Origin of the sequence: Rahnella sp. BIGb0236 (assembly GCF_004364755.1) — a bacterium.
In the GTDB taxonomy this organism is placed as follows: Bacteria; Pseudomonadota; Gammaproteobacteria; order Enterobacterales; family Enterobacteriaceae; genus Rahnella; species Rahnella victoriana.
Genome location: NZ_SOAO01000002.1, coordinates 515,670 through 573,340, shown reverse-complemented (window position 1 = coordinate 573,340; position 57,671 = coordinate 515,670). Strand labels below are relative to the sequence as shown.

Genomic DNA, 57,671 nt, shown 5'->3' with positions numbered 1-57,671 from the left:
TCGTAATCGTGTCAAAAAACAGATGGAAAAAAGCCAGCGCGAGTACTATCTGAATGAGCAAATGAAAGCGATTCAGAAAGAACTGGGCGAGATGGATGATACGCCTGACGAGCATGAGGCGCTGAAACGCAAAATCGAAGCGGCCAAAATGCCGAAAGATGCGCGTGAAAAAACCGAAGCTGAGCTGCAAAAACTGAAAATGATGTCGCCGATGTCCGCCGAAGCCACGGTTGTTCGTGGTTATATCGACTGGATGCTTCAGGTGCCGTGGAATGCCCGCAGCAAAGTGAAAAAGGACCTGCGCAAAGCACAGGAAGTTCTGGATACCGACCATTACGGTCTGGAGCGTGTCAAAGACCGCATTCTGGAATACCTCGCCGTGCAGAGCCGCGTCAGCAAAATTAAAGGGCCAATCCTGTGTCTGGTCGGGCCTCCGGGTGTGGGTAAAACCTCACTGGGTCAGTCAATCGCACGGGCGACGGGCCGTCAGTATGTGCGTATGGCGCTGGGTGGCGTACGTGATGAAGCGGAAATCCGCGGTCACCGTCGTACCTACATCGGTTCCATGCCGGGCAAACTGATCCAGAAAATGGCTAAAGTCGGGGTGAAAAACCCGCTGTTCCTGCTCGATGAAATCGACAAGATGTCATCGGATATGCGCGGTGATCCGGCTTCTGCTCTGCTGGAAGTGCTGGATCCGGAACAGAACGTGGCGTTCAACGATCACTATCTGGAAGTCGATTACGATCTGTCAGATGTGATGTTTGTGGCGACCTCGAACTCGATGAACATCCCGGCGCCGTTGCTGGACCGTATGGAAGTGATCCGTCTTTCCGGTTATACCGAAGACGAAAAACTGAACATCGCCAAACAGCATCTGTTGCCGAAACAGCTTGAACGCAATGCGCTCAAGAAGAACGAACTGACCGTTGATGACAGCGCGATTATCGGCATTATCCGTTTCTATACCCGTGAAGCGGGTGTGCGTAGTTTAGAACGTGAGTTGTCTAAACTTTGCCGAAAAGCAGTCAAACAATTGCTGATGGATAAAGACATCAAGCACATTGAAATCAACGGCGACAACCTGAAAGATTTCCTCGGCGTGCAGAAGGTCGATTATGGCCGTGCCGATACCGAAAACCGTGTGGGCCAGGTCACTGGTCTGGCGTGGACCGAAGTGGGCGGTGAATTGCTGACCATCGAAACGGCCTGCGTACCGGGCAAAGGTAAGCTGACTTACACCGGATCGTTGGGTGAAGTGATGCAGGAATCCATTCAGGCTGCACTGACCGTGGTACGTTCACGTGCGGACAAACTGGGCATCAACCCTGACTTCTACGAAAAACGTGATATTCACGTTCACGTACCGGAAGGGGCAACGCCGAAAGATGGTCCGAGTGCGGGTATCGCCATGTGTACGGCGCTGGTGTCTTGTCTGACCGGTAACCCGGTGCGTGCTGATGTCGCGATGACCGGTGAAATCACGCTGCGTGGTCTGGTTCTGCCCATTGGTGGTCTGAAGGAAAAACTGCTGGCGGCCCATCGTGGTGGCATCAAAGTGGTTCTGATCCCGGACGACAACAAACGTGATCTGGAAGAGATTCCGGCAAACGTGCTGGCAGATCTGGAGATCCACCCGGTTAAACGCATTGATGATGTTTTGAACATCGCATTGCAAAATCCGGCTTACGGCGCGTTGCCGGTGGCGGCAAAATAGTGACTTCGGCTTACACAGTTGAATAAAACTCAGGCTGGCAGGTGAAATCTCACTTGCCAGCTTTTTTTTGTGCCGTTAAGTTAGTCAACGGTCAGAGGGTTTCAGGCTGCTTTCAGTCGCTTGCATCGCCCTGACAAGATTGATATAACAGCAGCGCGGTCACGTCCGTAGGGAAAATGCGCCGTGATGAACGAATTTTAAGAGGGGATGATAAGAGTGAATAAGTCACAATTGATCGACAAAATTGCTGCCGGTGCTGATATTTCTAAAGCCGCAGCGGGACGTGTTTTAGATGCTGTTCTTGCATCTGTCACTGACACCCTGAAAGCGGGGGATGAAGTAGCTCTGGTTGGTTTCGGTACTTTCTCCGTGCGTGAGCGTTCAGCACGTACCGGTCGTAACCCACAGACCGGCAAAGAAATCAGTATTGCAGCGGCTAAAGTACCTGGCTTCCGTGCAGGTAAAGCGCTGAAAGATGCCGTTAACGGTTAATTACCCGCAGACTGACGTCGAAACTGTGTGACAGGCATCACTGATGCTTTCTCACTCAGGTCTGGTTGTTAAACAATAACCTGACGTCATCGGGCTGGTAAGGTAAGATACAAGGCGCATCGAAAACGGTGCGCTTTTTTTATTACAGCGGAGTGTTGCCACACTATGATGGACAATTTACGCGCGGCCGCCAATCACGTCGTGCTCAAAATCATTCTGGCCCTGATTATTCTGTCCTTTATTTTGACAGGGGTGGGCAACTACCTGATCGGCGGTTCAGGCGACTATGCAGCGAAAGTGAATGGTCAGGAAATAGGACGTGCTCAGCTGGAACAGGCAGTGCAAAACCAGCGCAGCCGGTTGCAGCAGCAGCTTGGAGATCAATTCTCTGCGCTGGCGGGCAGCGAAGGCTATATGCAGCAGTTACGCCAGGAATCCCTGAGCAACCTGATTGACGTCACTTTGCTGGATCAGTATTCCAAAAAATTAGGCATCACCGTCAGCGATCAGCAGATCAAAGACGCGATTTTTGCCACCCCTCAATTCCAGACTGATGGCCGTTTCGATAACACCAAATATCTGCAAAGTATCCAGGGTATGGGTTACACCGCCGATAATTTTGCGCAGTTAATGAAGCAGCAGCTAATCAGTCAGCAGCTTGAGCAAGCCTACGGCCAGTCTGATTTCGTTCTGCCAGTGGAAAGCAAATCACTGGGTGCGTTGATCCTGCAAAGCCGTGACGTGCAGACAGCCACGCTGGATACCGCAGCGTTAGCCGCTAAACAGCAGGTAACGGATGCTGAATTGCAGGCCTTCTACGACCAGAACAAAAACAGTTTCCTCACGCCTGAACAGGTGAAAGTCAGCTACATCGAAATGGATGCGGCGGCGATGCAGGGCAAAACTGAGGTGACTGATGCGGATATCAGCGCGTATTACGACCAGCATAAAAGCGAGTTCGGCCAGCCTGAACGCCGTCGCTACAGCGTGATCGTCCTGAAATCTCAGGCCGATGCTGACGCCGTGGTTGCCGAGCTGAAAAAAGGAACCGACTTTGCTGAACTGGCCAAAACCAAATCGACCGATACGCTGAGTGCGAAGCAGGGCGGTGATCTGGGCTGGATGGAACCTGAGACGACGTTGCCAGAATTCAAAAACGCTAATCTGACCACCAAAGGTCAGGTTTCCGGTGTGATTAAGTCTGACAGCGGTTTCTTCATCCTGCGTCTTGATGACGTGACGCCTGAGCAGGTCAAACCGTTAGCTGATGTTCGCAACGCGATCACTGACAAGCTTAAGCAAGAGAAGTCACTGGATGCGTACTACGCGTTGCAACAGAAAGTCAGCGAAGCCGCGACCAATGACAACGAATCTCTGGCAACTGCCGAAGACGTAGCCGGTACGAAAGCGGTGCACACTGACTGGTTCTCACAGAATCAAATCCCGGCAGCAATCAACTTTAAACCGGTTGTGCAGGCGATTTTTGAAGGGGGGCTGATTGGTCAGGAAGGTTCTCCGGGCAGCAACTCCGACATCATCACTGTGGATGGTGATCGTGCGTTTGTCGTTCGTGTGGATGCACATAAAGCCGAAGGCGTTAAACCTTTCGCTGACGTGAAGGATCAGGTGACGACGCTGGTGAAAAACCGCAAGGCACAGGATCAGGCGCGTATGGACGGTGAGAAATTGCTGACCGCGCTGAAAGAAGGTAAAGGTGACGAGGCCATGAAAGCTGCCGGTCTGACCTTTGGCGACGTGCAGAAAGTGCAACGCAGCCAGCAGCCTTCTGCATTCGAAGAAAACGTCTACGCACTGCCGCACCCGCAGAAAGATAAACCGGTGTATGGTCTGACTCAGGACGACAAAGGTAACAGTATGCTGGTCAAACTGAACGCCGTGACGCCGGGTGTCATTCCTGAAGCCGATGCCGCACGTTTCAATCAGGAGATGCAACAGACCTCCTCAAACGTGACCTTTGATGCGCTGCTGACTAACCTTCGTCAGGAAGCGAAAATCAAATACGGTTCTGCTGCACAAAACCAGTAAACGCCGCAAAGTTTTGCAACGCGTTGCAACAAACAAAAGGCCGCTTTCGCGGCCTTTTCCATATCTGAAAGTTGCCCATTGTTCGCTTTTTCTGCCTGATGCACTCTCTCCGTGCTGTCAAACACATGGAGGATACAGCATGAAAAAATTAGGCATTACTTCACTCTCACTGGCTCTCGCGCTGGGGCTTTCTACTCTGCCGGTTATGTTGCAGGCGGCACCGAATGCGAGCAGTACCGTGGCAACCACGACGGCTGCGCCGGCGACAACGGCCAGCAAAGTGGCCGGTCCGCAAGTGAAAAAGGAACAGCCGGTGGCGACTGATGAAGGTACGGTCAGTGTTAATACCGCCACGGCCGAGGAATTTGCCCAAGTCATGAACGGCGTCGGCATGAAAAAGGCGCAGGCCATTGTCAGCTACCGTGAAGAACTGGGGCAATTTACCGACATCGAACAGCTGCGGGAAGTGCCGGGAATTGGCGCGGCACTGTTTGAACGTAACAAGGACCGTCTGAAATTGTGACGGATGTCGCGGCGGTGATCCCTTAACGGTTGCCGCCGTTTTCTTCTGCTAATATCTAAAGACATCTGACCAGTTTGGTTGTATGCCTCAGACGATTATCAGGAGTTTTTTAACGATTATGCATACGTTCATTAAAGTTCGCGGTTTCCACATCGATGTATATCAGCACGTTAACAACGCGCGTTATCTGGAGTTTCTTGAAACAGCGCGCTGGGAATGGCTCGATAATCAGTCAGGTTTCCAGTGGATGAGCCAGAACAAGATTGCTTTCATTGTGGTGAATATCAATATCAATTACCGCAAGCCGGCCGTGCTGGGCGATGTGTTGCGCATCGACAGCAGCCTGCAACAGTTAAACGGGCGCAGCGGTGTGCTGGAACAGGTTGTTACCTGTGAAGGCGATGTGGTCGCCGATGCGACGCTGACGTTCGTGTGTATTGATTTGCGTACACAAAAAGCACTGCCGCTGGAGGGAGAATTGCTGGAGCGGTTACGCGAACTGGAACTGGAAAACGATTAATGTTTTCGCGCACAGAGAATAAAACGGGCGGAGTGTTAGCCGCCCGTCACTGACTTCAGAAGGGGTTAATCAGCGCAGTCCGGTTTTCTTCTTCAGGCTGGCCATCACGCCCGTTTTATCCTGTTGATACTGTTGCAGACCATTGGCGCGTAAATGACAGGCAGCACATTCGCCACAACCATCACCGGCAATACCGTTGTAACAGGTCAGCGTTTGATGACGAACCAAATCCAGTTGCTGGTAATAATCGGCCAGTGCCCAGGTCTCGGCTTTATTCAGCCACATGAGCGGTGTTTCGAAACGAACATCACGCGCCAGACCCAGTGAAACCGCCGTATTCAGCGCCTTGACGAATTCATCGCGACAATCCGGATAGCCGGAGAAATCTGTTTCACAGACACCGGTGATCACCGCTTCTGCCTGGATCTGATACGCATAGATAGCCGCCAGTGTCAGGAACAGAATATTACGGCCGGGAACGAACGTGCTTGGCAGACCGCCATTATTTTCGTCGCCGAAATTAGGAACAGGAATGTTATCGCGGGTCAGGCTGCTGACCGCCAGTTCGTTTAGCAACCCGACATCCAGTACTTTATGGGCACGCGCGCCCAGTTTCACTGACAACGTTTGGGCGATGTCAATTTCCGCACGGTGGCGCTGACCATAATCGAAAGTGACACAGTGGACTTCGTCATACTGCTTCAGAGCCTGAATCAGACAGGTTGTTGAGTCTTGTCCGCCGCTAAAAACCACCACTGCTCTTTTCATTCTGATTACCTGTTGTGTAAAACCATTGACTGAAATCCACTGCGCTCAGGGCAGCAAAACTGCCCTAATGGTACTTTCCTTTATCGCCAGAGTGTAGTGAAACAGCTCCTTCAGGCACTTTCCGTTTGCAGGGGAGGAGGAACCCATGCCTGACAGAAATCAAACCAGCCCCAGGCAGTGAGTTGTACACCGCTGATGCGCGGCGGTGCGCTGACCTGATACTGATAGTTAAACAGGGGGGTGACGATGGCGGATTGCATCCACTGATAGAAATGATCGCGCAGTTCGTCCGACCGGCGGTTCTCCTGCGGAATTTGCTGAATACGGGTCAGCCGTTTTTGCAGACGGGTATGCTCTTTTTCGCTCAGGATCCCCGGCCAGAGCGGATCCTGTTGCAGCCAGTTTTCCAGTGTGGCTTCCGGAGATTCACCAATCAGACGATCGCCAAGCAGCAGATCAGCGGACCCCAGTACTTCGCCGTCTTCCCAAAGGCGTCCGGCATGGAAAACCACCTCGAGTACGCAGCCTTCTTCTGCCAGTTTTTCCTGCAGCGCCTGCGCCACCAGTTCAAATTCAACCGGCGGATGAAACAGCAGTCTCAGTTTTTGTGGTAACGGAACATCAGCATCGTCATGTAAGGGGATCGGCCAGCCCGGCAGCATCTCCTTGCTGGCTTTCACCAGATCATGATCGATAGGTAAATTATCCAGCATGCCGCTGCGCTGGATTAAGCGGACAATTTTTTGCGCCTGAGAGGCGTTTAAAACACCGCGTTTCAGGTTGGCGGCGATATAGCAAAATCCCAGACTGGTGCTGCGTCTGACCGGCTTCACCCGCGATAATTCTTCCTGCTCACCCAGAATGATCCTCACCGGATGCTGGCAGCTGACGTTATTCTTCTGCGCAAACAGTTGCGGCGTGATCCAAAACTCAATGGCCGTCAGATAAGGATGCTGCAACGCGTACAGCGTGTGCTGTTCGAGCCTGACCAGTTCAGGGGAAAACGTCGTCAGCCGGAACGGCCCCGCGCCAATATGCGGATCATCAGGATGAGAAAGCAGACAATTGAGATCGGCAAAGCGGTGCGCCAGCCAGTAGTCTGGTTTATCAAGATCAAATTGCAGGCATAGCGCATGCGGCTGAGATATTTTGATCACTGACGCCAGATTGTGCTTAGCCCGCGGGAAATCCCGCAACTGTTGAAAACGGGTCATCAGTTGTGCTGTTTTCAAGGGTTCGCCGTTATGCCAGAACAGCTGACTGCGCAGAAAAAACTGCCAGGTTTTGCCGTTATTACTGATTTGCCAGTGATGAGCCAGATCCGGCTGAGGGGTCTGGTTCCCCGGAACAAAACGTGTCAGACCGGCATGAATGGTGTGCGCCAGATGCTGCTCGGCGCGGCCGGTCAGCGCCAGCGGATCCAATGACTGGAGCGGGCGGTAATAAGGGATGCGCAGCGTAGGGGCATCCTCCTGCCATTGCCCGCCAAGATGGGGAGAAAGCAGGGCATTCAGATGTGACGGATCCAACTGACTCAGCTGTAATGCGGCAGAGTGTTCCCCGTGGTTGAGCAAATCCTGCAGATAGGCGCCCCGTAATTCTTCCGGCGCTTTCAGGCAGCAAAGTGACGCACGTTTTCCCCGGCCAGCCTGCGACTGCCAGTCTATCCAGCCCGCATCCTGAAAATGAGACAGCAAGGTGCGGGTATGACGTTCACTGCAGCAGAAAATCTCCGCCAGTTCTGCCACGGTAAACTGCGCCGGAAGTTGTCCGGTTTTCAGGTAGAGACGCTGAAACTGATTGAGCCGGTTTTGCAGACGCACGGTAAATACGGAACCTTATTTTGCGGATGGATTAATCCGTTCAGCATATCTTACGTCTGGCGCGCTGGCTGAAGGTGAATCTGAAAGTGTGATCTAAAACCGGAACAGTATTCATAAACTGTTCACTATTAGTTCCGCAAATAGCAGTCCATACTTTGAACGTGAAAAACACCCCTGCTCAGAGAGAAAATATGTTCCGTTTAGCTGCATTTGATATGGATGGCACACTGCTTTTACCTGATCACACATTGGGCGAAAAAACGCTGGCGACGCTGAGACAGCTGGCGGAAAAGCCGGTGAAACTGACCTTTGCGACGGGCCGTCATTATCTCGAAATGAAAGATATTCTGGCGAATATCGGGCTGGATGGTTTTCTGATCACCGGTAACGGCACACGTATTCATGATTTGTCAGGCAACCGGCTGCATGCCAGTGATTTATCGGAAGATTGCGCGCATGAACTTCTGCATACCGTCTGGGATACGCCTGCAAGCCTGCATGTCTTCCGCGATGATGGCTGGTTCACCGCCCTCGACGACCCGGATTTGCTAATCCCGCATCAGTTCAGTGGCTTCCGCTATCAGTTGCAGGATCTGCGTTTATTGCCGGATTCGGGGAACAGCAAAGTTTGTTTCTGCGCTCCTCACGAAACCCTGCTGGCGCTGGTGCCTCAGCTTGAAGCGCACTTCGGCCCGCGGCTTGATTTGTGTTTTTCAGCGGCAGATTGTCTGGATGTTCAGCCCGCAGGCAGTAATAAAGGCAGCGCACTGGCGCTTCTAACCGCAGGTCTCGGGATAGAGATGGCCGAATGCATGGCATTCGGTGATGCGATGAATGACAAAGAAATGCTGGAAGGAGTCGGGATGGGGCTGATTATGGGCAACGCCTTACCGGTCTTAAAATCCCAGTCGGCGCATCTACAGATTATCGGACATTGCCGAAATCAGGCTGTGTCTCACTTTTTGCAACACTGGCTGCACACTCCACACCTCACCTATTCCCCCGAATAAAAGGTATTGCAGCAAGCCGGGCCATTCTGTCCCGGCTTTTTTCCGTCATACTTCAAGCTGCAGATGCGTTGGCTCACCCGAATCACTTACTCATGTAAGCTCATCGGGATTCACAAACTTGTCGCCTGCCTGCAACTCGAATTATTTTGGAAAATATTAGTTAAGTCCTTCCAGTTGTGCAGCGTAATCCGAAATATCCCCGATATTCTTCGCCACCCAGGTGTCGTCAAAATAGGTATTCAGATACCGTTCGCCGCTGTCGCAAAGCAGGGTAACGATCGAACCGGTTTCGCCTTTCTCGCGCATTTGTTTTGCCAGCTGTAACGCACCCCACATATTGGTACCCGTGGAGCCGCCGACTTTGCGGCCCAGCACCTGCTCAAGCCAGCGAGCGGTCGCGACACTGGCCGCATCAGGCACCTGCATCATGCTGTCGATGACGTCCGGGATAAATGAAGGTTCGGCGCGCGGACGGCCAATGCCCTCTATCCGGCTGCTGCACTGCGCGGTGACGCTGGCATTACGTTGCTGATAGTATTCGTAAAAGACCGAGTTTTCCGGATCTACCACCACCAGTTCAGTATCGTGCCCCTGATAGCGGATGTAACGTCCGAGTGTCGCAGAGGTTCCACCGGTACCGGCGCTCATCACCAGATAACGCGGTACAGGATGTGGCTCGCGAGACATCTGACGGAAAATACTGTCGGCAATATTGTTGTTTCCGCGCCAGTCGGTGGCACGCTCAGCATACGTAAACTGATCCATATAATGACCGTTTAGTTCTCTGGCGAGCTGTTCTGAAGCGGCATAGATTTGGCCGGAGTTTTCAACAAAATGGCAGCGGCCGCCGTAAAACTCAATTTGCTGAATTTTGCGTGGCGCGGTGCAGGAAGGCATCACAGCAATAAAAGGCAGGCCAAGCAGACGCGCGAAATAGGCTTCAGAGATCGCGGTGCTGCCCGAAGAGGCTTCAATGATCGGCGTATTTTCGCGGATCCAGCCGTTACACAGGCCATATAAAAACAGTGAGCGCGCAAGACGGTGTTTCAGGCTGCCGGAAGGATGGGTGCTTTCATCCTTCAGATACAACGAAATCCCCGGGAAGTCGTTCAGCGCGAGACGAATCAAATGTGTATCGGCAGAACGTTGAAAATCGGCGTCGATTTCTTTAATCGCGTGGGTAACCCAGGCATTGCGCATGTTGCAGGCTCATGAAAGTGTTTTGATGAGAGTAAGAATAACGTAATCACCAGAGAAATAAGTTACTCTTTAGCCCATGAGATGCCGCTTTAGTAGCATTATTTTCTCCCGGAGTGCCTGATGGTAGATAAAACTGACCTCAAACTGTTATCCCTGCTGCAGCAAGACTGCACGCTGTCGCTCAATGAACTGGCCGAGGCTGTCAACCTCACCACCACGCCTTGCTGGAAACGCATTAAGCGTCTGGAAGATGACGGCATTATTTGCGGAAAGGTGGCATTACTTGATGGGGAAAAACTGGGGTTGAGCCTGACCGCATTCGTCCTGATTAAAACGCAACACCACAACAGCGAGTGGTATCAGCAATTTGTTCAGCAGGTCGAAGCCTTTCCGGAGGTGCTGGGTTTCTACCGGATGGCAGGGGAGTACGATTATTTGCTCCAGGTACAGGTCTCCGATATGAAAAGCTACGATAACTTTTACAAGCGACTTGTGAACGGCATTCCGGGACTGAACGATGTGACCTCCAGTTTTGCGATGGAACGCATAAAATCGACCACTGCATTGCCGATTTAATGCAAAAGTTGCAGTAAAAAGTTTCATCAGAAACGCCGGTTAAGTCTGGTATCCTTGTCATCCTGAAGAGTAAACGGGCCATTCAGATGCCCGTTTAACTCAATAAAATCATGAATTTTGGTATGGAAAACGCTGCGTGAGATTGTTTGCACAATTAGGCTGGTACTTCCGACGCGAATGGCGCCGGTATCTGGGTGCTGTGGCCTTACTGATCATTATCGCCGTTCTGCAATTGCTGCCCCCGAAACTGGTAGGCGTCATTATTGACGGCGTAACGTCAAAACAAATGTCTTACCGCGTGCTTTTTGCATGGCTCGGTCTGATGATCGGCACGGCGGTTGTCGTCTATCTGCTGCGTTACGTCTGGCGCGTGCTGTTATTCGGGGCGTCTTATCAGCTTGCGGTCGAACTGCGGCAGGATTTTTTCCGTCAGCTGAGCCGCCAGCATCCCGCTTTTTATCTGCGCCATCGTACCGGCGATTTGATCGCCCGTGCCACTAATGACGTCGATCGCGTGGTGTTTGCGGCAGGTGAGGGCGTGCTGACGCTGGTCGATTCTCTGGTTATGGGGCTGGCGGTACTGATCGTCATGGCAACGCAAATCAGCTGGGAACTGACCTTACTGTCACTGGTGCCGATGCCGGTGATGGCCATCATCATCAAGCGTTATGGCGACCAGTTGCATTCCCGCTTCAAAACCGCGCAGGCGGCGTTTTCGTCACTCAACGATCAGGCGCAGGAAAGCCTGACCAGCATCCGCATGATCAAAGCCTTTGGTCTGGAAAATCACCAGTCATCGCAATTTGCTGATGTGGCCGCAGATACCGGCGCGAAAAACATGCGGGTCGCCCGCGTTGATGCGCGTTTCGATCCGACAATCTATGTGTCCATCGGCATGGCAAACCTGTTGGCCATTGGCGGCGGTAGCTGGATGGTGGTCAACGGCCACCTGACCCTCGGTGAACTCACCAGTTTCGTGATGTATCTTGGCCTGATGATCTGGCCAATGCTGGCCCTTGCCTGGATGTTTAACATCGTGGAACGTGGCAGCGCGGCTTACAGCCGTATCCGCAGCCTGTTACAGGAAGCGCCAGCCGTCGTGGACGGCACCACACCACTACCGGCGGGGCGAGCGGTACTTGACGCGGATATCACCGGTTTCCATTATCCGGAGAACCGTCACGCAGCCTTAACCTCGGTTGCCTTTTCCCTGCAACCGGGGCAAATGCTGGGGTTATGCGGCCCGACGGGTTCCGGTAAAAGTACTTTGCTGGCTCTGCTGCAGCGCCAGTTTGATGTGACCGAAGGCGAAGTGCGTTATCACGGGCTGTCCCTGAAAGAGATCCGCCTCGATGACTGGCGCGCCCGGCTGGCAGTGGTCAGCCAGACGCCGTTCCTGTTCTCTGACACCGTGGCGCAGAATATTGCGCTCGGAAGGCCGGAGGCCACGCAGGAAGAAATTGAAGAAGCGGCACGTCTTGCCAGCGTTCATGATGACATTTTGCGTTTACCGCAGGGTTACGAAACGGAGGTCGGTGAGCGGGGCGTCATGCTTTCCGGCGGTCAGAAGCAACGTATTTCGATTGCGCGGGCGCTGTTGTTGAAAGCGGAAATCCTGATCCTGGATGATGCCTTATCCGCCGTCGATGGGCGTACTGAACACCAGATCCTGCATAACCTGCGCCAGTGGGGCAGTGACCGGACAGTGATCATCAGTGCGCATCGCCTGTCTGCCCTGACCGAAGCCAGTGAAATTCTGGTTTTCAGTCAGGGAAGTATTTCGCAGCGTGGCAATCATGACCAGCTTGCTGCGAAGCCGGGCTGGTACCGTGACATGTTCCGTTATCAGCAGTTAGAAGCCGCGCTGGATGATGTGCCGCAGGAAAAGGAGCCGGAACCTCGTGGCTGAACAGAAAACTAATAAAATTCAGAAGCTTTGGCCCACGCTGAAACGTCTTTTGAAATACGGAAAACCTTACAGCAGGCCATTATCTTTTGCGGTACTGATGCTATGGGTCGCAGCGGCTGCCGAAGTGACCGGGCCTATTCTGATCAGTTTCTTCATTGATCATTATGTCGCCAAAGGCGAAATGCCGTGGGGTAAAGTCAGCCTGCTCGCGCTGAGTTTTATCTTTCTGCAGTTTCTGGCGGCCAGCCTGCACTATTTTCAGGCGCTTTTGTTCAACCGTGCAGCGGTGGGCGTGGTCCAGCGTCTGCGTACGGATGTCATGGATGCGGCATTACGTCAGCCGTTAAGCGCCTTTGATACCCAGCCCGTCGGCCAGCTTATTTCCCGCGTGACCAACGACACGGAAGTGATCCGTGACTTGTATGTGACCGTGGTGTCGACGGTCTTGCGCAGCATTGCCCTGATCGGCGCGATGCTGGTGGCGATGTTCAGCCTTGACTGGCGGCTGGCGTCGGTCGCAATTTGCATCTTCCCGGCGGTGTTTGTCGTGATGGGGTTATACCAGATTTACAGTACGCCGGTGGTTCGCAAGGTGCGTGCGTATCTGGCGGATATTAATGATGGTTTCAACGAAGTCATCAACGGCATGAATGTAATTCAGCAATTCCGTCAGCAGAAACGGTTCGGTGAACGGCTTGCCCGCGCCAGCCAGTCTCATTATCTGGCGCGTATGCAAACGCTGCGTCTGGAAGGCTTTCTGCTGCGTCCTTTGCTCAGCCTGTTTTCTTCGCTGATTCTCTGCGGGTTGTTGCTGTTGTTTGGATTCAGTGCCGAAGGGGCAGTCGGTGTCGGGGTGTTGTACGCTTTCATTAACTACCTTGGCAGGCTTAACGAACCGCTGATAGAACTGACGTCACAGCAGTCGATTATGCAACAGGCCGTTGTGGCGGGTGAGCGTATCTTTGACCTGATGGACAGAACCCAGCAGCAATACGGGCCGGATGACAAATTACTGACCAGCGGCGAGATTGATATTCGCGACGTCAGTTTTGCCTATCGCCCGGATAAATGGGTGCTGGAAAACATTTCCCTGCATGTCCCTTCGCGTGGATTTGTGGCACTGGTCGGGCACACCGGCAGTGGCAAAAGTACGCTGGCGAATCTGCTGATGGGCTATTACCCGCTCAATAAAGGCGAGATCAGGGTCGACGGTCGCAACCTCGCGGATCTGTCGCATACCAGTCTGCGCAAAGGGATTGCGATGGTTCAGCAGGATCCTGTTGTTCTTGCGGAGTCGGTATTCGCCAATGTGACCTTAGGCCGTGATATTGATGAGGCACAGGTCTGGCACGCGCTGGACATTGTGCAGCTTTCGCCGCTGGTACGAGAAATGCCGGAAGGGCTGAATACGCGACTCGGTGAGCAGGGCAATAATCTGTCTGTCGGGCAGAAGCAATTACTGGCGATGGCGCGCGTTTTGGTGCAGGCACCGGAAATTCTGATCCTTGACGAGGCAACGGCCAATATAGATTCGGGAACAGAACAGGCGATCCAGCGTGCATTACGGGCAATTCGTCAGCAAACCACATTGGTGGTGATTGCTCACCGGTTATCGACGATTGTTGATGCGGATAATATTTTGGTATTGCACCGCGGGCAATCCGTAGAGCAGGGTAACCATCTGCAGTTGCTGGCAGAAAAAGGCCGGTATTATCAGATGTATCAGTTGCAACTTGCCGGACAGGAACTGGCTTCCGGCGGCCAGATTATATCTGCAACGGAAAATGCCTGACCACCCGCTGGCGTAGTGTCCACATTACGCCAGCCCTCTTTCAGCAGAAGTATTCTTTTCCCGCATTTACTCCCTCGCGCACCTTATTCATGCACCCCAAAGACGTCCTCCGATCTTATTGCACTAAAAAGCAGCGATAAGCACTTTAATGGTGCGTGTACTGCAACCCTGAATATGGCGCGGCAACTGTGCGCCGGGTCACGATTATTCTGAAAATGCCGTATTGCGCGGGAATGGCATGAATCTCTGTGGAATTTCAACTCTGGCACACCCTTTGCTTTAACCATTCGGTATCGGGCGCGAATCCTCTCGCGGCAAGCCCTTAATTCGAGGAGTGGCAAAATGAAGCTGGTTACTGTGGTGATCAAACCTTTTAAGCTGGAAGACGTGCGTGAAGCGCTGTCTGCTGTTGGAATTCAGGGGCTGACCGTAACGGAAGTTAAAGGTTTTGGCCGTCAGAAAGGTCACGCCGAACTTTACCGTGGCGCGGAATACAGCGTGAATTTTCTTCCAAAAGTAAAAATCGACATTGCTATCGCTGACGATCAGCTTGATGAAGTGATCGACGTGATCAGCAAAGCGGCCTACACCGGCAAGATCGGCGATGGCAAAATTTTCGTTGCTGAATTGCAACGTGTTATCCGTATTCGTACTGGTGAAACCGACGAAGCAGCACTGTAATTTCAGGCTTTTATCTCTCCAGCCATTCGGTTTGAGATAAATCAGATTAGAAAAAACAGTTTTGAGAAACAGGGGTGGGTTAATAATGAAAAAACTTTTATCCATGATGGGGCTTGGCGCAGTCGCATTGCTGCCTTCGCTTGCCATGGCAGCAGCACCAGCCGCCGCCAACGGCGCTGATAACGCCTTTATGATGATTTGTACCGCGCTGGTATTGTTTATGACCGTGCCTGGCGTGGCGTTGTTCTACGGCGGTTTGCTGCGTTCTAAAAACGTTTTATCCATGTTGACACAGGTTATTGTCACCTTTGCACTGGTCTGCGTACTGTGGATCCTCTACGGTTACAGCCTGGCATTCAGCGAAGGTAACGCCTTCTTCGGCGGTTTCGGTAACGTCATGATGAAAGGCATCGGCCTGGATTCTGTCACCGGTACCTTCTCCCAGATGATCCACGTTGCATTCCAGTGCTCATTTGCCTGTATCACCGTGGCACTGATCGTGGGTGGCATCGCTGAACGTGTCCGCTTCTCGGCAGTACTGATTTTCACTGTGATCTGGCTGACCTTCTCCTACATCCCGATGGCACACATGGTATGGGCAGGTGGTTTCCTGGCCGCCGACGGCGCGCTGGACTTCGCGGGCGGTACGGTTGTTCATATCAACGCGGCAATCGCGGGTCTGGTCGGTGCTTACCTGCTGGGTAAACGTGCCGGTTTCGGTAAAGAAGCCTTCAAACCCCACAACCTGCCAATGGTCTTCACGGGTGCCGCTATCCTGTATGTCGGCTGGTTCGGCTTTAACGCCGGCTCTGCAAGTGCAGCAAGTTCCATTGCCGCGCTGGCGTTCCTGAACACTGTGATTGCAACTGCTGGCGCAATCCTGTCCTGGACACTGGTTGAGTGGATGGTTCGTGGTAAGCCGTCACTGTTAGGCGCAAGCTCCGGTGCTATCGCGGGTCTGGTGGCTATCACCCCGGCATGCGGTACGGTCGGCGTGGGTGGTGCTCTGATCATCGGTCTGGTTGGCGGTGTGACTGGCCTGTGGGGTGTGGTTACCCTGAAAAAATGGCTGCGTGTGGATGACACCTGTGACGTGTTCGGTGTGCATGGCGTGTGCGGTATCGTAGGTTGTCTGCTGACGGGTGTGTTCACTTCCAGCTCACTGGGCGGCGTAGGCTACGCAGAAGGCGTGACAATGGGCCATCAGGTCTGGGTTCAGTTCTTCAGCGTGTGCGTGACTCTGGTGTGGTCTGGCGTTGTGGCCTTCATCGGCTACAAAGTGGCTGACATGATCGTCGGTCTGCGTGTTCCGGAAGAACAAGAGCGCGAAGGTCTGGACGTTAACAGCCACGGCGAAAACGCGTATAACCAGTAATCCGGCAGTCATAAGATTTCAGAGAAAGTAGTGCGCTAATTCTCTTACTAAGCCGTTAAAAACAATAAAATAATGATGATATGCAAAAGGGGCGATATTGATATCGCCCCTTTTTAATGCGCCTTATTCAGCGAGTGTCCGGTGTTATTCAGGCGTTCGCTGGCGGATGACGCCTTCCTGCACCGTTGAGGCGACCAGCACGCCATCACGGGTATAGAACTGACCACGCACAAATCCGCGCGCGCCCGAAGCAGACGTACTCTCCACGGCGTATAACAGCCAGTCATCCATGCGGAAAGGACGGTGGAACCACATCGAGTGGTCAATGGTCGCGACCTGCATACCGGGTTCAAGGAACCCGATACCGTGCGGTTGCAGCGCCGTTGGCAGGAAGTTGAAATCCGACGCATAGCCCAGCAAATATTGATGGATCCGCAAATCATCGGGCATATCGCCATTGGCACGGAACCAGACTGCACGGTGTGGCTCTTCTTTACTGCCTTTCAGCGGGTTGTGGAATTTCACCGGACGCATTTCAATCGGCTTATGGCCGATGAATTTTTCGCGGAATTTTTCCGGGATCAGATGAGCCAGATTTTTGGCAATCTCTGATTCCGAGACCAGCGTTTCTGGCGGCGGCACGTCCGGCATGGTGTTCTGATGTTCAAAACCGCTTTCCTGACTCTGGAACGAGGCCGTCATATAGAAAATCGGCTTACCGTGCTGAACGGCTTTCACGCGGCGGGCGCTGAAGCTGTTACCGTCACGCAAGATTTCCACGTCATAGATAATCGGTTTGCTGCTGTCGCCCGGACGCAGGAAATAGCTGTGGAAGGAGTGGATCCCACGGTCAACCGGCACGGTTTGTTTGGCGGCATACAATGCCTGCCCGACTACCTGACCTCCAAAGACCTGACGTAAACCCAAATCTTCACTTTGACCACGAAACAGCCCTTCTTCAATTTTTTCCAGATCTAACAGATCCAGCAGATTTTTTAATGCCTGACTCATAGTGGCCTCATGAAAGTTACCGGTGATATCGACCTCAGTGACTCAGGGTAGTGCAGGCAGGAATCCTCTGAAATACACCTTCACCGACAGGTCTAACCTGTTAATCATAGTGGATCTTCCGTTTGCCCTGAAGATCTGTTTACCCGCTGACAGGAAAACCTCAGACTTTTGTGCCATGATTAATGGGTAAGCTGGTTAAAGTCACTAAATTCATCGTCGGCGTTTATTACAGCTTGTCGACAAGCGACTAATAAAAAGGGAGTACGATCAATGAAACTTTGGCAGATAGTAGGTGGAACCGCGCTGTCTCTGACTCTTGCCGGGTGCGCTCAGCATCATGAGGCACCAGCGCAGCAACCCCCTGTTAATACGGCGGCCAGTCCGGCCACTGAACCTGCGATCACCGGCCCGAATGTGTCGGGTAGCGTGTTTATCAATCAGCGTGTGGCGTTGCCACCGGATGCGGTTCTGACGGTAACCCTGTCTGATGCGTCAGTGTCCGATGCGCCGTCGCGTGTGATTTCGCAGAAAGTGGCGAGAACCCAGGGCAAGCAGGCACCATTCAGCTTTATCCTGCCGTATAACCCGCAGGAAATTGCCCCCAATGCCCGCGTTCTGTTGAGCGCCGCCGTGACAGTTAACGGCCAGATGACCTTCGTCACCGATTCAATTAAAGAGGTGATTAACAACGGTCAGGGCACCCGTGCCGATCTGCAGCTGGTCCCGGTCGTTGCTGTACCGGTCGCCACGAAGCCGACGGCGTTAGGGCCGATGAGTAATCCGGCAAATCCGGGGATGGAGTCTTCACAGGCGCCAATCAGCGCAGTGCCAACGCAACCGACCTATTAACGTCATCGCGTTGTTATTGCAGGTATCAGGCACCGCTCCGGCGGTGCTTTTTAATGGCACGTTCGCACAAGCAACTACCATTTCCAGCCGTATTTCTCTAAATCCACTTTGCCTTTCTTAAAAATGATGCCTTCTGCCAGTAGCGCCTGACGCTGACGTTTAAAATCCTCACCTTGCAGGGAAATCTCGCCATGACGGTTAATGACCCGGTGCCATGGCAGTGTGCTGCCTTCAGGTAACTTTTTCAGTACACCGCCAACCTGACGCGCCGCCCGTGGCGAACCGGCCAGTTGCGCGACATTGCCGTAGGTGGTGACGTGTCCGGCCGGGATGGCGGCGATGATCTGAAATACGCGCTGGCGAAAGTTATCGGGTTCCGACATGACATCCTCCTCAGTGATTTGCGCACAGTATGACGCAAAAATTGGGGTTCTGTCCGGCCTGAATCAGGCGTATTGTTTAAGAAAACAACGGTTGTCGGCCGTTAACTTGCTTTTGCTTCGGGCATCACAGATAATGCCCACCGCTTCGATTCTCTTAGCAGAGAAATGAAGCCGACAACGTCAATGGGGGCCCTGTTGGTTCTCCCGCAACGCTAACTTGTCAACTTGGTCAGGTCCGGAAGGAAGCAGCCATGGCAGGTGTCGTGTGTGCCGGGATGTAGCTGGCAGGGCCTCCACCATTTCAGGCCCTCCCGTTTTACCTTCTCCCGATCAGCCCGTCTTAGTGATGCACCAGTGTGGCGAAATAATACACCAGCGGGATCGCCAGAATATAAAGGCCAACCGGCACTTCGCGCGCTTTCCCTGCCACCGCTTTAATGACCACGTAAAACAGCAGTCCGCCGGCGATACCCGTACCGAAGCTGTTTGAAATCAACGTGATCATCACCATCATCAGCACCGGCAGCGCATCGGTGAAATTCGCTAAATCCACTTTCCGCAGGTTACTGAACATGTTCAGGCCAATCAGAATCAGCGCGGGCGCGGTCGCCTCTTTCGGGATCATCAGCGCAACTGGCGTGAATAACAGCATCAGCAGGAACATCACGGCAGCAGCCAGCGCGGTCAGGCCGGTTTTTCCGCCTGCTTCAGCGGCAGCGGAAGATTCGATCAATGCGGTTGCCGCAGGAATTCCGACAACCGGACCCAGCGCCGCCGCAATAGAATCCACCATGAATGGCCGGTTGATGTGCTTCATATTGCCGTGTTCATCGAGCAATCCGGCTTCGCCGCCGACTGCCAGTGTGGTACCCATCGTCGAGAAAAATTCCGAAGCGAAGAAGATAAACAGGAACGGCAGGAAGGCGATATTCATGGCGCCGGTCAGATCGACTTTGCCCAGCAGCGGGGCCACGGAATGTGGCAGGGATATCCATTGCGCGGGCAAATGCGTGACACCAAACGGGATGCCCGCAACTGTCGCCAGTAAGATGGCCCACAAAATGGCACCGGGCACTTTGCGCGCCTGTAAACCCACGGCGACCAGCAAACCGAGCAGCGCAATCAATGCGCCGGGCGCGGTAAAATCACCCAATGCCAGCGCATGGGTTTTGGCATTTGCCATGACCAGCCCGGCATTTCGAAAACCCAGCAGGGCAACGAAAATACCGATGGAGGCGGTCAGTCCGAGCTTGATCGACTGGGGCACCGAACGGGTGACCACTTCACGCAACCCGAATACGGTCATCACGAAAAACAAAATCCCCGACCAGCAGGCGATACCCAGCGCGATGGGCCATGAAATACCATCCCCCGCCAGTGTGATACCGACCAGAACGGAGCCGCCAATCCCCGGCCCGACCATAAAGGGCAGGTTGGCGTAAAATGCCATCAGCAGAGAACCCAGCACAAACACCAGTATCACGCCGGTGGTGGCCGCGCCTTTATCCATACCGCTGACCGCCAGTAAACCCGGGATCACCACCAGCAAATACGCCGCGGCCAGAAAGCCGGTGATCCCTGCCAGACATTCCGTTTTGACGTTGGTCTGGCGCTGGCGAAGCTGGAAACGGCGCAGCAGCGCGTTTTCCTCAGATGACGCTGTCACATTTTTCACAGAACTTGCGGACATGCTTACATTCCCCTGAAATAATTTTTATCTTGTTGTGTTTGCTATCATTTTTACGACGGGTGTGGCGAGGTGTGTCTCAGCTTTCTTCCGGCCAAATTTCCAGAACCGGGTTGACGATTTCACGTAAACCGCCATCTGTAAGCCCTAAATCAGTCAGATGTGGTCCGGCGTTACAGGCCAGACAGGTGCCTTCGATGGCCTTGAAAACCCTATATGGCGGCTCCCAGTCTGCGATACGCGCGCTGAGGTCGCGCAGATTTTTAAACTGTTCGGCTAATTCTGCCGCCGGTAATTCGGAAAGCATTCCGGCAATCGGCATGTCCACTTTTGCCAGCAGTTTGCCATGCTGACTCAGCGCCATACCGCCGCCGCTGGCGATCAGCTGATTGGCGGCCAGCATCATGTCCGCAGGCTCGCGTCCGATAACCACCAGATTGTGGGAGTCATGCGAATACGATGTGGCAATTGCGCCGCGTAATTCCCCCCAGCCTTCCAGCAGCGCCATTTTTGGCGTGGCATTGTGACGGCCATGACGGTGTTGTACCCAAATCAGACTGAAGCCGTCAGGGATCTCTGCTGCTCCGTCGCGCACATTGACGACCACTTCACTCCATTGCGTAAAGCGCGCGCCTTTGATATTGCGCAGACGCGCTTTGCCGTTGTTCAGTCCGGGGATGTGCAGCCTGAAATCCGCTGCACTCAATGCTTTTAATCGCATGGTATCGCGCGGAGGCGTCACGCCGCTGGCGGCTGAAGGCGTAAACAGAAGTTTGCCGTGTCGGGCGACGCAGGTGCCTGCGACGTAAACCGCGCGTGGATCCAGCGTCTCCAGCGAGTCAAACGCGATGATGTCCGCCGTGCGCCCTGCGGCAATCAGGCCCAAATCGTGACGTTGCATACGGATAGCCGCATTGAACGTCGCCATTCTCAGCACGTCTTCCGCACGCAGACCGCAGGCCATCAGCAGTCTGATTAAGGCAATCAGGCCGCCTTTTTCCAGCAAATGATCCGGCGGGACGTCATCGGTACACAGCGTGATTTGTGAGGAAAGGTGCGGAAGCTTCAGCAATGCGGCCGCGATGTCAGGCAGAAGATAAGGATGCGAGCCGCGAATCTGCAACGTCAGCCCGGCACGCAGTTTTTCAAGCGCATCTTCGGCAGACGTCAGCTCGTGATCGGAGGTTACGCCAGCGGCCAGATAAGCCTGCAACTGCTCATCTTTCAGACCCCTGGCGTGTCCTTCAATCAATTTACCGCTGTTTAATCCGGCTTCAAGGATCTCCAGCATGCGTTCGCTGCCGTTGAGCACGCCGTACATATCCATCACTTCAGCAACGCCAGCCACTTCCGGCCAGCTCAGCATGGTCTGCATTTCCTGACCCTTGAAATCCGCACCGGACATTTCTAATCCGGGCGTTGAAGGGACGCTGGAGGGCGCGGCACAAATCACCCGCAAAGGCAGATTACGGCTCGATTGCACGGCATAGCGAACACCGGCCACACCGAGCACATTTGCCAGTTCATGCGGATCCCAAAATACAGTGGTCGTGCCCTGCGCGACGACGATTTCCGCGTATTTTTCCGGGGGCAGGTGTGAGCTTTCGATATGTACATGTGTATCGATAAGGCCGGGGGAAAGGTAGCTGCCTGATAAATCATCGACATTCTCTTTCTGAGTGAATTTCCCACGCGGGTGCACGCTGGCAATCATATTGCCGGTGATACCGACGTCGGCTTCTCGTAGCTCTCCGGTGACCATGTCGATCACACGGGCGTTTATCAGCAGGCGGTCAAACGGGATTTTGCCCAGAGCAGCATTCACAGCCCGCTGGCGCTGGGGCAGGGAAGCGAGGTTATCGGTCATTTCAGTATCCGGATTTACACAGTGATTGGGCTAATGTAGGGAGAGGCGAAGGCTTTGCACAGATGAATTATTTTATCCGTTTATAAGATGCGGTTATGCTGAGCAAACGTTTTCTATTTTTTGCGGAATAGCTGCTGATTATGTCTGAACCCTGGCGCCGGTTGCCTGCTCTCTCCCTTAAGCAAATTCAATATTTTGTGACGCTGGCGCAATTGCGCAGTTTCACCGAAACGGCCAATCGTCTGGCCATCAGCCAGCCTGCCCTGAGCAGCGCGTTGCGGCAAATTGAATCTGTACTCGGGGGCAAATTACTCAACCGTACCGCACAGGGTGTGAGCCTGACTGAGCAGGGAGAAGCTGTCCTGCCATATGCAGAACGCTTATTGAATACTGCGCACAGTGTCTTCGATGATATGCAGCAAATTATGCGGCAGGGTGGGGACGGGACATTACGTATCGGATTAGTCCCTTCGGTGAGTACATTATTATTTCCGGCGGTTCCGCAGTTATTATCCGAATATTTCCCTGATATGCGTGTGGAATTCCACGACCTCACTAATGATGCATTATTACTGGAACTGGAAAATGGTTCGGTGGATTTTGGTATCGGAGCCACAGACAGTACGGTACCGGCAACAATCGCCGTGTATCCGTTGCTTGAAGACCCTTTTGTGGCGGTGATCCGACGTGATGATGCGCTGGCGGAAGGCCATAATGTGCCGTGGCGGCAACTGGTGAAAAGAGATATTGCGTTGTTTTCAAAAGGAAATGTCAGCAGGCTGGTGACGTCACTGATTGAAAGTCATCGGCTAAATTTGCAAATTGGTTATCGGGTGGATTTTCAGGAGACATTATACGGACTGGTGCGTTCGCGTCTGGCCGTGGCTATTTTGCCCGAGCTATATACTGCAACGCTCAATGATAATGAATTAACGGTGATTCATTTGCAGCAGCCGACATTAAGCCGAACTGTGGCAATGATGCGCAAACCTGCACCGCTGCGATCGCCAAAAACGGAACAGTGTTTCCAGTTTCTGTTACAGACATTTCATCGGCAAATCAAAGAGAAAGCAGAGTAACCGGATGGCAGAAAATAGTTAAATAACGCTTAAGTGATGTCGCTTAAATAACAGGCATTAGGCCGAAGTGTATTTCGGCCCAGCCCTGACGATCAGCGTACGAATTTCCAGACCGCTACCGGGATTTTATCGTACAGCTTGTTCATCGTTAGCTCCGCTAAACGATGGTCAGCCGCCGAGTAAAACAATTCCAGTTCGTCGTCGGAGAGTTCGTACTTATTCTTTTCAATGACACGTTCAAGTGTATCAATAGTGGTGCATTTTCTTAAACGCATCAAATAGTCGATTTTGTTCATCTTAGCCTTTTCATTTTTATCTGATGACTGCATATAAATTATTACTCAAGTCTTCATTAGGGTACAGATGTAGTCCCCTGAGAACATTCTGAATAGTCGCTTCTTGGTTTTCTGCCATTGGCGCAAATCAGAATCGTTAATTCCATAATTACTGAACAGGGTGTAGGTATCATCCAGATACTCTTCAACCAGATCAGTTAAATGGTTATCGTCGGGATGCTTTATTTTAAAACTCATCACAAAAGATGCAATGTGTTCAATCAGTTCGTTGAGCTGCAGGTTAACCGCTGAAGTCGGGTCATTAACCCAACCGTGATGGCTGTCACCCAGTGTCGCAATTCCTTCGTCGTACAGCATTTCATTCAGGTAGCGTAACTGAGCGATGTCGTGCCGCTTAGGCGAGTACTCATCCATATCATCCCCTCCGTAATGGTTTATTCGGTGTTGATAACACTCTGTGAGTAAACAACAAAACTTAATGGCTTACAGGAAACGGCTCTCACTTCTGACGCTATGAACTGGCTTACAACTTCAAAGATAATCACAATGAATCCATCTTTGAATGGAGGGCTACACTGTTTAATATACAGTCAGCATTTTAAATATAATTCATTTTCGGAAAGCTGTGCAAACGTATTACTCAAACTTACAATTCTTCCGCCATAGTGCCTTTCGATAATTCAATAATATCAAACTCCAGTCCGTCCGCTTTAACCTGGAATGTGACACTTTGCGTCGTGAATTCCTGCGCATTTATGTCCAGACAACCATTGAAAATCGTCCATCGGAACTGGTAAGTCATTGAATAATAGTTTTTGTCAATTTGTCTTATTGACACGATTTGCAAAGAATTAGGTTCATAACGCGCATTTTCTGAGAAATAAGTTAAATCACCAATTAACGGTTCTTCAATTTCAGATAACGCAGGCTCAATAATCTGTTGTAAATCCTGAGCAGTCAGAGTTTCCCCATTAATATCGTAAGGGATGATTTTTTTCAACGCGTTGACCTCTTAACTGTATTCCTTTTCATTATTGCATACTTTTATCAGGATGTGTTTTGAGCGGAGAAAAAAAATTCCGGGCGCAAAAATCGTAACTTTCTGATTGTAATGCAATTTACTATCTATTCATTAATTTTTACCCTTTTCTAACAGTTCTCCAGCCACCGCGACCTCAATCACGGTGAAAAAAACTGACACAGTTGACGTATTGATACCTGATGCAAGTTGTGATGTTATATTGTAACGATCGGAGGGGTCATGACCAAAACACTCTTTACACTTTCTTCGCCAGTCCGCTGTCTTGCGGTACTGGCCGTGCTTGCCGTTTTGTGGGCTGCGATTTACTGGGCAATTTCTCTACCATGATTTTTGTAAACGATGTCGAAGTCGGCTATGACCGGCAGGCCGTTGCCATGCCGCTTAACGGGCAATTTCAGTCAGGTTCACTGACCGCAGTCATTGGTGCCAATGGCGCGGGAAAATCCACGTTTCTCAAAACGCTGGCCGGGCTTCAGCAGGCGGTGGCGGGAAACATTTCATTTACAGGCGGTAAGCGCCCGCGTCTTGCGTATCTGCCACAGCAGGCCGAACTGGACCGCAGTTTTCCTATCAGCGTGTTTGATCTGGTGGCGATGGGATGCTGGCCTCAGAGCGGGTTATTTGGCGGTATCAGTCGTCAGTCCGCAGTGGCTGTCGGTCAGGCACTTGAGACCGTCGGGATGACGGAAATGTCGCATTTACCGGTCGGTTCACTTTCCGGCGGACAATTGCAACGTACGCTGTTCGCGCGTTTGCTGGTTCAGCAGGCACCGCTCATTATGCTGGATGAACCCTTCACCGGCATCGATACGCAGACGACGGATCTGCTGCTGAACGTTATTGCGCAGTGGCATCAGGAAGGCAAAACCGTGATTGCTGTTTTGCATGATATCTCGATGGTGTCCCGTCACTTTCCGCATGTGTTGTATCTCAGCGCACAGCAAAATTTATGGGGAAGTGCCCGCGATGTGCTGGGGCATTTCCCGCATCAGGCGCATGCCTGTATTTCGACCGAGCCTTTCTCCCTGACGACCGGAGTCGCCAATTCATGATGCTTTTTCATTTACTGGCCGATCCTTTTATTGAATTCGGTTTCATGCGCCGGGCATTAATCGCCTGCATCGCGTTATCCATCAGTGCCACACCGCTGGGGGTTTTCCTGTTACTTCGCCGGATGAGTCTGGTCGGGGATGCCCTGTCGCACGCCGTTTTACCCGGGGCAGCCATTGGCTATCTGATCTCGGGTATGTCTCTGGTGGCGATGGGAATCGGCGGTTTTATCGCGGGGTTGGCGGTGGCGATGTTATCCGGACTCGTCAGTCGCCGTACGCAATTAAAAGAAGATGCCAGTTTCGCCGGATTTTACCTTGGCTCGCTGGCACTCGGTGTCACGCTGGTCTCCCTGCGCGGTTCCAGTGTGGATCTTTTGCATGTGTTGTTTGGCTCCATTCTCGCCATTGATTCTTCCGCCATGATCATGGTTGGCATCATTACCAGCCTGTCCTTGCTGGTGCTGGCCTGTATCTATCGCGCACTGGTGATTGAATCCTTTGATCCGTTGTTCCTGCGCGTGAGTGCCGGAAAATGGCTGGCGGCGATCCACGGTATTTTTCTGGCGCTGGTGGTTATTAATCTGGTCGCCGGTTTTCAGATCCTTGGCACACTGATGTCGGTAGGGCTGATGATGTTGCCCGCCGCCAGTGCCCGTTTCTGGGCGCAGGATCTGCCTCATACATTGCTGAGTGCCATGATCATTGGCGTGATCGCCAGCGTCGTCGGCCTCATCTGGTCTTACTACGCCTCACTACCGGCTGGCCCGGCCATTGTGCTCAGTGCCACCGTTATTTTCTTTATTTCCGTTTTATTTGGAAAGCGTGGCGGCATGTTAACCGCCTCGCGATGTTAAGCCGTTGTATGTTAATAAGCAGTACCACCATTAAGGGGACATGATGAAAGTATTACCTGTATCACTCGCAGTAGCTGCCCTGCTGTCGAGCCCGCTGGCTATGGCAAAAACGGTCGAAGCGGTGGCCAGTTTTTCCATCCTCGGGGATATCGTTCAGGAAGTCGGTGGCGAACATGTGAATGTCACCACGTTAGTCGGCCCGGACGGCGATCCGCACAGTTTTGAACCTGCGCCGAAAGACAGCAAAGCCATTAACGCCTCTGACGTTGTGTTTGTCAGCGGTCTGGGGCTGGAAGGGTGGATTGACCGTCTGGTGACGGCTTCCGGTTATAAAGGCCATCTGGTGACGGCATCGGAAGGTGTGGACTCCCGCAAGATGGAAGAAGACGGTAAGCAAATCACCGATCCGCACGCCTGGAACAGCATGGCGAATGGTGTGATTTATGCGACCAATGTGATGAATGCACTGATCAAAGCTGATCCGGAAGATGCGGATTATTTCCGTCAGCGTGGAACGGCTTACATTGAACAGTTGCAGAAGCTTGACGCGTGGGCGAAAACTGAATTTACCGGTATTCCGCAGTCAAAACGTAAAGTGCTGACCAGCCATGATGCCTTTGGTTATTTTGGTCAGGAATATCATGTCAGCTTTATGGCACCGGTCGGTTTTTCTACGGAAGCAGAAGCCAGTGCCAGCGGTGTCGCTTCTCTGATCAAACAAATCAAAGCGGAGAAGGTGAAAACCTACTTTATCGAAAACCAGACTGACCCACGCCTGGTTAAGCAGATTGCGGCAGCCAGCGGTGCTGAGCCTGGTGGTGAGCTGTATCCGGAAGCGTTGTCAGGACCACAAGGCCCGGCGACAACCTACGTCAAAGCGTTCAGGCACAATGTGGAAACGATTGTCGCCAGCATGAAATAAGATCTCCCTCCTCACCGTGAAACGGTGGGGAGGTTTACATCATGTCTTAACATAAGAAAAAGCCCCGTCGGGCAAGCGGCGGGGCTTTTATTTTTTGTATACCAGGTCGGGAAGGGGCGTCATTAACGCTTTTTCTTCTTACCCTGTACGGCTTTAAAGCGCGGATTGCTTTTACAAATCACATAAATCCGGCCTTTACGGCGGACAACACGGCAATCCGGATGACGATTTTTCGCGGAACGTAATGAACTCAGAACCTGCATAACGATTTCCCTGATGTTGTTTATTTCTTACCGAGGAAGCTGCCGAAACGCTGGTTGAAGCGCGCGGTACTGCCTTCTTTTGAGTACTCTTTTTGCTTACCGGTGTAGTAAGGATGAGAGGATGAGGAGACTTCAATCGTGATATACGGGTAGGTTGCCCCTTCCAGTTCAATGGTGCGATCCGTCGAAATGGTGGAACCGACTTTGAAGTATTCATCAGCACTGGTGTCGTGAAAAACCACGGTGCGATACGCAGGATGGATAGCGGGTTTCATAATGCCTCTAAATGTTATGTTATACTATAACAATAATTATGCACCCATCCGTTTTCATGTTCAAGTCGCAGACGAAAAAAAAGGCCGCATAAGCGGCCTTTGGTCTGAACAGGTGATCCGGTTACAACGTCGGATGCTCTGTTTTGTGTGTATGTTCAATGTCCTCATTCTTCTTACCGAAGCGGCGACGAACCACCACGAAGAAGACCGGAACAAAGAAGATCGCCAGCAGTGTCGCCGTGATCATCCCGCCCATTACGCCCGTACCGACGGCGTTCTGTGAGCCGGAACCTGCACCTGAGCTGATAACCAGCGGCATTACACCGAGGATAAACGCCAGTGAGGTCATCAGGATCGGACGCAGACGCATACGAACCGCTTCGAGTGTTGACTCGATAAGACCTTTACCTTCTTTGTCCATCAGGTCTTTGGCGAACTCAACAATCAATATGGCGTTCTTCGCTGACAACCCGATGGTGGTCAACAGACCTACCTGGAAGTAAACGTCGTTACTCAGACCGCGCATTGTGGCCGCCAGAAGCGCACCGACTACCCCAAGCGGAACAACCAGCATAACGGAGAACGGTATTGACCAGCTCTCGTACAACGCTGCCAGACACAGGAAGACGACGATCAGGGAGATAGCATACAAGGCCGGAGCCTGGTTACCTGACAAACGTTCCTGATAGGACAGACCGGTCCAGTCATAGCCGATACCGCTTGGCAGTTTGGAAGCCAGAGATTCCATCATCTCCATTGCAGCACCCGAACTTTTACCCGGTGCTGGCTGACCCAGAATTTCCATTGATGGCAGACCGTTATAACGTTCCAGACGCGGTGAGCCGTATTCCCATTTCGCGCTCGAGAACGCTGAGAACGGCACCATCTGGCCTGCGCTGCCACGGACATACAGATTGTTGATGTCTGATGGCAACATACGGTATTTATTTTCAGCCTGGACGTACACTTTCTTCACACGACCACGGTCGATGAAGTCATTGACGTAGCTACCCCCCACCGATGCACCCAGAGTGGTGTTGATGTCGGAAATCGAAACACCCAATGCCGTTGCTTTTTCCTGATCAATTTCAATCTTGAACTGTGGAGTATCTTCCAGACCGTTCGGACGAACCTGAGTCAGCAAGTCCGGATGTTGAGCCACCATGCCCAGCAACTGGTTACGCGCTTGTGTCAGTTTGTCATGACCAAGGTTAGCCTGGTCGATCAGCTGGAAGTCGAAGCCCGTCGCCGTACCTAACTCAACAATCGCCGGTAAGTTGAACGGGAACACCAGTGCATCTTTAATGGTGCTGAACGCGCCCATCGCACGGCCTGCAATCGCAGGCACCTTGTTCTCAGCGCCGCTACGTTCTGACCAGTCTTTCAAACTGACGAACGCGATACCGGTGTTCTGACCACGACCGGCGAAGCCAAAGCCGTTAACGGTAAACACGGAGTTCACGTTCGCTTTTTCTTTCGTCAGGTAGTAATCGGTGACTTCATCGAGCACTTTCTGCGTACGTTCCTGGGATGCACCTGCTGGCAACTGTGCCATGGTCAGGAATACACCCTGGTCTTCTTCCGGCAGGAATGAAGTTGGCAGGCGGATAAACAGGAATGCCATACCGACCACGATCAGCAGATAAATCACCAGATAACGCCCGGTGCTGCGCAGAATGTTGCCTACGCTGTCGGTGTAGTGGTGCGTGCTCTGGTCGAATTTTTTGTTAAACCAGCCGAAGAAACCTTTCTTCTCGTGATGCTCACCTTTGGCAACCGGCTTAAGCATGGTCGCACAAAGAGCAGGCGTCAGGATCATCGCCACCAGAACAGACAGCACCATGGCGGAAACGATGGTGATGGAGAACTGACGGTAGATAACGCCGGTTGAACCGCCGAAGAAGGCCATCGGGATGAATACTGCAGACAGCACCATCGCGATCCCCACCAGAGCACCCTGGATCTGCTCCATAGATTTTTTGGTGGCTTCTTTTGGCGGCAGACCCTCTTCGACCATCACGCGTTCAACGTTCTCGACGACGACGATGGCGTCATCGACGAGCAGGCCTATCGCGAGCACCATCCCGAACATCGTCAGGGTGTTTATCGAATAGCCAAACGCTGCCAGAATTGCAAAGGTACCGAGCAGAACCACCGGAACCGCAATGGTCGGGATCAGGGTTGCGCGGAAGTTTTGCAGGAACAGGAACATCACCAGGAATACCAGGACGATGGCCTCGAACAGCGTTTTACCTACTTCTTTAATCGAGATTTTTACGAACGGCGTGGTGTCGTACGGGTAAACAATTTCTAAGCCAGCCGGGAAGAATGGCTCAAGTTTGTTCAGTGTCGCTTTTACAGACGCCGCGGTATTCAGGGCGTTCGCCCCGGTCGCCAGTTTGATACCTAAACCAGACGCGGGTTGTCCGTTGAAACGGGCAATAACGTCGTAGTTTTCACCACCCAGTTCAATCTTAGCCACATCTTTCAGGCGAACCTGAGAACCATCCTGATTCACTTTCAGAATGATTTTACCGAATTCATCCGGTGACTTCAGACGGGTCTGCGCCACGATGGATGAGTTCAGCTGCTGGCCCGGAACCGGTGGTGTACCACCGAGCTGGCCTGCTGCGATCTGGTTGTTCTGTACTTTGATGGCGTTGATGACATCTACCGGCGTCAGCTGGAAGTTGTTCAGTTTGTTCGGATCCATCCAGATACGCATCGCGTACTGAGCACCAAACAGCTGAACGTCGCCCACACCAGAAGTACGGCTGATCGGATCCTTAATGTTGGACCCGACGTAGTCGGCGATGTCATCCTGCGTCATGGAACCGTTATTGGAAATAAAGCCCGCTACCATCAGGAAGCTGCTGCTCGATTTCTCAACGGAGATACCCTGTTGCTGAACTTCCTGCGGCAGTAACGGTGTTGCCAGCTGCAGTTTGTTCTGAACCTGTACCTGTGCGATATCCGCATCAGTACCGGAAGCGAAGGTCAGGGTGATCTGAACCGTACCGGACGAATCACTGGTCGACGACATGTACATCATGTTGTCGATACCGTTCATGTTCTGTTCGATAACCTGGGTGACGGTATCCTGTACCGTCTGCGCATCTGCGCCCGGATAGGTTGCGGTCAGCTGGATAGCCGGTGGCGCAACGGTGGGATACTGTGCAATTGGCAATTTAAGAATTGCCAATCCCCCTGCCAACATGATGATGATCGCAATTACCCATGCAAAGATGGGACGATCTATAAAAAACTTAGCCATGAATTACCGGCTCCTATTAAGACTTCGTCGCTGTAGCGGGCGCTGCTGCGTTTTGATCGACTTCCTGTGCAGTAACCTGTACGCCTGGCTTAATTTTTTGCAGACCTGTCACGATAATTTTATCGCCACTTTTCAGACCGTCGGTCACAACCCACTTATCGCCAATTGCCTGCGTTGTGGTCACTGTACGAAGTTCAACTTTGTTATCCGCACCAACCACCATCGCTGTGGCATCACCGCGTGGGTTACGGGTGATCCCTTGCTGAGGAACCAGCAGAGCGTTGTTGTTAATCCCTTCATCCAGACGCGCGCGCACAAACATACCTGGCAGCAGTGCATCATTTGGGTTCGGGAAGATAGCGCGTAACGTAATGGAACCGGTGGTTTCATCCACAGTGACATCAGAGAATTCTAATGTACCCGGCTGTGAATATTCTTTACCGTTATCCATCAGCAGTTTGACTTGCGCTTTACCGTCGGCTTGTTTCAGTGAACCGTCAGCCAGTTCCTGTTTCAGACGCAGGAAATCATTGCTGGACTGGGTAACGTCAACATAGATAGGGTCGAGTTGTTGCACGGTCGCCAGTGCCGTGGTCTGGCCGTTAGATACCAGCGCACCTTCTGTCACCGACGATTTACCGATACGTCCGCTGATAGGGGAGGTCACTTTGGTGTAAGCCAGATTGATGCGGGCAGATTCAACCGCCGCTTTTGCACTGACCACGGCGGCATCAGCCTGTGCGGCAGTGGCAACAGCCGTATCGTAATCTTGTTTACTGATGTAGTTAGTGCCGAGCAGTGGCTTATAACGGGTTACCGTCAGACGGGAAATTTGGGCATTGGCCTGAGCTTTTACCAGATCGCCTTTAGCGCTGTCATACGCGGCCTGATAAGTGGCCGGATCAATTTGATATAAAGAGGTCCCGGCTTTGATGTCGCTGCCTTCAACGAAGTTGCGTTTGAGAATGATGCCGCCAACCTGCGGACGTACTTCAGCAATGCGGAAAGCAGCAGTACGACCAGGAAGTTCGGTAGTCACATTAAGCGGTTCTGTTTTCAGGGTAACGACGCCAACCTGCGGAGCATGTGGCGCACCTTGTTGAGCTTCTTTATCGTTACATCCTGTAAGTGCTAAGCTTCCGGATAGCATCAGAACTACCGCCAGAGGCGTTAACCCTCTGTTTTTGTTCATAAATAAACCTCAAGTGTCCGATTTCAAATTGTCCAATGGATCACAACATTCCAAATCCATTGCTGCGCTTTTAGTATGTGCGTGCTATGTTACATACATTCAAGAATGTATGTAAATCAAACTCCCCTTAAAGATAAACCTATGGCACGAAAAACCAAATCACAGGCGCTGGAAACCAGACAACAGATTCTGGATGCTGCTGTGCGTGAGTTTTCTGCCCGTGGGGTATCGTCGACATCACTGACTGATATTGCGAATGCAGCCGGTGTGACGCGGGGCGCAATTTATTGGCATTTCAGGAACAAAGTGGAACTGTTTAACGCGATCTGGGAAGCCTATGAGTCGCGGATAAAAGTGCTCGAAGTAGAGTATCAGACAAAGTTTCCGAATAATCCACTGCGTATTTTACGTGAAATCCTAATTTACATTCTGGTCGCCACTGTCACCGATAGCCAACGTAAAGCATTGATGGAGATTATATTCCATAAATGTGAATTTGTTGGGGAGATGACGTCCGTTCATGAAGCGCGCAAAGCGTTATACATGGAGGGATACGGCAAAATCGAACGTATTCTTGTGCGCTGTATTGAAGAAAAACAGCTGCCTGCCGATCTCGATACCCGTCAGGCCGCCATTATTTTACGCGCTTATCTCACCGGCCTGATGGAAAACTGGCTATTTATTCCCGAAAGCTTTGATCTGGAAGGGAATGCCGGAAAGTTTGTTGATACCTATATTGATATGCTGCGCCATTCTGCCTTTCTGACCCTCGCCAAATAACGCTGTAATACTTTTCCCGCAATTAATAAGTCTGCAAATTGAGTGTTTTTGTGGCGATAAAATCACCACGGCAGTGTTGTATTCAGATACGCTTTTCTCCTTTCTTTCATCACCAACGCTGCTATTGTCGTCAGCATATTATTCATTCAGTAAATGAGTCGACGCTGACGTATGTTTATCCGGTTTCTGGCCGCACCTTCCCATGAGATTTCACTCCTGCAAAGAAGGGAAATACTGCGCATTTTCACCTTTATGCTGTGCGTGACTTTATTCCTTTTCTCGTTTTCCGGTCATGCCGCCAGTAATGATGTGCCGGGCCGCAATGAAATCCAGAATCAGCTTGATGCACTCAACCGTCAAAAAAACCTGACACCGGTTGATAAGCTTTCGCAGCAGGATTTGATCCACACGCTGGAATATCTGGATGCGCTCGAAAGGGTGAAACAGGATGCCAGTCAGTTGCAAAAACAGGTCGCCGAAGCGCCGCAAAAACTGCGGGTGGCGATGGAAGGTCTCGACCAGATCAAAAACAACCCCAAAGATGACGTCAATAAAGCGCAGCTTGCCGCGTTATCCCTGCGTCAGCTGGAAAACCGTCTTAACGATACCCTCGACGATCTTCAGTCTTCTCAGGAAGATTTATCGACGTACAACACCCAGCTGATTTCGCTGCAAACCCAGCCCGAACGCGTGCAGAACGCGATGTACACCTATTCGCTGGCGATCCAGAAAATTCGTAATCAGCTCAACGGGATGTCGCCGGGCCAGCAGGATTTACGCAACTCACAGCAAAATATGCTGGTCACCCAGCAGGCGCTGCTGAGCGCGCAGATTGATCTCCAGCGCAAGAGTCTGGAGGCCAACACTACCTTGCAGGATTTGCTGCAAAAACAACGTGATTACACCAATGCGCACATCAACCAGCTGGAGCATACCGCGCAGTTGCTGCAGGAAGTGGTGAACGGCAAACGGCTGATTTTGTCTGAACGCACGGCGAAAGAGGCACAAACGCCGGACGACACCTCGGATATCCAAAATGATCCGCTGGTGGCGCAGGAACTGGGGATTAACCGCCAGCTCAGCGAACGCCTGATTGCCGCAACAGAAGAGGGCAATCAGCTGGTACAAAAAAATATCACGGTGAAAAACTGGCTCGACCGCTCGGCGCAGGCTGAGCACGATCTGAAGGAGCAAATCACCGTGCTGAAAGGCAGCTTATTGCTGTCACGCATTTTGTATCAGCAACAGCAAAATACCATTCCGCCGTCCGGCCTGATGACCGATATGAGCACGCGGATTGCTGATTTGCGCCTGGAGCAGTTCACCATTAACCAGCAACGTGACGCCTTATTTCAGGGCGACAGTTACATTCAGGGCGTGGTGAGCAACAGCAAAGAGACGATCAATGACGACATCAGTGATGCGCTCGACCAGATTGTCGATATGCGCCGTGAACTGCTGGATCAGCTGAACAAGCAACTCGGCAATCAGCTTTCTCTGGCCATCAATTTACAGATTAACCAGCAGCAGTTGCTGAGCATCAACCAGTCGCTGACAGAAACGCTGACGCAGCAAATATTCTGGGTCAGCAGTAACAAACCGATGAACTGGGAGTTTCTGAAATCTCTGCCCGGTGAAGTGAAAAGTCAGCTCAGCGGTCTGCACGTCAGTATTCCTCCGGGCGAACTGATGCTCGGGGCGCTGCATTCTCTGCCGGTGACGGTTCCGCTGCTTTGCGCCATTCTGCTGCTGTGGTGGCGCAGGAAATACATCAACCAGCGGATCGACATACTGAGCAACGATGTCGGACAGCTCAAGCGTGACAGCCAGCTGCATACGCCGCAGGCGCTGCTTTTGGTGGCGCTGAATGTGCTGCCGGGCGTGCTGCTGACGCTGGGAATTGGTTACTGGCTTTCCCAGTGCGATATCGAACCAAGCGACTTTTTGTGGACGCTGGCGCAGCGGCTGGCGGTCTTCCAGATGGTGATGGGCTTCTGCTATCGCATTCTTAAACCGGGTGGCATCAATGAGCGGCATTTCAGTATGCCAGCCACCACCTGCGCGCATTACCGCCGTTCTGTGATCCGACTGAGTCTGGTGACGTTGCCGCTGATTTTCTGGTCGGTGCGGGGCGAAAAAGCGCCGCTCGGGCTGGTGGATGACATTATCGGGCAGGTGGTGATTTTCCTGACGTTGCTCGCCCTGACCGTGCTGGTGTTTCCGATTGCCCGCGATGGCTGGCGCGAAAAAGACTCGCACAGCATACGTCTGGTGGTGGTCACCGCTATCGCGCTGGCCCCGGCGTTTATGGTCGGACTGGTGGTCACCGGTTACTTCTATACCACGCTGCGGCTGGCGGGGCGCTGGATTGACAGCCTTTACCTGCTGATTTTCTGGAATGTCATTTATCTCACCGCGTTGCGGGGATTGAGCGTGGCCGCGCGGCGTCTGGCTTACCGTCGTGCGCTGGCACGCCGCCAGACCGCGGCGGTGAAAGATGGCCTGGAAGGCAATGAACCGGTTGAAGAACCGCAGATCGGGCTGGATCAGATCAACCAGCAATCGCTGCGTCTGACCACCATGGGACTGTTCTTTATTTTCGCCACCGTGTTTTACTGGATCTGGTCAGATTTACTGACGGTGATTTCGTATCTCGACAGCATCACGTTATGGCATTACTCCAGCACGGTGGCGGGCGCAGCCATTCAGCAAACCGTGACGCTGGGGAATTTACTGCTCGGTTTCCTTGCGGTGATTGTGGCGTACGTCTTAACCCGCAACCTGCCGGGATTGCTGGAAGTGGTGGTGTTGTCGCGGTTGCAACTGCGGCAGGGGACGTCATACGCCATCACCACCATCCTGACTTATTCCATCACGGTAATTGGTGCGGTGACGGCACTCGGATCGCTCGGTGTCTCATGGGATAAACTGCAATGGCTGGTGGCGGCGCTGTCGGTCGGGCTGGGCTTTGGCTTGCAGGAAATCTTCGCCAACTTTGTTTCGGGGCTGATTATCCTGTTCGAACGCCCGGTGCGTATCGGCGATACCGTGACGATCGGCACCTTCTCCGGCACTGTCAGCCGTATCCGTATCCGCGCGACCACGATTATCGACTTCGACCGCAAGGAAGTGATCATCCCGAACAAAGCCTTTGTGACCGAGCGGCTGATCAACTGGTCACTGAGTGATACCGTCACCCGTGTGCTGATCAAACTCGGCGTGGCCTACGGATCTGATCTCGACAAAGTGAAAGAGATTCTGTTGCAGGCGGCGCATGAAAATACCCGCGTGATGAGTGATCCGGCGCCGCTGGTGTTTTTCCTGAATTTCGGTGCCAGTACGCTCGATCATGAATTGCGGGTGTATGTGCGTGAGCTGGGCGACCGCAGTTATACCGTGGACGAGCTTAACCGCAGCATTGATAAGTTGTGCCGTGAAAACGGCATCAACATTGCGTTCAATCAGCTGGAAGTGTACCTGCATAACCAGGATGGTCACGACGTGCAGGAGGTCAAACGGGTCATGCGGCAGCCGGGCGATGAACCGGATGCGATGCCACAGAGCTGAACCTGTTCGTGCCATTCAGGGGAATGCGATAAGTTCCCCTGAAACAGGCAGCCGGACGGCTTAAAGGTAACTGATCGACAGGGTACTTTTGCTGTTTTTCAGCTTTTCCTGATAATCGCGCTGAACGATTTCCAGTGCTGCAAGAGCCGTTTCCGGGGCAATTTCATTGCACTCAAGCAGGTAAATCAAATCGACAGCAAGCTGAAGTTCGGGGGGCGCATTCTCTACGGACATATTGGCCAACATTATGATTAGCAGGTTTTGGACTTACCATTATAGATAAGAAAAGCCCGGCTCTGAATGCCGGATTAAAAAAATGTGATAAAGATTCAAAAACCTTTTTCCTGACGCTCGATTTGTCTCTCTATTTTAGCCAGCGCCTGACGACAGCGCATTAAACGCCCTTCCAGTGCCGCAAGTTCCTTCTGTACCCGCTGCTGATCGCTGAACGTCGCCAGCTGACCGAGCGTGGTTTCCCGGTCTTCAATCATCGCAATCAGACGTCGCTCGAACTGCTGTGTTTCCGCCAGTTTGGTATAATTATCATGGCTTTTGCGCTCCGGAGTCTGGTGCGTTTTACGCAGCGTCTGGGTCGCCAGTTCACGCTGCATGGCGGTAATCTGGGCCACCAGACGTTCGGCAATAAAAGCCACCTGCGCAGAACGTTTTTCGACGACTTCCTGATTCAGTTGCTGCAAATTGGTCTTAATTTCTGCCAGATAATCGCGCAGACGGGTGCCTTTGGTGGAAAAAAGCGCCACATCAAACCGGGCCTGTGAGGCGGAAACGTGACCTATCGGTTCAATTTCCCGCGCCAGTGTTTCGATCTGCTGATCAAGGACATGTAAAATTCGTTCAGTGCTCACCGATAATCTCCCTTAAACTCCGGCGTAGCTTACCGGTATGACAGCCTCTGCGCACTTGTTTACACTGAGAAACCGCAAACCGGGCAAGGTGCCTGTTTTAAACCGAAGGAAATGCATGAAACGCATACTACTGATTACTGTTGGCTGGTTGTGCGTGGTGCTGGCGACGCTTGGCGTGGTGTTACCGCTGTTGCCGACCACGCCGTTTTTATTGCTGGCCGCCTGGTGCTTTGCCCGCTCGTCGCCGCGTTTTCATCACTGGCTTTTGCACCGCTCCTGGTTTGGCAGCTATCTGCGACACTGGCAGACATACCGCGCGTTACCGAAAGGGGCGAAACCTAAAGCGGTCGCGCTGATCGTCGTAACCTTCGCGATTTCGATCTATTTCGTGCCGTTATTATGGGTGCGTATTTTATTGGTTTGCATGATGTTTGCGTTGCTGATCATGATGTGGCGATTACCAGTGGTTGACCTTGAGCAATAAAACAGGCGATCATGTCCGGCTGCGGGTTGCTTTTTAAAGCAGCTTTGCATAGATTTGGGCATCTCGTACGTCGGTGCGCTCCCAATTTCCTTCCTTGAACGACATGCTTTATCAGGGCATGACGGGGGACATTTGACCGCCCGCGTTTAAGTATGAACAGCAGCTTTATCAGGCAATTAACATTATGACCGCTACCGCACAGCAGCTACAGTTTATTAAAGACAGTATCAAAACCATCCCTGACTATCCTAAGCCAGGCATACTGTTCCGTGACGTCACCAGCTTGCTGGAAGACCCAAAAGCTTACGCTGCAAGCATTCAGTTACTGGCCGATCGTTACCGCGATGCCGGTGTCACCAAAGTGGTGGGCACTGAAGCACGTGGCTTCCTGTTTGGCGCACCGGTTGCGCTGGTTCTGGGCGTGGGCTTTGTTCCCGTGCGTAAACCGGGCAAGTTACCGCGTGAAACCATCAGCGAAACCTACGATCTGGAATACGGCACTGACAGCCTTGAAATCCACGTTGATGCCATTCAGCCTGGCGAAAAAATTCTGGTGATCGACGATTTGCTGGCAACGGGTGGCACGATTGAAGCCACTGCGAAACTGATCCGCCGTCTGGGTGGGGAAGTGACCGATGCGGCATTCATCATCAACCTGCCGGAACTGGGCGGTGAAAAACGCCTGAACGATTCAAATATCAACTGCTACAGCCTGGTCTGTTTCGACGGCCACTGATTGATGTAAAAAGTTGATGTGAACTGGCCTCGCCGTTAAACGCGAGGCCATTTGCTTTCTGCGCCGCTATTTTCCGCTATCTCCTGCCCAGACCACCATCACCTTATCGTCACCCCGCTGACGGCTGAAGGCGTAATATTGCGCTGTCTGCTGCGATTTCTGCACCCCTGCGCCCACCGCCGGATGCTGCTCCCTGAATTTCCCCAACGTCTGCCAGTGCGTGAGTAACGCCTGTTTCGCGCCGGTCAGTTCATTCCAGTTCATGTCAGAGCGGGTGCCCTGCAAAGGATCGGAGCCTGTCGGGCCGGACTGACGCCCGCTTTCGTCGCCGTAATAAATCTGCACCGCGCCCGGAGCCAGCAGTAACAAATCGGCTGCACGCTGTTGTAAGGGCAGAGAACCTTTGGCATCGGCCGCAAAAAACAGCCGCGTATCGTGTGACGACAGATAACTCAGCACATTGAAATCCTGCATTTTCTCTGCCATCTGCTGATACGTCGCATCGATATTTGCAAAACAACTCAGCGCCGCCGCTGCCTGATCCTGAAAATCAAAGTTGATCATGGCGTCGAAGCCATTGTCGTAATAATCGCTTTTCATTACGCCGTGCCCCCAGGCTTCGCCGGTCATCCAGAACGGCGCATCATCCAGTGCTTGTTCAGGATGGGCCGCTTTCCACTGTTGCAGGGCTTCTGCGGAACGGGTTTTGAGTAATGCCAGTGTCGGTTTCTCCACGTGTTTGGCGGTATCGACGCGGAATCCGTCAATGCCGTAATCCCGCACCCACTGGCTGAGCCAGGTGACCAGATAGTCGCGCGGTGTTGCCCCGGCAATCTCTCTGGCGGCGGTATCGGGCTTGTGGCGATAGAAAACGGGCAGGCCGCTGGCTTGCGTGGATTCGGTTTTAATGTCCGGCAGGAACGCCAGCGACATGGTCAGATCGTCATAACCCGGCGGATCATAATCGCCGATATCGGTGCGGATCCATTTTTTCCCCCACCAGGTGCTCCAGCCCTCTTTGTCGCCAAAATTGATGTAATCATTAAAGCTGTGCCAGTTCTGGCCGGGGCCGGGTTGCCAGTCCGTCCAGTTTTTACCGAGTGTTTTTTCGATGTCGCTGCCTTTCAGGTACAAGGCACCGAAATGGAAGGTTTGCATATCCGCCAGCGTGGCGTAGCCGGTGTGATTGACCACCACATCAAACAAAATGCGGATCCCGCGCTTATGCGCTTCGCTGACCAGTTTCTGCAAATCTTCGCCGGTACCCATATTGGCATCGAGTTTGGTCCAGTCGAGGGTGTAATAGCCGTGATAGGCATAATGCGGGAAATCGCCTTTGGTGCCGCCGCCGACCCAGCCGTGGATTTGCTCGAGCGGCGAGCTTATCCACAGCGCGTTCACGCCAAGCTTTTGCAAATAATCCAGCTTGCGGGTCAGCCCGGCCAGATCGCCGCCGTGGAAAGTGCCGATGTCCTGCATTCCGTCATTGTGACGGCCATAGCTGTGATCGTTATCCGGATTGCCGTTTTCAAAACGATCGGTCAGCACGAAATACACCGTGGCGTTTTTCCAGCTGAACGCCGCAGGATTTTTACGCGCTGCCGCTTCCAGCAGCAATAAACCGCCGCTGGCCGGATCCGGCAGCATCGTGATGTGGCCGCCGCTGACCTGTGCGCTCTGACCAGAATAAAAATCGCGGACCGTTTCTCCTTCGGCAAAGGTGCCGGAAACGTCAACCGTCAGTGGCTTGCCGTCCCGTCGCGGACAGGTTTTTGCTACCGCCGCGACGGCTTCCTGCGCCGTTTTCAGGCTCAGCTGAAGCGTGGGGGTGCCGCTGCGGGTATCGATCCGCACCTGATAATCACCGGCGCGGAACTGTTTCCAGTGCGCCGGCGGGTTGTTTTCACAGGGTTGCAGCGACAGCATTTCGTTAAGCTTTACCGCACCCGAAGGCTGCCAGCATTGATTATCCTGATGTAATTCCAGCGTGCGCTGTCCTTTAGGTAACGCGGCGTTGCTGGTGAATATTCCGCTGACAGGTTCGGCAAACGCAGGGAAACCTTGCAGCGTCCAGCTGGCCTGTACGGCGGGGGATACGAGCAGTAATAAAGGCAGTGTCAGGCGTTTCATGGCTCTCCTTGACGGGGCAGAAAGCATTATCAGAACAGAGGGGATTCAGTGTAATCCGTGTGCAAAATTTGCCCTCATCCCCCGGGGCGAATTGTCAGGAGGAGGAGGAAGGCGGAGAAACGGCGGCGTGCCGGGCAAAAAGTAAAGTAATAGGAATGATGGCGACCCTGCTGGTACACTAAGAAGTGGCAGTCTGGCTCCGGCATCATTATGCTGAGTCTTCAGTCTCCGTTTCGCAGACCAGCGCAGAAAGACGGGTTAAACGATGTTTTTTCGTGTATCGTCAAATTATTCATTATAAATCAACGATGAAGTGTTAATGAGCTATCAGGTTCTTGCCCGTAAGTGGCGCCCCCAAACTTTTGCCGACGTCGTCGGACAGGAACATGTGCTGACCGCGCTGGCCAACGGCCTGTCGCTCGGGCGCATCCATCACGCCTACTTGTTTTCCGGTACCCGTGGCGTAGGGAAAACCACCATCGCCCGTCTGCTGGCGAAAGGGCTTAACTGCGAAACCGGCATTACGTCCACACCTTGTGGCGTATGCGATAACTGCCGCGAAATCGAGCAGGGCCGCTTTGTCGATCTGATTGAAATCGACGCCGCTTCCCGTACCAAAGTGGAAGACACCCGCGAACTGCTTGATAACGTGCAATACGCACCGGCGCGTGGCCGCTTCAAAGTTTACCTGATTGACGAAGTGCACATGCTCTCGCGTCACAGCTTTAACGCGCTGTTGAAAACGCTGGAAGAGCCGCCTTCGCACGTCAAATTCCTGCTGGCAACGACAGATCCGCAAAAACTGCCGGTCACTATTTTATCGCGTTGTTTGCAGTTCCATCTGAAAGCGCTGGACGCTGAACAGATCCGCAAACAGCTCGAACACGTATTAACGCAGGAAACCATCACCACGGAACCGCGCGCCTTGCAGTTGCTGGCCCGCGCGGCCGACGGCAGTATGCGTGATGCGCTGAGCCTGACCGATCAGGCGATCGCGATGGGGCAGGGTGCGGTCACTACCGACACCGTGGCACAAATGCTCGGTACGCTTGACGATGAACAGCCGCTGGCGATGCTCGAAGCGCTGGTCAGCGCCGATGGCGGCCAGATGATGGCGCAGGTCGAACAGGCCGCGTCGCGAGGCGTGGACTGGGAAAACCTGCTGGTGGAAACGCTGGCGCTGCTGCACCGCATTGCGATGGTTCAGCTCCTGCCGTCCGTTCTCGATAATCATTACGCCGCGATTGAACAACGTCTGCGTGAGCTGGCGCGTGTCATTCCGCCAGCTGACGTGCAGCTTTATTACCAGACGTTGCTGATTGGCCGCAAAGAGCTGGCGTACGCGCCGGACAAACGCATGGGCGTTGAAATGACGCTGCTGCGCGCGTTGGCCTTCCACCCGAAAGTGATCATTGCTGAACCGGCACCGCAACCGGCAGCCGCACCGGCGTATGTGGCACCCCAGCCCGTACATCAGGCGCCGCCGCAACAGCCAACACCGCAAAATTATAATGCCCCGCCGCCGCAGGGAAGTACCGAACCGGCGGCGATGCCAGATTCCACCGCGCAACTTTTACAGGCGCGAACACAATTGCTCAGGCAGGGGAGTACCACCCCAAAAAAAGCTGAGCCGGCAGCGCCAGGAAAAGCGCGGCCGGCAACCTCAGCACTGGAGCGCCTCGCTTCGGTGACTGAACGTGCGCAGACATTGGCGGTGAAGAAAGAACCTGCCGCGCCGATAAAAGAAGAAGCCTATCGCTGGAAAGCGATGATGGAACCGGAAGCCGCGCCTGAACCGGTGGCGACACCGAAAGCGTTGCGTACCGCGCTGGAACATGAAAAATCGCCGGAACTGGCTTCCCGTCTGGCGGAAGAAGCGATTGAACGCGATGAATGGGCGGCTGAAATCAGCCGGATGACCATTCCGAAACTGGTGCAACAACTGGCGCTGAATGCCTACCGCGAGCAACCGGAGCCGGGAAAAATCTGCCTGCATCTGCGTTCATCGCAAAAACATCTGAATTCGCCGTCCGCGCAGAAAGTGCTGACGGATGCCTTGTCGGCATTGCATCAGACGCCGGTTGAACTGACCGTGCTGGAAGATGATAATCTGGCGGTGAAGACGCCGCTGGAATGGCGACAGGCTATTTATGAAGAAAAACTGGCGCAGGCGCGTCAGTCTATTATTGCGGATAACAACATCCAGACCCTGCGTCGTTTCTTCGATGCGGAGCTGGATGAAGAAAGTATCCGCCCAATTTAAACGCCGCGATTGTGACGCGGCCATTGCTGAGAGAGAAGACTATGTTTGGAAAAGGCGGCATTGGTAACCTGATGAAACAGGCCCAGCAAATGCAGGAAAAAATGCAACAGGCTCAGGCGGAAATCGCTCAGCTGGAAGTGACCGGTGAGTCAGGCGCTGGCCTGGTGAAAATCACCATCAACGGTGCGCACAACGTGCGTCGCGTTGAAATCGATCCAAGCCTGCTGGAAGACGATAAAGACATGCTGGAAGACCTGATCGCTGCGGCGTTCAACGATGCCGCACGTCGTATCGATGAAACTCAGAAAGAAAAAATGGCAGCCGTATCTGGCGGCATGCAATTGCCACCAGGCTTTAAGATGCCGTTCTGATGCAAACCAGCCCTCTCCTTGAATCTTTAATGGAGGCGTTGCGTTGCCTGCCGGGCGTTGGCCCGAAGTCCGCGCAACGTATGGCATTTCAGCTGCTGCAACGTGATCGCAGTGGCGGAATGCGGCTGGCGCAGTCTTTAACGCGTGCCATGTCTGAAATCGGCCACTGTGCCGATTGCCGTACTTTTACCGAGCAGGAAATCTGTACCATTTGCGCCAATCCACGGCGTAAAGAAAACGGCCAGATTTGTGTGGTGGAAAGCCCGGCGGACATTCACGCGATAGAACAAACCGGTCAGTTCTCCGGTCGCTATTTTGTGCTGATGGGCCACCTGTCACCGCTTGATGGCATCGGGCCTGACGACATCGGTTTAGGCCGTCTGGAAGAGCGTCTTGAAAGTGAAAACATTCAGGAAGTGATCCTCGCGACCAACCCGACGGTCGAAGGTGAAGCGACCGCCAACTACATCGCTGAAATGTGCGGCCAGTACGGCGTGCTGGCGAGCCGTATCGCGCACGGTGTGCCGGTCGGTGGCGAACTGGATATGGTGGACGGCACCACGCTGTCACATTCCCTTGCCGGGCGTAATCCCTTCCGGTTCTGACTGTTATGCGGGCGCGGTCTTCTGCGCCCCGTTTTCTTCCGCTATCCCTCTGCATTTCTTCCTAAAAATTTGTCCCTGTGCTTGAAAAGCACGACGCCTAACCCCACTTATTCCTCAACGTCTGATTTGGTCAATAACAGTATCTGGATTGAGGTAATTTGATGAGTATGAAAGGACAAGAGACACGCGGATTCCAGTCTGAAGTAAAACAACTTCTTCATCTGATGATCCACTCCCTGTATTCAAACAAAGAAATTTTCCTGCGCGAGCTGATCTCCAACGCCTCAGATGCGGCGGATAAACTGCGTTTCCGCGCCCTGTCAGCCCCTGAACTCTATGAAGGCGACGGCGAACTGCATGTGCGTCTGGCGTTTGACAAAGAAAAACGCACCCTGACGCTGAGCGATAACGGCATCGGCATGAGCCGTGACGAAGTTATCGATAACCTCGGGACAATCGCCAAATCCGGCACCAAAGCCTTCCTGCAATCCGTCGGTTCCGAGCAGGCGAAAGACAGCCAGCTGATCGGTCAGTTCGGTGTCGGTTTCTATTCTGCCTTTATCGTGGCGGATAAAGTGACCGTGCGCACCCGTGCAGCCGGTGCCAGCGCCGAAGAAGGCGTATTCTGGGAATCGGCCGGTGAAGGCGAGTACACCCTGGCAGATATCGAGAAAGCCGATCGCGGAACGGAAATCACCCTGCATCTGCGCGAAGATCAGGACGAATTCCTGGATGACTGGCGCGTGCGTTCCATCATCAGCAAGTACTCTGACCATATTGCATTGCCGGTTGAAGTGGAAACCCGCAACGAAGAAGACGGTACCGTCACCTGGGAACAGATCAACAAGGCGCAGGCTTTGTGGACCCGCGGTAAAGCGGAAGTCACCGACGAAGAATACAAAGAATTCTACAAACACATTTCCCATGATTTCAGCGATCCGCTGAGCTGGAGCCACAACCGCGTTGAAGGTAAGCAGGAATACACCAGCCTGCTGTATATCCCTTCACAGGCACCGTGGGATATGTGGAACCGTGATCACAAGCATGGCCTGAAACTCTATGTTCAGCGCGTGTTCATCATGGACGAAGCCGAGCAGTTCATGCCGAACTACCTGCGTTTCGTGCGGGGTCTGATAGATTCCAACGATCTGCCGCTGAACGTGTCCCGTGAAATTCTGCAGGACAGCCGTATTACCCAGAACCTGCGCAGTGCGCTGACCAAACGTGTTCTGCAAATGCTGGAAAAACTGGCGAAAGACGACAACGAAAAATACCTGCAATTCTGGAAACAGTTTGGTCTGGTATTGAAAGAAGGCCCGGCAGAAGACGGCGCGAACAAAGAAACGATCGCCAAACTGCTGCGTTTCGCCAGCACCCGCAACGACAGCAGCGAGCAGACATTGTCGCTGGAAGAGTATGTGGCGTCGATGGTCGAAGGCCAGGATAAAATTTACTACATCACAGCCGACAGCTATGCCGCCGCGAAGAGCAGCCCGCATCTGGAACTGTTCCGCAAAAAAGGCATTGAAGTTCTGCTGCTGTCTGACCGCATCGACGAATGGATGATGAGCTATCTGACTGAGTTTGATGGCAAAGTCTTCCAGTCCGTCAGCAAGGCCGATGACACACTGGACAAACTGGCTGACGAAAGCGAAGAGCAGAAAGAAGCCGAAAAAGCGCTGGAACCGTTCGTTGAGCGCGTGAAAACGCTGCTGGGTGAACGTGTGAAAGACGTGCGTCTGACGCATCGCCTGACCGACACGCCAGCCATCGTCACCACCGGCGCCGACGAAATGACCACGCAGATGGCAAAACTGTTTGCCGCAGCCGGTCAGGACGCGCCGGAAGTGAAATACATCTTTGAACTGAACCCGGAACACGCGCTGGTGAAACGTGCTTCTGATGTGGCTGACGAAGATCAGTTCAGCGAATGGATCGAGCTGTTGCTGGATCAGGCGCTGTTCGCCGAACGCGGCACGCTGGAAGATCCAAACCTGTTTATCCGCCGTATGAACACGCTGTTGCAGGCGTAATCGTCTGATGTACTAGTCATCTGATGTAACAGAAAGGGTGTCGTTTACGCGACACCCTTTTTTATTGCTCCGTTTCTGCCTCTTCCTGTATCCAGTCCCTGAAAACGCGGATCTCCGGCTCGTCACTGCGCAAATGACTCACCAGCATGGCGGTGGCTCGGTCAGCTTTGCAAAAGCCCGCAGGTGCCAGCAGCGAGCCTTCCGCGAGCTCTTTCTTGACCAGCATTTTGGGCGTCATGCTGAACCCTAACCCCGTTTTTGCCGCCTGAATCGCCAGCATCAGATTATCGAAGTGCTTGCCTGCGCTGAAATCCCCGCGCGCACCCGTGACGTTCGCCCATTCCTGCCAGGCATTTATTTTCGTCCGGGCGTGCAGTAAAGGCAGCGACGTGAAATCCGGCGGTGAGGACAGTGTCCCGCATACGCCCGGCGCGCAGACCGGGCCGATAAAATCAGAACCGATTAACGTGGCTTCAAACTCTTCATGCGTGACGTGATGATCGCTTTTAATCAGCACGTCGGCGCGCTGGTTCGTCAGCAAACTGATGTCGGTTTGTGTCTGAAACGACAAGGTGATCTGCGGGTGTTGCAGCGAAAACCGGCTGATACGAGGTAACAGCCATTGCGCCAGAAAGCTGGCAGAACAGGCAATCGTCAGGTGATGTTCACGGCGGTGACGCATCTGATGACAGGTTTTTTCAATCTCACTGAACACCTGATCGCAGCAGGCTTTCAGCCGGACGCCGTCGGCGGTGAGATAAACGCGTCCGGCTGTGCGATTAAATAACACAGTACCCAGCCAGCCTTCCAGATTCTTTATCTGATGGCTGACCGCGCTGTGCGTCACGTTCAGGGAATCTGCCGCTGAACTGAAGCTCTCGAATTGCGCCGCCTGTTTGAAATAGTGCAGGGCGCGCAGGGAAGGAAGGTCATTCACGCGTATACCTTGTTAGTTTTTTTCATCTTCTGTGTCTGTTTATATCATTTTTTTTACCGCCGGAAGCCCTTTAGTCTTGTCGCAAAATGAATGACAGGAGTGAAACATGCGTCAATTTGCGCCGGTGAACGGCAATCTGATCGGCATTCTCGGCGGGGTGATCCTCAGTACCGATTCCGTTTTTATCCGCCTGATGGCGATCGAAGATTCATGGCTGATTGTGGTGCTGCGCGGGGTATTTATGTGGGCACTGGTGGCGCTGGTCTGGTTGTTCTGGCCTGCATCGCGTTCCACATTGGGCGTGCCGTGGATCACCCGTAAAAATGCGCTATCAACGTTGTTTTTCTGTATCGCCTCCGCCTGTTTCGTCAATGCGCTCAATCGCGGCAGTATCGCCACGGTGCTGGTGATCATCTCTTCCACGCCTTTTGTCTCCGCCATTATCTCGCGCTGCTTTTTCGGTATCCGTATGGATAAAACGCTGATGCTGGCCGCGCTGGCCGGTATGGCGGGCGTTGCCGTGGTGATGAGCGGACACCCTGCCGGACGCGATCCTCTGGCGAATTATTTCGCGCTGGCCACCGCCATCTCAATGGCACTGGCGTTTATCTTCGCCTCTAAGGTCGAAACCGGCACCGTCGGGCTGCCTTCGCTCGGCGGTATTCTGGCGTCATGTTGTGCGGTGATGTTTTCAGGAGGTCATGTTTTACAGGGTTTGCCCGCGTTAGCCGGGGAACAATGGCGATGGGTGGCGCTTGAAGGGGCGGTTATCATGCCGCTGGCGATGGGGCTGATTGCGCTGTCAACCCGCTTTGTTTCTCCGGTTAATGCCGGGCTTTTTTTACTGCTGGAAACCGCGCTGGCACCGTTATGGATCGCCTTGTTTTTACACGAAAATCCTGCCCCACAGGCCCTGGTTGGCGGGGCGATAATTGTGCTGGCGGTGGTCTCCCAGACCTGGTGGATAAAGCGCCACCCCGGACAGGCTTAACCCCAATTTCAGCAGGGGGAGTTCCTTGAGCAAAATGGCTCAGAATGGTATGGTTGACCGTTTTTCGAGATTCATAAAAATTACATGCAAGGGGATTTACGCAATGCGTATCATTCTGCTGGGCGCTCCGGGCGCAGGTAAGGGTACTCAGGCTCAATTCATCATGGAGAAATTTGGCATTCCGCAAATTTCTACCGGTGATATGTTGCGCGCCGCTGTGAAGGCCGGAAGTGAGCTCGGCAAGAAAGCAAAAGAGATTATGGATGCCGGTAAACTGGTGACCGATGAACTGGTTATCGCACTGGTGAAAGAACGTATTCAGCAGGAAGATTGCCGCAACGGTTTCCTGTTAGACGGTTTCCCTCGCACCATTCCGCAGGCTGATGCCATGAAAGACGCGGGCATTAAAGTGGATTACGTGCTGGAATTCGACGTGCCTGACGAACTGATCGTCGATCGCATCGTTGGCCGTCGCGTACACCCGGGCTCTGGCCGCGTGTACCACATCCAGTACAATCCGCCAAAAGTGGAAGGTAAAGACGATGTCACCGGCGAAGACCTGATCACCCGTAAAGATGATCAGGAAGAAACCGTGCGTAAACGTCTGGTGGAATACCATGAGCTGACTGAGCCGCTGGTGTCCTACTACAGCAAAGAAGCGGAAGCGGGCAACACTCAATACGTCAAAATTGACGGCACACAGCAGGTTTCCGCTGTGCGTGACGAACTGGCTGCAATCCTGAGCTGATCGTCTGTTCTGCGCGCGATCACGGGGTGACTTCGGTCGCCCCGTTTGTTTTTCTGCGCCAACGCATCTGTAGCTTGAAGTATGAAGGGGATTAATAACTGTTCGCATTGATAGCTTATGCCGTTGTTCCCATCGCCTTTGTTTTCGTTACAATGGCCTGCGCCTCTTTGCTGCATCACAAATAAACGGGGGCGCCCATCATTTTTCGCACTGACTTCGGTGCCTTCAATTTAGGAAATTCAGCATGACGCAGACCAAATTCGGTGTTCTCCTGGTCAACCTCGGGACACCGGACGCTCCGACCCCGCAGGCCGTTAAAAAATATCTGGCTGAATTTTTGAGTGATATCCGCGTGGTTGATACGCCCCGTCTGCTGTGGTGGCCGATCCTGAATTTTGTGATCCTGCCGCTGCGTTCTCCGCGCGTGTCGAAACTGTATAAAGCGGTATGGATGGACGAAGGTTCGCCGTTGATGGTGTACAGCCGCCGTCAGCAAAAAGCGCTGGCAGAACGCCTGCCGGGAACGCCGGTGGAACTGGCGATGAGCTACGGTAAACCGGGCATGAAAGACCCCATTGAAAAACTTCTGGCGCAGGGTGTCACCAAAATGGTGGTGCTGCCGCTGTATCCGCAATATTCCTGCTCGACCAGTGCCGCGGTGTTTGACGGCGTGGCGCGGGTGCTGAAATCCCGGCGTCGCCTGCCTTCACTGAGTTTTATCCGCGATTACGCCACCCATCCGGCGTACATTTCCGCGCTGAAAGCCAGCATCCTGCGCTCGTTCGAACAGCACGGCGAACCGGATCGTCTGGTGCTTTCTTTCCACGGCATTCCGAAGCGTTTTGTCGCTGAAGGCGATGACTACGAACAGCGTTGCCGCGATACCGTGCAGGCGCTGACCGACGCGCTGCAACTGCCTTCAGGCAAAATTATGCTGACCTTCCAGTCACGCTTTGGCCGCGAGCCATGGCTGACGCCGTACACCGATGAAACGCTGAAAGGTCTTCCGGCTCAGGGAGTTAAGCATATTCAGATCCTGTGTCCGGGCTTTGCGGCAGACTGTCTGGAGACGCTGGAAGAGATCAAAGGCGAGAACCGTGAAATTTTTATTCATGCAGGCGGCGAGCGCTTCGAATATATTGACGCCTTAAACGACCAGCCGGAGCATATCGATTTGCTGCAACAGCTGGTCACTCAGCACTTCTGAATGAAGCCTGAGCCTGTTGAATTTCCCGAGAAAACTGAATGAAATTTCCTGGTAAACGTAAGTCCAAACACTATTTTCCGGTCAGTGCACGTGACCCTTTATTGCGTGATTCTATGTTGCAGGCGATGCAGCCGGAATCGGAAGCAGGGGCGTCTTATATCGTTGGCATCGATCAGACCATGGTCGATATCGAAGCGCGTGTGGATGAAAATTTTGTGTCCCGTTACGGGCTGACACCCGGCGAATCCAACATTCTTGATGATGAGATGTCGGAAGCGCTGTATCAGGAACTGATGAGCCACGCGCTGATCAGCCATCAGTTTGCCGGTGGCACCGTCGGCAATACGCTGCATAACTATTCCGTGCTGGCCGACGACCGTTCGGTGCTGCTGGGCGTGATGTGTAACAACGTCAAAATCGGTGATTACGCGTACCGCTATTTATGCAATACCTCCAGCCGCGTGGATCTCAACTTCCTGCAGGGTGTGGACGGCGCCATCGGGCGTTGCTTCACGCTGATCAGTGACACCGGCGAGCGTACGTTTGCCATCAGTCCGGGCAAGATGAATGAGTTACAGGCGCACAGCGTGCCGGAAGATGTGATAGCCGGCGCCTCTGCGCTGCTGCTGACTTCGTATCTGTTGCGCAGCAAGCCGGGCGAACCGATGCCGGAAGCCACCATGCAGGCGATTGAATACGCGAAAAAGTATCATGTACCGGTGGTCTTAACGCTGGGCACGCAATACGTTATCGCGGAAGATCCGCATGCATGGCGTGATTTCATCCGTGAAAACGTGTCGATTCTGGCGATGAACGAAGATGAAGGTTTTGCGCTGACGGGTCTGAAAGATCCGCTGATGGCGGCAGATAAGGCGCTGGACTGGGTCGATCTGGTGCTGTGTACCGCCGGGCCGAACGGTCTGTTTATGGCGAGTTATACCGAAGAAGAATTCAAACGCACCACCCAGCATCCGCTGCTGCCGGGGGCGATTGCCGAATTCAATCAGTACGAATTCAGCCGCGCAATGCGCCGTGACTGTTGCCAGCAACCGCTGAAGATTTATTCCCACATCGCACCTTACATGGGCGGGCCGGAAAAAATCATGAACACCAACGGAGCGGGTGATGGCGCACTGTCTGCGCTGCTGCATGATATCGCCGCCAACGGTTTCCACCGCACCTCAGTGCCCAACTCCAGCAAACATGCCCGCGAGTATCTGACCTATTCCTCACTGGCGCAGGTGTGTAAATACGCCAACCGCGTGAGTTATCAGGTGCTGAACCAGCATTCACCGCGTCTGACACGTGGCCTGCCGGAACGCGAAGACAGTCTGGAAGAGAGTTACTGGGAACGATAAACTCACCGGGAACGAAAAGTGAAAAGGGCGGGAAATTGAATCCCCGCCCTTTTTTTCAGCCCGCCTGTACCTGATTCCTGCCCGACGTTTTTGCGCGGTATAGCGCGTCATCCACCCGTTTAAACAGGCTGGTAAAATCTTCACCGGTTTCGTATTGCACCACTCCGACGCTGACCGTGACCGACGGCAGATCAGGGCGGGCAAACCGTTCTACGGCCGTACGCAGTGTTTCCGCGACATGCAGCGCGCCTTCCAGACCGGTCAGCGGCAGCAAAATCAAAAACTCTTCGCCACCCCAGCGGAATACGGTATCGCTCTCGCGGATGCCGGTTTCCAGCGTTCGCGCCAGCATCACCAGCGCGTCATCACCTTTGTTGTGTCCGTGCTGATCGTTAATCGCCTTGAAATGATCGGCATCCACCAGCATCAGGCTGAAATTGTGCGTGCGTTGCGGGTTTTGCGTCCGCGCATTTTCCACCAGTTGCATGAACTGGCGGCGGTTTCCCAGTCCCGTCAGCGGGTCGCGCAGGGCGGCATGTTCCAGTTCCTGCTCGAGGCGTTTCTGTTCGGTAATGTCGTGAATAATACATAGCATCAGCCGGACGCCTTCCAGATCCACCGGTCCGGCGTACGTCTGCACGTGGCGCAAGTTGCCGTCTGCCAGTTTATGCACAAAGGTCAGTGGTTTGTGACCGCCGGGCAGACGGGCGATTTCGTGCATCACCGGCAACACATCCTCACCCATCGCGTTGATTTCCCATGTGTGTTTCATACAGATGTCATCACGTGAGTAGCCATAAAACCGGGTTGCGGCCAGATTGGCATCCACAATTTGTCCGTTATTGGCCGGGTCGATCAGCAACATCGGCGCGCTGTTGGTCTGGAAAAAACGTTCATAGAAACTACTTTCGTCGCGGCGATAAGGTCTGGCGTTATCCGGGAAAGGGCCGGGGACGGGCACATTTGCCGCCGAGGTATGTGCGCCCTCAAAGACAATCGCCGGTTCCTGAATGCCAAACTGCGCCAGTGAAAGACGGCAACTGAGCGGAAAAGCGCGGCCTTCCTTGTGAATGGTCCAGATCTCAATGATCTGATCCCCTTTCTTCAGGTTCGGCAGGTAAGAGTCGAGGGATTGCTGGGAATGCACAGAGAACTGACCATTGCGCAACGGGCCTAACAGGCTGTTACCGGCGAGCACTCTGGCGGCCGTATTGGCAAAAAGAATATGCTGGTTATGCGTTGAGACAACCCAGACCGGCGTGCTCAATATGTTTAACGTTTCCAGTTGGGATAGCAACATCGCAGTACCGATCAATATTTGGCATGAGCACAGAATACCGCGAATTGATCTGATTTGGTTTTTTAATGTTGCGCAAATTTTAACGGAGGGGAGAGGGCGGGAAACGGACGCAGCAAACACACTGCGCCCGGAGTTCAGCACGCGTCAGATCGGACAAAATGGCCGTTTTTCGTCTTCGGTCATGACGTCGATCTGCAACATATCCAGCATGCTGTTGGCGATTTCCCGCTCGCCCATCACCACGCGATCCGCGCCGCGTTCCATGATGTAGGTGACTTCATCGTCATAATGCGCACGGGCAATAATTTCGATATTAGGCCGCCTGGTGCGGGCGGAGGCGACGATTTCTCCCGCTTCATACCCGTTGGGAATGGTCACCAGCAGCCAGCGGGCGCAGTCGAGCCGCGCCAGATCCATCACTTCCTGATTGGCGGCATTGCCCAGCACCGTGCTGATGCCCTGATCGCGCAGCGCCTCGACACGCGGTCTTGAGTTTTCAATCACCACCAGCGGGATACCGGCGGCCTGTAGTTTTTCACCGAGCAGACTGCCCACGCGACCATAACCGACCAGCAGCGCATGATTGCACAAATCGAACGGGATTTGCTTCTCGTCTTCAACGGCTTCTTCAACACTCTGGTCTTCGATGGTTTCCGTTTTCGTCAGATACTTTTCCAGCAACGTGAACAGCAGCGGGTTAAACATGATCGACAGGATCGCGCCCGCCAGCACCAGATTGCGGCCATGTTCAGACAGCAGCCCCAGTGAAATCCCAAGGCCGGCCAGAATAAAGGCGAATTCACCGATCTGCGCCAGACTGACGGAAATCGTCAGTGCGGTGCGTTTGGAATGCCCGAACATCTTCACCAGGAAGAAGGCGGCAATCGATTTACCGAACACGATAATCGCCAGCGTCGCAATCACGGTCAGCGGCTCGCGCACCAGAATCATCGGGTCGAATAACATACCGACCGAGACGAAGAACAGCACCGCAAACGCATCGCGCAACGGTAACGTGTCATGGGCGGCACGCTGGCTGAGTTCGGACTCGTTCAGCACCATACCGGCGAAGAACGCGCCGAGTGCGAACGACACGTCAAAGAACTCGACGGCGCCGTAGGCGATGCCCAGTGCCAGCGCCAGAACTGACAGCGTAAACAGTTCGCGTGAGCCGGTGCTGGCGGTTTTGGCCAAAATCCACGGTACCACGCGGCGGCCGACGACCATCATCAGCACCATAAACGCGATCACTTTACCGATAGTTACCGCCAGCCCGGTGAGCAGTTCAACCGGGCTGGAGTGATGGCTTTCCAGCATGCCGCTAAACGCAGGCAGCAGAACCAGCGTCAGCACCATCACCAGATCTTCCACAATCAGCCAGCCGATGGCGATTTGCCCGCGCTGGCTTTCAATCAGTTGCCGTTCTTCCAGCGCACGCAACAGCACCACGGTACTGGCGGTGGACAGGCATAACCCGAACACCAGGCCGGTGGCCAGATCCCAGCCCATCAGGCTCGATAACCCCATCCCAAGCAGCGTCGCTACCGCGATTTGCGCTACAGCGCCGGGAATGGCTATCGACTTTACAGCCAGGAGATCTTTCAGAGAAAAATGCAGGCCGACGCCAAACATCAGCAGGATGACGCCGATTTCTGCCAGTTCAGGGGCCAGCGACGTGTCTGCAACAAAGCCCGGTGTAAACGGACCGGCCAGCACGCCAGCGGCGAGATAGCCCACCAGAGGGGAAATTCGCAGGCGGTTGGCGAGCATTCCTAACAGGAACGCTAAGACCAGACCGCCGACGATGGTAGTGATGAGAGGCGTAGAATGATGCATTCAGACTCCTTCTGGTTATGCACAAAGCAAATGTGTTGCAGATTGTTTCTAAGTTTATGGCAAAAATCGTTATCGCGTTGGGGAATTTTGGCCTTTTTTGTACGAAATCGCCCGCAGGCCGTAAAAAAAATCCCAACGGACGATTTAAATGGGTTTTATCTGGCAGATATCAAGAGCATAAGGGGTTTGACGCTGCCGTTAAAAGAATATCGGCAGCGTCAGGCAGGAAGTTTAGCGGTGTTTACGTTCAATATTCGGCAGGAATGCGGTCAGGATGCCTAACAACGGCAGGAAGGCACAAATCTGATACACCAGCTCGATGCTGGTTTTATCCGCCACGTAGCCCAGCACCGCCGCGCCCAGCCCGCCCATACCAAAGGCCAGACCAAAGAACAGGCCGGAAACCATGCCGACTTTCCCCGGCATCAGCTCCTGCGCAAACACCAGAATGGCCGAAAATGCCGAGGCCAGGATCACGCCGATAATCACGCTCAGTACGCTGGTCCACATCAGATTGGCGTGAGGCAAAAGCAGCGTAAATGGCGCAACGCCGAGAATTGACACCCATATGACGTATTTGCGCCCAATCTTATCGCCTACCGGCCCGCCGATAATCGTACCCGCCGCCACGGCGAACAGGAAAACGAACAGATGGATTTGCGCGCTCTGCACCGATACACCAAATTTATGGATCAGGTAGAAGGTGTAATAACTGCTCAGGCTGGTCAGGTAGAAATACTTCGAGAAAATCAGGATCAGCAAGATACCCATCGACATCGCCACCGTTTTGCGTGGCAGCAGCGTCACCTGAGTGTTCACCGGTCCGCGCTTTTTGGCGAGCTGGTTTTGCTGGCGATACCACTTACTGATTTGCAGTAACACCACGATACCGAGCAGCGCCGCGAGTGAGAACCACGCGACATTGCCTTTGCCATAAGGCGCAATGATCAGCGCCGCCAGCAGCGGACCCAGCGAGGAACCGAAGTTGCCGCCCACCTGGAACAGTGACTGCGCCAGCCCGTGACGTCCGCCGGAAGCCATGCGTGCCACGCGCGACGATTCAGGATGGAACACCGAGGAACCGGTGCCGACCAGCGCCGCCGCCAGCAGCACCACCGGGAAACTCTGCGCCACCGCCAGCAGCAACAGCCCGGAAAGCGTGAAGCCCATACCGATCGGCAAAGAATACGGCTGCGGATGTTTATCGGTGTAAGAGCCGATCAGCGGCTGCAACAGCGAGGCGGTGATCTGGTAGGTCAGGGTGATCAGCCCGATTTGCGTGAAGCTCAGCGAAAATTCGTTTTGCAGCAACGGATAAATCGCCAGGATCAGCGACTGGATCATGTCATTAAGCAGGTGGGAAACGCTGATCGCCGCCAGAATAGAAAACGCAGTCTTTTTGACTGCGTCTTTCTGCGGGCTTTCTGGCGTTGACGTGGTGTCTGTCATAGCGGGTAGACCTTATTATTTTAGGGTACAGATAAGATGGCTATCAGCCGATTTTCGCGATTTCAGCAAACCGGCCTTTCAGTAAGCGACAAAGATCGCCTGCGGCCAGTTCAATATCAAGACCGCGTTTACCCCCTGAAACATAAATGGTGTCGAATGTTTGCGCCGGGCTGTCGATCACCGTTGGCAGCAGCTTTTTCTGCCCGAGCGGGCTGATGCCGCCGACCAGATAGCCGGTCACCCGCTGCGCAATCACCGGATCCGCCATATCGGCTTTTTTCGCCCCCAGGGCTTTCGCGACTTTTTTGAGATCCAGCTGCGAGGCGACCGGCGTCACCGCCACGGCCAGATTTTTGGCATCGCCGTTCAGCGAGACCAGCAATGTTTTATAAACCTGACGCGCATCCAGACCGAGTTTTTTTACGGCTTCATCGCCAAAATGAGTTTCATCGCTGCTGTGTTCGTACGGGTGAAGGGTAAAGCGGACCTTATTCTTTTCCAGGAGTAATACGGCAGGGGTCATAGCCTGTCTCCTCAGTGTTATTTTAGGTTTTTGTTCGAAATTTCATCAGTCGTTCAATCTGATGAAATTAAACAATAAAGTGCGATTATTAAGCGAGGGAGAAATAGTAGAGCAATGAATGGTTATTGCCAAGACCCAACACAGATTGCTACCCTGTGCCCGCCGGTGCTGCGCCCGCAAGGGCTGGCACTGAAGCTATAACTAATAAAATGAAATTCCTCTTTGACTGGCCGGCCTTAAAAACCGGCCATTTTTTTATCCTTTCAGCAAATCAGGCAGATTCCCTTCGCCATACAAATGCAGCGCGCCGACGGCGACCACGTAGTCTCCCGGCGGGAGATCCAGCAGCAGTTGCTTCCAGCGCAGGTTCCGCTGATTCATCAGAATGTCGTACAGATCGCTGCTGAAAGTATTCGGCAGTGGTTCGGCCGACACCCCCGGTTTGGTATCCAGCCACCAGCTGATCATGGTTTGCAGCAGGCGGGCGTTGGTGTGCCAGTGCGTCAGGGTGTCTTCCAGCAACGTCAGGCCATCGTCCGGCAGTTGCTGCAACAGGGCAAACTGTTCCTGCGGGCCTTCCAGTTCAATGATTTTTGTGTCCTGATTTTTGGCAGTCTGCAAAAGCTGATAGTCGATGCCGTAATTGCCACGCAACCCGAGGCGCTGCGCCTGTGTGGCCTGGAGCATCAGCGCAATCTGCCACGACGGCAGCGGATTGAGCGTCCACATGGAGACGCCCAGTTCTTCGCATAAACGTTCGACGTGCAGATACTGGGATTCAGGCAGGCGTTCAGCCAGCGGCGGAAATTCGCCGGTCATGCTGAAAGGGGATTCCGTGCCGCTGATATCGGCTTCGACAATCAGGGCATCGGCTTTTTGCAGACGGCGTAACAGTGGCGCAGGCAGCGGTTGCATATCCTGCGTGCCCATATGAATGCTGCCCACCAGATGCAGCGAACGGTTGCCGGGAAGCTGAATATCAATGGCGGGATAGGCATACTCGACAGGG

51 protein-coding genes, 1 other RNA gene and 1 other annotated feature (2 of these 53 cut by a window edge) are annotated in these 57,671 nt (G+C 53.3%); of the genes, 29 read left to right on the top strand and 23 right to left on the bottom strand.

Translation table 11 applies throughout. The features are described 5' to 3' along the window. From lon to EDF78_RS06170, 5 genes are all read left to right on the top strand, one after another. Positions 1 to 1,717, top strand: partial view of an endopeptidase La gene (gene lon, locus EDF78_RS06190; protein ID WP_095924954.1) — the 3' portion only. It extends 638 nt beyond the left edge of the window; 1,717 of the gene's 2,355 nt are visible here — the last part of the coding sequence; its start codon lies beyond the left edge, outside the window; it ends in the stop codon at positions 1,715 to 1,717. 216 nt (positions 1,718 to 1,933) lie between these two features. Continuing rightward, positions 1,934 to 2,209 carry a nucleoid-associated protein HU-beta gene (hupB, locus tag EDF78_RS06185; protein ID WP_013576637.1) on the top strand — a complete coding sequence of 92 codons (276 nt, stop codon included), beginning with the start codon at positions 1,934 to 1,936 and terminating at the stop codon, positions 2,207 to 2,209. A gap of 165 nt (positions 2,210 to 2,374) precedes the next feature. Further along, a complete protein-coding gene (gene ppiD, locus EDF78_RS06180; protein WP_095924955.1) occupies positions 2,375 to 4,255 on the top strand; it encodes a peptidylprolyl isomerase in 1,881 nt (626 codons plus the stop codon). Between the two features lie 139 nt (positions 4,256 to 4,394). Continuing rightward, positions 4,395 to 4,778: a helix-hairpin-helix domain-containing protein gene (locus tag EDF78_RS06175; protein ID WP_095924956.1), complete on the top strand. Its 384-nt coding sequence runs from the start codon at positions 4,395 to 4,397 to the stop codon at positions 4,776 to 4,778. 118 nt (positions 4,779 to 4,896) lie between these two features. After that, on the top strand, positions 4,897 to 5,298 hold the full coding sequence (locus EDF78_RS06170; RefSeq protein WP_013576634.1) for a YbgC/FadM family acyl-CoA thioesterase: 402 nt from the start codon (positions 4,897 to 4,899) through the stop codon (positions 5,296 to 5,298). Positions 5,299 to 5,367: 69 nt separating this feature from the next. On the opposite strand, the gene queC is transcribed toward EDF78_RS06170, so the two are convergent. Continuing rightward, positions 5,368 to 6,066 (bottom strand): 7-cyano-7-deazaguanine synthase QueC, encoded by a 699-nt coding sequence (gene queC, locus EDF78_RS06165; protein WP_095924957.1) that lies wholly within the window; start codon positions 6,064 to 6,066, stop codon positions 5,368 to 5,370. Between the two features lie 110 nt (positions 6,067 to 6,176). Continuing rightward, entirely contained in the window at positions 6,177 to 7,889 is a 1,713-nt protein-coding gene (locus tag EDF78_RS06160) for an SgrR family transcriptional regulator (protein WP_133822739.1), read from the bottom strand. 191 nt (positions 7,890 to 8,080) lie between these two features. Here EDF78_RS06160 and cof point away from each other — a divergent pair, with 191 nt between their 5' ends. Next, complete coding sequence (gene cof / locus EDF78_RS06155; protein ID WP_133822738.1) at positions 8,081 to 8,899, top strand: HMP-PP phosphatase; 819 nt, start codon at positions 8,081 to 8,083, stop codon at positions 8,897 to 8,899. 156 nt (positions 8,900 to 9,055) lie between these two features. On the opposite strand, the gene EDF78_RS06150 is transcribed toward cof, so the two are convergent. Then, positions 9,056 to 10,099 (bottom strand): PLP-dependent cysteine synthase family protein, encoded by a 1,044-nt coding sequence (locus EDF78_RS06150; RefSeq protein ID WP_133822737.1) that lies wholly within the window; start codon positions 10,097 to 10,099, stop codon positions 9,056 to 9,058. Between the two features lie 120 nt (positions 10,100 to 10,219). On the opposite strand from EDF78_RS06150, the gene EDF78_RS06145 reads away from it, so the two are divergent. From EDF78_RS06145 to amtB, 5 genes are all read left to right on the top strand, one after another. Beyond that, positions 10,220 to 10,675: an Lrp/AsnC family transcriptional regulator gene (locus tag EDF78_RS06145; RefSeq protein WP_133822736.1), complete on the top strand. Its 456-nt coding sequence runs from the start codon at positions 10,220 to 10,222 to the stop codon at positions 10,673 to 10,675. 136 nt (positions 10,676 to 10,811) lie between these two features. Continuing rightward, complete coding sequence (locus tag EDF78_RS06140) at positions 10,812 to 12,584, top strand: SmdA family multidrug ABC transporter permease/ATP-binding protein (RefSeq protein WP_133822735.1); 1,773 nt, start codon at positions 10,812 to 10,814, stop codon at positions 12,582 to 12,584. Then, the gene (locus EDF78_RS06135) at positions 12,544 to 14,376 is read left to right on the top strand and encodes a SmdB family multidrug efflux ABC transporter permease/ATP-binding protein (protein ID WP_133822734.1); all 1,833 of its coding nucleotides are present in this window, start codon (positions 12,544 to 12,546) and stop codon (positions 14,374 to 14,376) included. Before EDF78_RS06140 ends, EDF78_RS06135 begins: the two co-directional genes overlap by 41 nt. 342 nt (positions 14,377 to 14,718) lie before the next feature. Continuing rightward, on the top strand, positions 14,719 to 15,057 hold the full coding sequence (gene glnK, locus EDF78_RS06130) for a P-II family nitrogen regulator (protein WP_009639071.1): 339 nt from the start codon (positions 14,719 to 14,721) through the stop codon (positions 15,055 to 15,057). An 85-nt stretch (positions 15,058 to 15,142) separates the two neighbouring features. After that, on the top strand, positions 15,143 to 16,432 hold the full coding sequence (gene amtB / locus EDF78_RS06125) for an ammonium transporter AmtB (RefSeq protein ID WP_095924964.1): 1,290 nt from the start codon (positions 15,143 to 15,145) through the stop codon (positions 16,430 to 16,432). 144 nt (positions 16,433 to 16,576) lie between these two features. Here the strand turns inward: amtB and tesB are convergent, their stop codons facing one another. Further along, positions 16,577 to 17,443 carry an acyl-CoA thioesterase II gene (gene tesB, locus EDF78_RS06120; RefSeq protein ID WP_095924965.1) on the bottom strand — a complete coding sequence of 289 codons (867 nt, stop codon included), beginning with the start codon at positions 17,441 to 17,443 and terminating at the stop codon, positions 16,577 to 16,579. Between the two features lie 270 nt (positions 17,444 to 17,713). On the opposite strand from tesB, the gene EDF78_RS06115 reads away from it, so the two are divergent. Further along, a complete protein-coding gene (locus EDF78_RS06115) occupies positions 17,714 to 18,292 on the top strand; it encodes a YbaY family lipoprotein (protein WP_095924966.1) in 579 nt (192 codons plus the stop codon). A 74-nt stretch (positions 18,293 to 18,366) separates the two neighbouring features. On the opposite strand, the gene EDF78_RS06110 is transcribed toward EDF78_RS06115, so the two are convergent. Further along, entirely contained in the window at positions 18,367 to 18,675 is a 309-nt protein-coding gene (locus EDF78_RS06110; RefSeq protein WP_095924967.1) for an MGMT family protein, read from the bottom strand. A 193-nt stretch (positions 18,676 to 18,868) separates the two neighbouring features. Here EDF78_RS06110 and ffs point away from each other — a divergent pair. Continuing rightward, an RNA gene (ffs, locus tag EDF78_RS06105) (signal recognition particle sRNA small type) lies at positions 18,869 to 18,965 on the top strand. A gap of 50 nt (positions 18,966 to 19,015) precedes the next feature. Here ffs and EDF78_RS06100 read toward each other — a convergent pair. Next, on the bottom strand, positions 19,016 to 20,365 hold the full coding sequence (locus tag EDF78_RS06100) for an NCS2 family permease (RefSeq protein WP_133822733.1): 1,350 nt from the start codon (positions 20,363 to 20,365) through the stop codon (positions 19,016 to 19,018). Positions 20,366 to 20,441: 76 nt separating this feature from the next. Beyond that, positions 20,442 to 22,229 (bottom strand): adenine deaminase C-terminal domain-containing protein, encoded by a 1,788-nt coding sequence (locus EDF78_RS06095; protein WP_133822732.1) that lies wholly within the window; start codon positions 22,227 to 22,229, stop codon positions 20,442 to 20,444. A 137-nt stretch (positions 22,230 to 22,366) separates the two neighbouring features. Here EDF78_RS06095 and EDF78_RS06090 point away from each other — a divergent pair, with 137 nt between their 5' ends. After that, positions 22,367 to 23,308: a LysR family transcriptional regulator gene (locus EDF78_RS06090; RefSeq protein WP_232770433.1), complete on the top strand. Its 942-nt coding sequence runs from the start codon at positions 22,367 to 22,369 to the stop codon at positions 23,306 to 23,308. A 92-nt stretch (positions 23,309 to 23,400) separates the two neighbouring features. Here the strand turns inward: EDF78_RS06090 and EDF78_RS06085 are convergent, their stop codons facing one another. The 3 genes from EDF78_RS06085 to EDF78_RS06075 form a co-directional block, all read right to left on the bottom strand. After that, positions 23,401 to 23,604: an HHA domain-containing protein gene (locus tag EDF78_RS06085; RefSeq protein WP_056771138.1), complete on the bottom strand. Its 204-nt coding sequence runs from the start codon at positions 23,602 to 23,604 to the stop codon at positions 23,401 to 23,403. Positions 23,605 to 23,649: 45 nt separating this feature from the next. After that, positions 23,650 to 24,018 carry an Hha toxicity modulator TomB gene (tomB, locus tag EDF78_RS06080; RefSeq protein WP_095924971.1) on the bottom strand — a complete coding sequence of 123 codons (369 nt, stop codon included), beginning with the start codon at positions 24,016 to 24,018 and terminating at the stop codon, positions 23,650 to 23,652. A gap of 232 nt (positions 24,019 to 24,250) precedes the next feature. Beyond that, positions 24,251 to 24,604 carry a hypothetical protein gene (locus EDF78_RS06075; RefSeq protein ID WP_119826777.1) on the bottom strand — a complete coding sequence of 118 codons (354 nt, stop codon included), beginning with the start codon at positions 24,602 to 24,604 and terminating at the stop codon, positions 24,251 to 24,253. A 365-nt stretch (positions 24,605 to 24,969) separates the two neighbouring features. Between EDF78_RS06075 and EDF78_RS06070 the strand changes: the two genes are divergently transcribed. From EDF78_RS06070 to EDF78_RS06060, 3 genes are read left to right on the top strand one after another with little or no spacing between them, the layout of a single operon-like run. Next, positions 24,970 to 25,698 (top strand): ABC transporter ATP-binding protein, encoded by a 729-nt coding sequence (locus EDF78_RS06070; protein WP_195816792.1) that lies wholly within the window; start codon positions 24,970 to 24,972, stop codon positions 25,696 to 25,698. Beyond that, a complete protein-coding gene (locus tag EDF78_RS06065; RefSeq protein WP_095924974.1) occupies positions 25,695 to 26,552 on the top strand; it encodes a metal ABC transporter permease in 858 nt (285 codons plus the stop codon). Before EDF78_RS06070 ends, EDF78_RS06065 begins: the two co-directional genes overlap by 4 nt. 43 nt (positions 26,553 to 26,595) lie before the next feature. Then, positions 26,596 to 27,474, top strand: coding sequence for a metal ABC transporter substrate-binding protein (locus EDF78_RS06060; RefSeq protein WP_119826773.1), 879 nt, complete (start codon positions 26,596 to 26,598; stop codon positions 27,472 to 27,474). Positions 27,475 to 27,596: 122 nt separating this feature from the next. Here the strand turns inward: EDF78_RS06060 and ykgO are convergent, their stop codons facing one another. The 4 genes from ykgO to EDF78_RS06040 form a co-directional block, all read right to left on the bottom strand. Beyond that, positions 27,597 to 27,737 (bottom strand): type B 50S ribosomal protein L36, encoded by a 141-nt coding sequence (ykgO, locus tag EDF78_RS06055; protein WP_095924976.1) that lies wholly within the window; start codon positions 27,735 to 27,737, stop codon positions 27,597 to 27,599. A gap of 20 nt (positions 27,738 to 27,757) precedes the next feature. Beyond that, on the bottom strand, positions 27,758 to 28,012 hold the full coding sequence (locus EDF78_RS06050) for a type B 50S ribosomal protein L31 (protein ID WP_095924977.1): 255 nt from the start codon (positions 28,010 to 28,012) through the stop codon (positions 27,758 to 27,760). Positions 28,013 to 28,133: 121 nt separating this feature from the next. Further along, positions 28,134 to 31,286, bottom strand: coding sequence for a multidrug efflux RND transporter permease subunit AcrB (gene acrB, locus EDF78_RS06045; RefSeq protein ID WP_095924978.1), 3,153 nt, complete (start codon positions 31,284 to 31,286; stop codon positions 28,134 to 28,136). Between the two features lie 16 nt (positions 31,287 to 31,302). After that, positions 31,303 to 32,478, bottom strand: a complete 1,176-nt coding sequence (locus tag EDF78_RS06040; RefSeq protein ID WP_095924979.1) for an efflux RND transporter periplasmic adaptor subunit — start codon at positions 32,476 to 32,478, stop codon at positions 31,303 to 31,305. A gap of 141 nt (positions 32,479 to 32,619) precedes the next feature. Here EDF78_RS06040 and acrR point away from each other — a divergent pair, with 141 nt between their 5' ends. Both acrR and mscK read left to right on the top strand, forming a co-directional pair. Further along, the gene (acrR, locus tag EDF78_RS06035; protein WP_095924980.1) at positions 32,620 to 33,258 is read left to right on the top strand and encodes a multidrug efflux transporter transcriptional repressor AcrR; all 639 of its coding nucleotides are present in this window, start codon (positions 32,620 to 32,622) and stop codon (positions 33,256 to 33,258) included. A 252-nt stretch (positions 33,259 to 33,510) separates the two neighbouring features. Continuing rightward, the gene (gene mscK, locus EDF78_RS06030) at positions 33,511 to 36,825 is read left to right on the top strand and encodes a mechanosensitive channel MscK (RefSeq protein ID WP_243839423.1); all 3,315 of its coding nucleotides are present in this window, start codon (positions 33,511 to 33,513) and stop codon (positions 36,823 to 36,825) included. Positions 36,826 to 36,885: 60 nt separating this feature from the next. Here the strand turns inward: mscK and rsmS are convergent, their stop codons facing one another. Both rsmS and EDF78_RS06020 read right to left on the bottom strand, forming a co-directional pair. Beyond that, positions 36,886 to 37,059 (bottom strand): pleiotropic regulatory protein RsmS, encoded by a 174-nt coding sequence (gene rsmS / locus EDF78_RS06025; RefSeq protein ID WP_015690305.1) that lies wholly within the window; start codon positions 37,057 to 37,059, stop codon positions 36,886 to 36,888. 95 nt (positions 37,060 to 37,154) lie between these two features. Then, positions 37,155 to 37,691, bottom strand: a complete 537-nt coding sequence (locus EDF78_RS06020) for a primosomal replication protein (RefSeq protein ID WP_095924982.1) — start codon at positions 37,689 to 37,691, stop codon at positions 37,155 to 37,157. A gap of 115 nt (positions 37,692 to 37,806) precedes the next feature. On the opposite strand from EDF78_RS06020, the gene EDF78_RS06015 reads away from it, so the two are divergent. Next, a complete protein-coding gene (locus tag EDF78_RS06015; RefSeq protein WP_095924983.1) occupies positions 37,807 to 38,175 on the top strand; it encodes a DUF454 family protein in 369 nt (122 codons plus the stop codon). 184 nt (positions 38,176 to 38,359) lie between these two features. Next, the gene (gene apt, locus EDF78_RS06010; protein ID WP_013576602.1) at positions 38,360 to 38,911 is read left to right on the top strand and encodes an adenine phosphoribosyltransferase; all 552 of its coding nucleotides are present in this window, start codon (positions 38,360 to 38,362) and stop codon (positions 38,909 to 38,911) included. Between the two features lie 66 nt (positions 38,912 to 38,977). Here apt and EDF78_RS06005 read toward each other — a convergent pair whose 3' ends face one another. Continuing rightward, positions 38,978 to 41,041, bottom strand: a complete 2,064-nt coding sequence (locus EDF78_RS06005; protein WP_133822730.1) for an alpha-amylase — start codon at positions 41,039 to 41,041, stop codon at positions 38,978 to 38,980. Positions 41,042 to 41,360: 319 nt separating this feature from the next. Here EDF78_RS06005 and dnaX point away from each other — a divergent pair, with 319 nt between their 5' ends. From dnaX to htpG, 4 genes are all read left to right on the top strand, one after another. Beyond that, positions 41,361 to 43,304: a DNA polymerase III subunit gamma/tau gene (gene dnaX / locus EDF78_RS06000; protein WP_133822729.1), complete on the top strand. Its 1,944-nt coding sequence runs from the start codon at positions 41,361 to 41,363 to the stop codon at positions 43,302 to 43,304. Beyond that, positions 42,640 to 42,704 (top strand) — a sequence feature (DnaX frameshifting element). Its footprint overlaps the gene before it by 65 nt. 41 nt (positions 43,305 to 43,345) lie before the next feature. Beyond that, positions 43,346 to 43,675: a YbaB/EbfC family nucleoid-associated protein gene (locus EDF78_RS05995; protein ID WP_013576599.1), complete on the top strand. Its 330-nt coding sequence runs from the start codon at positions 43,346 to 43,348 to the stop codon at positions 43,673 to 43,675. Continuing rightward, positions 43,675 to 44,280 carry a recombination mediator RecR gene (recR, locus tag EDF78_RS05990; RefSeq protein WP_095924987.1) on the top strand — a complete coding sequence of 202 codons (606 nt, stop codon included), beginning with the start codon at positions 43,675 to 43,677 and terminating at the stop codon, positions 44,278 to 44,280. The genes EDF78_RS05995 and recR overlap by 1 nt, the downstream gene beginning before the upstream one ends. A gap of 167 nt (positions 44,281 to 44,447) precedes the next feature. Continuing rightward, positions 44,448 to 46,313, top strand: coding sequence for a molecular chaperone HtpG (gene htpG / locus EDF78_RS05985; protein ID WP_162928694.1), 1,866 nt, complete (start codon positions 44,448 to 44,450; stop codon positions 46,311 to 46,313). Between the two features lie 61 nt (positions 46,314 to 46,374). Here htpG and EDF78_RS05980 read toward each other — a convergent pair whose 3' ends face one another. Next, positions 46,375 to 47,250 (bottom strand): LysR substrate-binding domain-containing protein, encoded by an 876-nt coding sequence (locus tag EDF78_RS05980; RefSeq protein WP_133822728.1) that lies wholly within the window; start codon positions 47,248 to 47,250, stop codon positions 46,375 to 46,377. A 106-nt stretch (positions 47,251 to 47,356) separates the two neighbouring features. On the opposite strand from EDF78_RS05980, the gene EDF78_RS05975 reads away from it, so the two are divergent. The 4 genes from EDF78_RS05975 (at position 47,357) to EDF78_RS05960 (ending at position 51,554) form a co-directional block, all read left to right on the top strand. Further along, a complete protein-coding gene (locus EDF78_RS05975) occupies positions 47,357 to 48,241 on the top strand; it encodes a DMT family transporter (RefSeq protein WP_133822727.1) in 885 nt (294 codons plus the stop codon). A 103-nt stretch (positions 48,242 to 48,344) separates the two neighbouring features. Next, positions 48,345 to 48,989, top strand: coding sequence for an adenylate kinase (adk, locus tag EDF78_RS05970; RefSeq protein WP_095924991.1), 645 nt, complete (start codon positions 48,345 to 48,347; stop codon positions 48,987 to 48,989). Positions 48,990 to 49,233: 244 nt separating this feature from the next. Beyond that, positions 49,234 to 50,196: a ferrochelatase gene (gene hemH, locus EDF78_RS05965; protein ID WP_133822726.1), complete on the top strand. Its 963-nt coding sequence runs from the start codon at positions 49,234 to 49,236 to the stop codon at positions 50,194 to 50,196. A gap of 38 nt (positions 50,197 to 50,234) precedes the next feature. Then, a complete protein-coding gene (locus tag EDF78_RS05960; protein WP_133822725.1) occupies positions 50,235 to 51,554 on the top strand; it encodes an inosine/guanosine kinase in 1,320 nt (439 codons plus the stop codon). A gap of 55 nt (positions 51,555 to 51,609) precedes the next feature. Here the strand turns inward: EDF78_RS05960 and EDF78_RS05955 are convergent, their stop codons facing one another. The 5 genes from EDF78_RS05955 to EDF78_RS05935 form a co-directional block, all read right to left on the bottom strand. Continuing rightward, positions 51,610 to 52,854, bottom strand: coding sequence for a sensor domain-containing diguanylate cyclase (locus EDF78_RS05955; protein WP_095924994.1), 1,245 nt, complete (start codon positions 52,852 to 52,854; stop codon positions 51,610 to 51,612). A 144-nt stretch (positions 52,855 to 52,998) separates the two neighbouring features. Then, complete coding sequence (gene ybaL / locus EDF78_RS05950; protein WP_095924995.1) at positions 52,999 to 54,690, bottom strand: YbaL family putative K(+) efflux transporter; 1,692 nt, start codon at positions 54,688 to 54,690, stop codon at positions 52,999 to 53,001. Between the two features lie 231 nt (positions 54,691 to 54,921). Next, positions 54,922 to 56,139, bottom strand: a complete 1,218-nt coding sequence (locus EDF78_RS05945; protein ID WP_133822724.1) for an MFS transporter — start codon at positions 56,137 to 56,139, stop codon at positions 54,922 to 54,924. A 43-nt stretch (positions 56,140 to 56,182) separates the two neighbouring features. Then, positions 56,183 to 56,662, bottom strand: a complete 480-nt coding sequence (ybaK, locus tag EDF78_RS05940) for a Cys-tRNA(Pro)/Cys-tRNA(Cys) deacylase YbaK (protein WP_095924997.1) — start codon at positions 56,660 to 56,662, stop codon at positions 56,183 to 56,185. 255 nt (positions 56,663 to 56,917) lie between these two features. Continuing rightward, on the bottom strand, positions 56,918 to 57,671 hold the 3' portion of the coding sequence (locus tag EDF78_RS05935; RefSeq protein WP_119826742.1) for a TraB/GumN family protein. The gene runs 47 nt beyond the window's last position; the window shows 754 of its 801 coding nt (coding positions 48–801); its start codon lies off the right edge, out of view; the stop codon is at positions 56,918 to 56,920.

Excerpts from the sequence above, each read along its gene's own strand:
- ppiD (WP_095924955.1), top strand. The coding sequence starts at position 2,375 with ATGATGGACAATTTACGCGCGGCCGCCAATCACGTCGTGCTCAAAATC.
- EDF78_RS06175 (WP_095924956.1), top strand. The coding sequence starts at position 4,395 with ATGAAAAAATTAGGCATTACTTCACTCTCACTGGCTCTCGCGCTGGGG.
- EDF78_RS06170 (WP_013576634.1), top strand. The coding sequence starts at position 4,897 with ATGCATACGTTCATTAAAGTTCGCGGTTTCCACATCGATGTATATCAG.
- queC (WP_095924957.1), bottom strand. The coding sequence starts at position 6,066 with ATGAAAAGAGCAGTGGTGGTTTTTAGCGGCGGACAAGACTCAACAACC.
- cof (WP_133822738.1), top strand. The coding sequence starts at position 8,081 with ATGTTCCGTTTAGCTGCATTTGATATGGATGGCACACTGCTTTTACCT.
- EDF78_RS06150 (WP_133822737.1), bottom strand. The coding sequence starts at position 10,099 with ATGCGCAATGCCTGGGTTACCCACGCGATTAAAGAAATCGACGCCGAT.
- EDF78_RS06145 (WP_133822736.1), top strand. The coding sequence starts at position 10,220 with ATGGTAGATAAAACTGACCTCAAACTGTTATCCCTGCTGCAGCAAGAC.
- EDF78_RS06135 (WP_133822734.1), top strand. The coding sequence starts at position 12,544 with ATGATGTGCCGCAGGAAAAGGAGCCGGAACCTCGTGGCTGAACAGAAA.
- glnK (WP_009639071.1), top strand. The coding sequence starts at position 14,719 with ATGAAGCTGGTTACTGTGGTGATCAAACCTTTTAAGCTGGAAGACGTG.
- amtB (WP_095924964.1), top strand. The coding sequence starts at position 15,143 with ATGAAAAAACTTTTATCCATGATGGGGCTTGGCGCAGTCGCATTGCTG.
- tesB (WP_095924965.1), bottom strand. The coding sequence starts at position 17,443 with ATGAGTCAGGCATTAAAAAATCTGCTGGATCTGTTAGATCTGGAAAAA.
- EDF78_RS06115 (WP_095924966.1), top strand. The coding sequence starts at position 17,714 with ATGAAACTTTGGCAGATAGTAGGTGGAACCGCGCTGTCTCTGACTCTT.
- EDF78_RS06110 (WP_095924967.1), bottom strand. The coding sequence starts at position 18,675 with ATGTCGGAACCCGATAACTTTCGCCAGCGCGTATTTCAGATCATCGCC.
- EDF78_RS06100 (WP_133822733.1), bottom strand. The coding sequence starts at position 20,365 with ATGTCCGCAAGTTCTGTGAAAAATGTGACAGCGTCATCTGAGGAAAAC.
- EDF78_RS06095 (WP_133822732.1), bottom strand. The coding sequence starts at position 22,229 with ATGACCGATAACCTCGCTTCCCTGCCCCAGCGCCAGCGGGCTGTGAAT.
- EDF78_RS06085 (WP_056771138.1), bottom strand. The coding sequence starts at position 23,604 with ATGAACAAAATCGACTATTTGATGCGTTTAAGAAAATGCACCACTATT.
- tomB (WP_095924971.1), bottom strand. The coding sequence starts at position 24,018 with ATGGATGAGTACTCGCCTAAGCGGCACGACATCGCTCAGTTACGCTAC.
- EDF78_RS06070 (WP_195816792.1), top strand. The coding sequence starts at position 24,970 with ATGATTTTTGTAAACGATGTCGAAGTCGGCTATGACCGGCAGGCCGTT.
- EDF78_RS06065 (WP_095924974.1), top strand. The coding sequence starts at position 25,695 with ATGATGCTTTTTCATTTACTGGCCGATCCTTTTATTGAATTCGGTTTC.
- EDF78_RS06060 (WP_119826773.1), top strand. The coding sequence starts at position 26,596 with ATGAAAGTATTACCTGTATCACTCGCAGTAGCTGCCCTGCTGTCGAGC.
- ykgO (WP_095924976.1), bottom strand. The coding sequence starts at position 27,737 with ATGCAGGTTCTGAGTTCATTACGTTCCGCGAAAAATCGTCATCCGGAT.
- EDF78_RS06050 (WP_095924977.1), bottom strand. The coding sequence starts at position 28,012 with ATGAAACCCGCTATCCATCCTGCGTATCGCACCGTGGTTTTTCACGAC.
- acrB (WP_095924978.1), bottom strand. The coding sequence starts at position 31,286 with ATGGCTAAGTTTTTTATAGATCGTCCCATCTTTGCATGGGTAATTGCG.
- EDF78_RS06040 (WP_095924979.1), bottom strand. The coding sequence starts at position 32,478 with ATGAACAAAAACAGAGGGTTAACGCCTCTGGCGGTAGTTCTGATGCTA.
- acrR (WP_095924980.1), top strand. The coding sequence starts at position 32,620 with ATGGCACGAAAAACCAAATCACAGGCGCTGGAAACCAGACAACAGATT.
- mscK (WP_243839423.1), top strand. The coding sequence starts at position 33,511 with ATGCTGTGCGTGACTTTATTCCTTTTCTCGTTTTCCGGTCATGCCGCC.
- rsmS (WP_015690305.1), bottom strand. The coding sequence starts at position 37,059 with ATGTCCGTAGAGAATGCGCCCCCCGAACTTCAGCTTGCTGTCGATTTG.
- EDF78_RS06015 (WP_095924983.1), top strand. The coding sequence starts at position 37,807 with ATGAAACGCATACTACTGATTACTGTTGGCTGGTTGTGCGTGGTGCTG.
- apt (WP_013576602.1), top strand. The coding sequence starts at position 38,360 with ATGACCGCTACCGCACAGCAGCTACAGTTTATTAAAGACAGTATCAAA.
- EDF78_RS06005 (WP_133822730.1), bottom strand. The coding sequence starts at position 41,041 with ATGAAACGCCTGACACTGCCTTTATTACTGCTCGTATCCCCCGCCGTA.
- dnaX (WP_133822729.1), top strand. The coding sequence starts at position 41,361 with ATGAGCTATCAGGTTCTTGCCCGTAAGTGGCGCCCCCAAACTTTTGCC.
- EDF78_RS05995 (WP_013576599.1), top strand. The coding sequence starts at position 43,346 with ATGTTTGGAAAAGGCGGCATTGGTAACCTGATGAAACAGGCCCAGCAA.
- recR (WP_095924987.1), top strand. The coding sequence starts at position 43,675 with ATGCAAACCAGCCCTCTCCTTGAATCTTTAATGGAGGCGTTGCGTTGC.
- htpG (WP_162928694.1), top strand. The coding sequence starts at position 44,448 with ATGAAAGGACAAGAGACACGCGGATTCCAGTCTGAAGTAAAACAACTT.
- EDF78_RS05975 (WP_133822727.1), top strand. The coding sequence starts at position 47,357 with ATGCGTCAATTTGCGCCGGTGAACGGCAATCTGATCGGCATTCTCGGC.
- adk (WP_095924991.1), top strand. The coding sequence starts at position 48,345 with ATGCGTATCATTCTGCTGGGCGCTCCGGGCGCAGGTAAGGGTACTCAG.
- hemH (WP_133822726.1), top strand. The coding sequence starts at position 49,234 with ATGACGCAGACCAAATTCGGTGTTCTCCTGGTCAACCTCGGGACACCG.
- EDF78_RS05960 (WP_133822725.1), top strand. The coding sequence starts at position 50,235 with ATGAAATTTCCTGGTAAACGTAAGTCCAAACACTATTTTCCGGTCAGT.
- EDF78_RS05955 (WP_095924994.1), bottom strand. The coding sequence starts at position 52,854 with ATGTTGCTATCCCAACTGGAAACGTTAAACATATTGAGCACGCCGGTC.
- ybaL (WP_095924995.1), bottom strand. The coding sequence starts at position 54,690 with ATGCATCATTCTACGCCTCTCATCACTACCATCGTCGGCGGTCTGGTC.
- EDF78_RS05945 (WP_133822724.1), bottom strand. The coding sequence starts at position 56,139 with ATGACAGACACCACGTCAACGCCAGAAAGCCCGCAGAAAGACGCAGTC.
- ybaK (WP_095924997.1), bottom strand. The coding sequence starts at position 56,662 with ATGACCCCTGCCGTATTACTCCTGGAAAAGAATAAGGTCCGCTTTACC.